Origin of the sequence: Kitasatospora sp. MAP5-34 (assembly GCF_029894335.1) — a bacterium.
GTDB lineage: Bacteria > Actinomycetota > Actinomycetes > Streptomycetales > Streptomycetaceae > Kitasatospora.
Genome location: NZ_JARXZC010000020.1, coordinates 57,672 through 114,060 on the forward strand (window position 1 = coordinate 57,672; position 56,389 = coordinate 114,060).

Sequence of the window (56,389 nt, forward strand, 5' to 3'; positions counted from 1 at the left end):
CCAGGTGGCAGACGCGCATCATGATGCAGCCGGAGACGACGAGCGGCGCGGTCGCGAAACCGAACTCCTCGGCGCCGAGCAGCGCGGCGATGACCACGTCCCGGCCGGTCTTGAGCTGGCCGTCGGTCTGGACCACGATCCGGTCGCGCAGGCCGTTGAGCAGCAGCGTCTGCTGGGTCTCGGCGAGGCCGAGCTCCCAGGGGCCGCCCGCGTGCTTCAGCGAGGTCAGCGGGGACGCGCCCGTACCGCCGTCGTGGCCGGAGACCAGCACCACGTCCGCGTGCGCCTTCGAGACACCCGCCGCGACCGTGCCGATGCCGACCTCGGAGACCAGCTTCACGTGGATGCGGGCCGCCGGGTTGGCGTTCTTGAGGTCGTGGATCAGCTGGGCCAGATCCTCGATGGAGTAGATGTCGTGGTGCGGCGGCGGCGAGATCAGGCCGACGCCCGGGGTGGAGTGCCGGGTCTTGGCGACCCACGGGTAGACCTTGTGGCCGGGCAGCTGGCCGCCCTCGCCGGGCTTGGCGCCCTGGGCCATCTTGATCTGGATGTCGTCGGCGTTGACCAGGTACTCGCTGGTGACGCCGAACCGGCCGGAGGCGACCTGCTTGATCGCCGAACGGCGCTCGGGGTCGTACAGGCGCTCCGGGTCCTCGCCGCCCTCACCGGTGTTGGACTTGCCGCCGAGGCGGTTCATCGCGATGGCGAGCGTCTCGTGCGCCTCCATGGAGATGGACCCGTACGACATCGCGCCGGTGGAGAACCGCCGGACGATCTCGGAGACCGGCTCGACCTCGTCTATCGAGATCGGGGTCCGGCCGCCCGCGTCCAGCTTGAAGAGCCCGCGCAGGGTCATCAGGCGCTCGGACTGCTCGTTCACCCGCCCGGTGTACTGCTTGAAGATGTCGTACCGGCGCGAGCGGGTGGAGTGCTGCAGGCGGAAGACGGTGTCCGGGTCGAACAGGTGCGGCTCGCCCTCGCGGCGCCACTGGTACTCGCCGCCGATGTCCAGCGCGCGGTGCGCGGCGGAGATGCCGGAGGCCGGGTACGCCTTGGCGTGCCGGGCGGCCACCTCCCTGGCGACCTCGGCCAGGCCGATGCCGCCGAGCTTGGTGGTGGTACCGGCGAAGTAGGCGTCCACCAGCTCCTGGGAGAGGCCGATCGACTCGAAGACCTGGGCGCCCCGGTAGGAGGCGACGGTGGAGATGCCCATCTTCGACATGACCTTGAGGACACCCTTGCCGAGCGCCTTGATCAGGTTCTTGATGGCCTTCTCGGGCTCCAGGCCGGTGAGGAAGGTGCCCTGGGCGACCAGGTCCTCGACGGACTCCATCGCCAGGTACGGGTTGACCGCGCCGGCGCCGTAGCCGATCAGCAGGGCCACGTGGTGGACCTCGCGGACGTCACCGGCCTCGACCAGCAGCGCGGTCTGGGTGCGCTGCTTGGTGCGGATCAGGTGGTGGTGCACGGCGGAGGTGAGCAGCAGCGACGGGATCGGCGCGTGCTCGGCGTCCGAGTGGCGGTCGGAGAGGACCAGGATGCGGGTGCCGTCGGCGATCGCGGCGTCGGCCTCGTCGGCGATGGCCTTCAGGCGGGCGGCGAGCGCCTCGCCGCCGCCGGAGACCTTGTAGAGGCCGGAGAGCGTGACGGCCTTCAGGCCGGCCTGGTCGCCGTCGGCGTTGATGTGGATCAGCTTGGCGAGCTCGTCGTTGTCGATCACCGGGAAGGTGATGCCCACCGAGCGGCAGTGCGCGGCCTCGGCCGCGAGCAGGTTGCCTTCGGGGCCGAGGTTGCTCAGCAGCGAGGTGACGAGCTCCTCGCGGATGGAGTCCAGCGGCGGGTTGGTGACCTGCGCGAAGAGCTGGACGAAATAGTCGAAGAGCAGCCGGGGCTTCTCGGAGAGCGCGGCGATCGGGCTGTCGGTGCCCATCGAGCCGAGCGCCTCGCCGCCGGTCTTCGCCATCGGGGCGAGGATGACCCGCAGCTCCTCCTCGGTGTAGCCGAAGGTCTGCTGGCGGCGGGTGACCGAGGCGTGAGTGTGGTGGATGTGCTCGCGCTCGGGCAGCTGGGAGAGCTGGATCTGCCCGGCGGCCACCCACTCCTGGTACGGGTGCTCGGCGGCGAGCTGCGCCTTGAGCTCCGAATCCTCGACGATGCGGTGCTCGGCGGTGTCGATCAGGAACATCTTGCCGGGCTGCAGCCGGCCCTTCTTGACGATCTTCTCCTGGTCGAGGTCGAGCACGCCGACCTCGGAGGAGAGCACGACCAGGCCGTCCTCGGTGACCCAGTACCGGGCCGGGCGCAGGCCGTTGCGGTCCAGGACCGCGCCGATCTGGGTGCCGTCGGTGAAGGTGACGCAGGCCGGGCCGTCCCAGGGCTCCATCAGGTTGGAGTGGTACTGGTAGAAGGCGCGGCGGGCGGGCTGCATGGTGGCGTGGTTCTCCCACGCCTCCGGGATCATCATCAGCACCGAGTGCGGCAGCGAGCGGCCGCCGAGGTGCAGCAGCTCCAGGACCTCGTCGAAGGACGCCGAGTCGGAGTGGTCCGGGGTGCAGATCGGGAAGATCCGGCTCAGGTCGCCCGGCAGCACGTCGGAGGCGAGCTGGGACTCGCGGGCCGTCATCCAGTTCCGGTTGCCCTTGACCGTGTTGATCTCGCCGTTGTGCGCGACGAAGCGGTACGGGTGGGCGAGCGGCCAGCTCGGGAAGGTGTTGGTGGAGAAGCGCGAGTGCACCAGGCCGATGGCGGAGGCGTAGAGCCGGTCCGACAGGTCGGGGAAGAAGGGTTCCAGCTGGCCGGTGGTCAGCATGCCCTTGTAGACGATGGTGCGGGCGGAGAGCGACGGGAAGTACACCCCGGCCTCGCGCTCGGCGCGCTTGCGCACGATGAACGCGGTGCGGTCCAGGACCAGCCCGGTCTTCTCGGCGTGGCCGACGAAGAACTGCGCGAAGCGCGGCATCACCGAGCGGGCGGAGGCGCCGAGCAGGTCGGGGGCGACGGGCACCTCGCGCCAGCCGAGGACGGTCAGGCCCTCTTCGGCAGCAATGGCGTCGACCTGGGCGGCGGCAGCTGCGGCGGCGTCGTCCTCGTCGGGGAGGAAGGCGATGCCGACGGCGTACGAGCCCGCTGCGGGCAGTTCGAAGGAGACCTTGGAGCGCAGGAAGGCGTCCGGGATCTGGGTCAGGATGCCCGCGCCGTCACCGGAGTCCGGGTCGGCGCCGGTGGCGCCTCGGTGCTCCAGGTTGCGCAGGACCGTGAGCGCCTGCTCGACGATCTTGTGGTCGGCGATACCGGTCAGTGTGGCGACGAAGCCGACGCCGCAGGCGTCATGCTCGTTCCTCGGGTCGTACAGGCCCTGAGCAGCAGGTCGCGCATCCGGAACGAGCGCGTAGGGCTGGCGCGCGGCGCCGGCCCGCTGGGGCTCGTTGGCGGAGTGCATGGATGCAGACAGCATCGGCTCTCCCGTCGTCGTCTTTTGGCAAGTGCGTGTTGGCAATAGGGACGACGTTGGCCCTCTGCGATTTCGTGCAGGTTACATGATGCCGGAAATCCCGAGAAGTGGAATATCCCGTCCACATCGCGGACACAGTTCCCAGCTCAGAGGCTATTACCAGCCAGTAGCCGGAAGGGGGAAGGCGAGCGTTCGTCCGCGCGCTGCCACCAGTGTGCCCGGGCCGGACGGCAGCGAAACAGGGGCGAAATCCCCCGTCCACATTCCGGAATCGGCACCACCTAGGATTCCACCCCCGGCAACCGACCGCCAGGCACGAATCTGTGGGCCAACTCGTCCACTGGCGAGGTTAGGCCAGGTCAACGGGCTTAACCCATGTGCGGAACGTCACGCATCCACCGGCATACCCATGCAGCACCCTGTCACATCGCACGAACCCATCCGGGTGGCTAACCACAAGGGGCGCGGCGAACTGCGCGACCAGCCACGCACCTCGTAGTGCCCTGGTCACACAGCTCCCCGCGCCCCGATGGGACCCGCACGGCGCGGACTAGCCGACGTGCCCGCCGATGAGAAGACCCAGCACGTACGTCACGCCGGCCGCCGCGCCACCCAGCAGCAGCTGCCGCAGACCACTGAACCACCAGGCCCGGGCCGTCACCCTGGCCACCACCGCGCCGCAGACGAAGAGCCCGATCAGCGACAGCACCAGCGCCGGCACCAGCGAGGTGGCACCCAGCAGGTACGGCAGCAGCGGCAGCAGCGCGCCCAGCGCGAAGCAGACGAACGAGGAGGAGGCGGCCACCAGCGGCGACGGCAGGTCGTGCGGGTCGATGCCGAGTTCCTCGCGGGCGTGGATCTCCAGCGTCTGGTCCGGGTCCGCCGAGAGCTGCCGGGCGACCTCGTGGGCGAGCGCGGGCTCGACGCCGCGCGACACGTACAGCTGCGCCAGCTCGGCCAGCTCACCGTGCGGGTTGCGGCTCAGCTCCAGGCGCTCGGCCTCGATCTCCGCCTCGACCAGCTCGCGCTGCGAGGCGACCGAGGTGTACTCCCCCGCCGCCATCGAGCAGGCACCGGCGGCCAGCCCGGCCAGGCCGGTCAGGATCACCGCGCTGTTGCCGACGTTGCCACCGACCACGCCCGTCATCAGCGCGAAGTTGGACACCAGGCCGTCCATCGCACCGAAGACGGCGGGGCGCAGCCAGCCGCCGTTCACGTCCCGGTGGTGGCCCTCCACGGGTATCCGGGGCTTGGGCTGCTCGTCGGCAACGGGCTCGGCAATGGTTGTGCTCACGGTGTTACAGCCTCCGAATAGATGTCCCCCCGGCGGTGGGCCGGCCCGGCCCGGGCCGTGCTGGTGGCCGCCCGCAGGGCTCTCACTCTGTTGAACGTAGTCGGATGGACTGGCACATTCCAGCAAAGTAAGGCTGTCCGAACAGCGCGAAGGCCGCCGCCAGACAAGCTGGCAGGCGGCCCGGACGCGGCGCGGAGGCAGGTCAGGAGTGGTTCTTCAGGTCCTTGTCCAAGTCCTTCTCCAGGGCCTGGTCATTCTCGTCGGACTGGGTCAACTCGGGCTCGTGGGCGGCCGGATCGATCGAGTCGGGGGCCTCCCGTCCGGGGCGCTTGCGGCCCACGATCAGCAGGTAGGCCATCGCGCCGGCGAAGACCACGATCGAGGTCCAGTCGTTGAGCCGCAGGCCCAGGATGTGATGCGCCTCGTCGATCCGCAGGTACTCGATCCAGGCCCGGCCCACGGTGTACGCGGCGACGTACAGCGCGAAGGCGCGGCCGTGGCCGAGGGTGAACCGGCGGTCGGCCCAGAGCACCAGCAGCGCCACGCCGACGCACCAGAGCGACTCGTAGAGAAAGGTCGGCTGGAAGATGCCGTCGGTGATCGTGCCGTCGGGGTTGACCTTGTGGATGTGCAGACCCCAGGGCAGCGTGGTCGCCTTGCCGTAGAGCTCCTGGTTGAACCAGTTGCCCCAGCGGCCGCAGGCCTGCGCCAGCGCGATGCCCGGCGCGATGGCGTCGGCGTACGCGGGCAGCGGGACCCCTCGGCGGCGGCAGCCGATCCAGGCACCGACCGCGCCGAGCGCGATGGCACCCCAGATGCCGAGGCCGCCCTCCCAGATCTTGAAGGCGTTCCACGGGTCCTTGCCGGGCCCGAAGTACAGCTGGTTGTCGGTGATCACGTGGTAGAGGCGGCCGCCGACCAGGCCGAACGGCACCGCCCAGACGGCGATGTCACCGACCGTGTGCTTGGCACCGCCCCGGGCGACCCAGCGCTTGCTGCCGAGCCAGACGGCCACGACGACACCGATGATGATGCAGAAGGCGTACGCGCGCAGCGGGACTGGCCCCAGATGGAGGACGCCTCGCGACGGGCTCGGAATGTAAGCGATATTCATGGCAAGGTCGACGCTACCGTGCGCGCGCCGCTGATCTGGCACCGGCGCCGGTCACAGCTTGCGAACAGACGGCCCGCCGCACCCCGGAGCGGGGTACGGCGGGCCGTCGTCGTCCGGGGTGCGGCGCCTCAGGGGGACGGCGTGGCGCTCGGCTGCGCTGTGCTGCTCGGTGCGGTGCTGCCGCTCGGTGCGGCGGTGCTGCTCGGGGCCGGGCTGGCGGACGCGGCTCCCGTGGTGCCCAGGGGCTTGCCCTGGTTGGCCGCGTCGATCCACTTGACCAGGTTGTCCGGGCTGATCTCCTCGTCGCCCTTCTTCGGGTAGATCGGGGTGCCGTTCAGCAGGATGGTCGGGGTGGACTTGTAGCTGGACTTGTCGAAGTCCTGCTGCACCGCCGACACCCAGCCGCTGTACTTGTTGCTGTTGACGCAGCTCTCGAAGACCGGGGTGTCCAGGCCCGGGACCTGCTTGGCCAGGCTGATCAGCGTGGCGTTGCTGCCGAAGGCGTCCGAGGTCTCGTCGGGCTGGTTCTTGTAGAGCACGTCGTGGTAGTCGCGGAACTTGCCCGCGTCCTGGGCGCAGGCCAGCGCGTTGGCGCCGAGCTTGGAGCCCTTGCCGCCGAGCGAGCGGTCGATGAACGAGACCAGGTGGTAGTTGTTGTACACCTTGCCCTGGTCCTGCAACTGGTCGACGGTGGCCGAGAACTGACGCTCGAACGCACCGCAGGCCGGGCAGCGCGGGTCCTCGTAGACGGTGAGCACGGACGGCGCGTTGGCGGGGCCGTCCGGGATCACCAGGTTCTTCGGGCCGATCGCGCCGACGGGTGCGGAGACCGGGGTCTCCGGCTTGGAACGCTGGTTCTGCACCACCACGCCGACCACCGCCGCGATGGCGACGACCGCCAGCACGACGCCGCTGACCACCAGTTTCCTGTTGCGCCTGCTACGGGCCTCCTCGGCCGCCCGCTCCTCCTGCATCCGCTCGCGGGCGGTGCGCTTGCCTTCTCGGTTCTTCTCACTCATTGCTCGGTACGTCCAAGGTGGGGGCCGATGGATTTCTGTTGCGGTGGGGCGGGAGTGCGGCGGGCACGCGGCGAGGGTGCCGCCACCTGGGTCGCTACATGGCGAGCCAGGCGTCGACCGAGAGCTTCGTCCGGGGCCGGAACGCCAGCCAGGCCGCCATCAGCAGGAAGCCGGTGTCGCGCAGGATCTCCTGCAGGTACTCGGTCTGGGAGGCGGCGACCGCCCCGCCGCCACCGAAGCAGCCGCAGTCGATCGAGATGCCGCGCGCCCAGGCGGAGCTGATCCCGCCGATGAAGGTGAGCAGCAGCAGGCCGGAGATGACGGCGACGGCCCGCACCCCCAGCCCGACCGCCAGCAGCAGGGCCAGCGCGAGTTCCAGGAACGGCAACGCGTACCCGACCGGCTTCACCAGCGATTCGGGGAGGATCTCGTAGGCCCGGACGGCCTGTGCGGCCGCAGCGGGGTCGGAGACCTTCGCCAACCCCGCCCAGGCCCAGACCACCGCGAGGCCGAGCCGGACGGCCAGGCCGAACCACTCCCCCGCCGGCCCGTCCACCGCACGGCGCAGCGAGAAGCCGCCGCGCGGCTCCGACATCTGCCCACCGGCCATCTGGATACCCCCTCGGAGTCACGTCCTGGCGTGGCCGCACGCACGCCACCTGATGAACCGTAGGGGATGAGGGGCAGTTCCTCCACATTCGCGCGTTAAGCCTAATGAGTGACGGATCTGAGTGTATGTCCGATTATTTCCAGCATCGGCCGACCGCCCTCAACGGTCCCCCGGGAGGCAGTGGCGTCTCACCCGCACGGTGGTCAACTCCGGCCTGCCGTCACTCTGCGACCGGCCGGCCCGCTCCGCCGTGGCCAGCCGGGCCACCTCACCGCACACGTACGCCTCCCGCTCGGCGCGCTCCGCACCCCGCCTGGCCAGCGCGTGTCCGACCGCGGCCTCCGCGCCGACCGCTGCGGTCAGCGCCAGGACGGCGGCAGCGGCCCGCAGGACGACTGCCCGCTGGAGGACCGGCACCGGCAGCTCCTTCGATAGGTCTCGGCGGTCGCTCGACCGCCCGGCATTGGTTGAACAGTGCACGAACCACGCGAGGCGGAGAGCACCTCAACTCGTCCCTCCACTCAACGCCGGTCAATCCCCACTGATGCGTGGCGGCCTCACTGTTCACTCGTACGGGGCCACCGACTTGCCAACACGCCTGGGAAACCACAAGGGGCGCGGGGAACTGCGCGAAGCGGAGGGCACCGGCCGGTGCCTTCCGATCTCGCGCAGTTCTCCCCCAGCCTTCGGCCGGGAGGTACCCCCACACGCCCCTGTTGTGACTGGTTGCCCCCGGCTACCTGCGGCGGACGCCCTCCGCGAGTTCGCCGGCCAGTGCGCGGACGGCGGTCAGGGCGGCGGCCTCGTCACCGTCGGCGTCCAGGATCCGCTGGACGAACGCGGAGCCGACGATCACGCCGTCCGCGAAGCCCGCCACCCGGGCCGCCTGGTCGGCGGTGGAGACGCCGAGGCCGACACAGACCGGCAGGTCGGTGGTGGCCCGGGTACGGGCGACCAGGTCCTCGGCGAGGTTGCCGACGGCCGCCCGGGTGCCCGTCACGCCCATCACGGCGGCCGCGTACACGAAACCGCTGCCGGCGGCCGTGACCTCGGCCAGACGCGGGTCCTTGCTGCTGGGGGCGACCACGAAGACGGTGTCCAGGCCGTGCTCCCCGGCGGCCTTGCGCCACTCCTCGGACTCCTCGACCGGGAGGTCGGGCAGGATGCAGCCCGCTCCCCCGGCGGCGGCCAGGTCGGCGGCGAAGCGGGCGACGCCGTACCGGTCCACCGGGTTCCAGTACGTCATGACCAGCACCGGCGCGTCGGTGCCCGCCGCCACCTCGGCGACGGTGCGCAGCACGTCCTTGATCCGGACGCCGCCGCGCAGCGCGATGTCGTCGGCGGTCTGGATGGTCGGACCGTCCAGCACCGGGTCGGAGTGCGGGAGGCCGACCTCGACGATGTCGCAGCCGCCCTCGATCAGGGCCCGGGCCGCCTTGATGCCGCCCTCGATCGTCGGGAACCCGGCCGGGAGGTAGCCGATCAGGGCCGCGCGGTTCTCGGCCTTGGCGGCGGCGAGGGTCTGGCTGAGCTTCGAGCCCATGGTCACTTGCCCTCGCTGTCGTAGAGGCCGAAGTACTCGGCGGCGGTGTGCATGTCCTTGTCGCCACGACCGGAGAGCGAGACCAGGATGGTCGCCTCCGGGCCCAGCTCGCGGCCCAGCACCAGGGCGCCGGCCAGCGCGTGCGCGCTCTCGATGGCCGGGATGATGCCCTCGGTGCGCGACAGCAGCCGCAGCGCCTGCATCGCCTGGTCGTCGGTGACCGGGCGGTACTCGGCGCGGCCGGTGTCCTTGAGCCAGGCGTGCTCGGGGCCGACGCCGGGGTAGTCCAGGCCGGCCGAGATCGAGTGCGACTCGATGGTCTGGCCGTCCTCGTCCTGCAGCACGTACGTCCGGGAGCCGTGCAGCACGCCCGGGTCGCCCTTGGTGAGGGTGGCGGCGTGCCTCGGGGTCTCCGCGCCCTCGCCGGCCGCCTCGCAGCCGATCAGGCGGACGCCCGCGTCCGGGATGAACTCGTGGAAGATGCCCATCGCGTTGGAACCACCACCGACACAGGCGACCACGGCGTCCGGCAGCCTGCCGGTGCGCTCGAGGACCTGTTCGCGGGCCTCGATGCCGATGACGCGGTGGAAGTCGCGGACCATCATCGGGAAGGGGTGCGGGCCCGCCACCGTGCCGAACAGGTAGTGGGTCGAGTCGACGTTGGCGACCCAGTCCCGGAACGCCTCGTTGATGGCGTCCTTGAGCGTGCGGCTGCCGGACTTCACGGCGATGACCTCCGCGCCGAGCATCCGCATCCGGGCCACGTTGAGCGCCTGGCGCTCGGTGTCGACCTCGCCCATGTAGATGGTGCAGTCGAAGCCGAAGAGCGCGCAGGCGGTCGCGGTGGCGACCCCGTGCTGTCCGGCGCCGGTCTCGGCGATGATCCGGGTCTTGCCCATCCGGCGGGTCAGCAGCGCCTGGCCGAGCACATTGTTGATCTTGTGCGAGCCGGTGTGGTTCAGGTCCTCGCGCTTGAGCAGGATGCGCGCACCACCCGCCTCGGCGGAGAACCGGTGCACATCGGTGAGCGGGCTCGGGCGCCCGGTGTAGTCCTTGAGCAGGGCGTCCAACTCGGCGGCGAACGCCGGATCGGCCTTGGCCTTCTCGTACTCCTCGGCGACCTGCTCGACGGCGGCGACCAGCGCCTCCGGAATGAAGCGGCCGCCGTACGCGCCGAAGTAGCCCCGGGCGTCGGGGACTTGGGTGCCCGGCTGGTAATCGTTCTCGGACATGGCAGAAGTCCTTGGGTGTGATCGAGCAGCGACAGTGACTCGGAACGGCCTTCTCAGCCGTGAGTCCCGCGCCATCGGCTGCCCGGCACCTGGCCAGGCTCGCAGCCGATCACGTACCGCACCCGCCGCCCCAGCACCCGACGCGCGGGCGCGCGGCAGCCGCGCGGGCGGCAACCGGGAGCGAGACGGGTGGACAGTGACATGGCTGTTGCTCAGCCCCGCCCGTGACGCAGCGCGGGGTGGGCACCGGCGGCGACCAGGTCCGCGACGGCGGCCTTCGGGTCCTTGCCGGTCACCAGCGACTCGCCGACCAGGACCGCGTCGGCGCCGAGGTTGGCGTACGCGATCAGGTCGTGCGGGCCGCGCACACCGGACTCGGCGACCTTGACGACGTGCGCCGGGATGGCGTCGACCACGTTGCCGAAGGTGTTGCGGTCCACCTCGAGGGTCTTGAGGTTACGGGCGTTGACGCCGATGATCCGCGCTCCGGCGTCGACCGCGCGGGCGATCTCCTCCTCGTCGTGGACCTCGACCAGCGGGGTGAGCCCGATGGACTCGGCCCGCTCGATCAGCGAGACCAGGGCCGGCTGGTCGAGCGCCGCGACGATCAGCAGCGCGAGGTCGGCGCCGTGGGCGCGGGCCTCCCACAGCTGGTACGCGGTGACGATGAAGTCCTTGCGCAGCAGCGGGGTGTCCACTGCGGCGCGGACGGCGTCGAGGTCGGCGAGCGAGCCGCCGAAGCGGCGCTGCTCGGTCAGCACGCTGATCGCGGCCGCGCCACCGGCGGCGTAGTCCGCCGCGAGGGCGGCCGGGTCGGCGATCGCCGCGAGCGCGCCCTTCGAAGGGCTGGAGCGCTTGACCTCGCAGATCACCCGGACACTGTCACCGCGCAGCGCGGCGACACCGTCCTTGGCCTCGGGTGCCTTGGCTGCCAGCTCCTTGAGCTCGTCCAGGGTGACCCGGGCCTGTCGCTCGGCGAGGTCCAGGCGAACCCCGTCGATGATCTCGTCAAGCACGCTCACGCGGGTGCCCCCACTCATTCTGCTAGGCATTCGGCCAGCTGTGCCGGGGGCGGTGAGTCCTCCGGCCTGGCGGATCCAGTCAAGTCCACAGGTGCGCTCCGCACGGATCGGTGAGGATCCTGTCCCGATGCGCTCCCGTCGGCCCTTCGATGGTATCGGGCACAGGGGGCGCGAAGCGCATCGGACCGGCGCGCGTCTCGGAGAGCGGACCGGCGCGCGTTCCATTCGTACGCTCCGGTGGCGCTCGCACGCCGTGGCGGCACTGCCGTACGCCTCCCGCCCGTCGGTTCTAAGCCGTCGGCGGAGCCAGACCGGCCCCGGCCGGGAGATTGCGGAAGATCATGAAGAGCGCGAGCACCAGCACGAGCCCGGCGGTCTGCCTGGCGCTGACGGTGAAGCCCGGCGGCCGGCCCCCCGTCAGCGCGGCCCAGAGCCAGCGCAGCCAGAGCACCCCCAGCACTCCCGCCAGCACCAGGACCAGCAGGTTGTCGTGACCCGCCGTGGTGAGGTCGCCGTGGGCGAGGGCGTGCACGGCCCGCAGCCCGCCGCAACCCGGGCACCACCAGCCGGTGGCCCGCAGCACGGGACAGGTCGGGTAGTGGCCCGGAGCGTTCGGGTCCACGGCCGCGACGTACAGCGTGGGTACGCCCACCGCCGCCAACGCGGCGAGCGGACGGCTGAGCCGCCGCAGCACCGAGGACGGCGGGGCGGCGGGCTTCGGAGCGGCGGGAACGTTCACGCCGCTGATTCTTCCCTGCCGCTACGCCGGACACCCGTACGCCGAACGGCGGCGTGGCGTGCGATCCGCCCACGGTGTCGTTCTGCGTACGGGTGTCGGGGGCGGGCCTGAAGCTCAGTGACAGGGAAGCTCAGTGCCCGGTCAGGCTCAGGAGCTGGTCCGGCTCAGTGCCCGGTCAGGCTGCCGCGACGGCGGCGGGCTGCTCGGCGGCAGCCGCGGCCTTGGCCATCGCGTGCTGCGCCAGGTGGCCGTGGGCCGGCTTGCCGAGCCCGGCCATCGACATCGCCTTGCCGATCACGCCGGCGAGCACGACGACGACCATGCCGACCCAGAAGAGCCAGACCATGGGGATGATCATGGCGACACCGCTGACCGTGAAACCGACGAAGGCGATGGTCACGCCGGTCCAGGCTGCGGGGTTGTGGCCGTGCGCTGCTGCCGACATCTCTGGTACTCCTTGGTTCTACGAGGCCCTGCCGGGCTGCGCGGGGCGCGCAGTGGGGGCGCCCCGACCGGAGGCCGGGGAGGGTTGACGTCTCCCATTGTGCCGGGCCGGTGCGACCGACCCCAAGCGGGGTCCGGGGTCAGCCGGTGGGATCTTCGCCACGGTCGAGCGCCTGCCAGAGTTCGGCCGGGGTCCCCGTGGCCGCGGCCGACCGCTCGCGGGCCTTCACCTTCCGGGTCGGGGCGTCGTACCTGGCGCCCATCGCGGGCCAGCCGCGCCCGTCCCGCGCGGTCAGCAGGCCCGCCAGCGCCAGCAGCAGCCCACCGGCCAACGCCACCCACGGCCAGGCCGTGTGACCGACCTGCTCCGCCTGCGCGCTGACCAGCGCGAGCTTGCGCGCGGCCTCCGAGTCCAGCGCCCCGGTGTCGGCGGCCCCGAGCCCGGCCGAGACGGCCACCCCGAGACCAGACAGCACCACCAGGACCCCGACCGCGATCCGCCCCGCCCCCCGGACGGCGAACACCGCCACGGCGGCGGCCAGCGCAACCAGCGCCAGCCCACCGGGCAGCCCGGAGATGGCACTGCCGGTGACAGTGACCTCCAGCTGCCCCCCGGCCTTCCCCTCCGCCCAGGTCCGCCCGACGGCGGTCAGCACCAGGACGGCCCCGAGCGCGGTCAGCAGCAGCATCAGCCCGAGGCTGCGGCGGCCTGCGGGGGCCGGTACGGCCGCAACGGGCTCGTCTGTACGAGGAGAAGGCAGCGTGGTCACCCGTCCACTATCCCTGACGCCCCGGGCCGACCCGTCAGCTGGGGTCCCTCGGGAAACCGTCGGTGCGGATCACGATCTCCCGGCCTTCGAGCTGCAGCCGCAGGTCTTCGCCGAAGGGCACCTGCTCGCTGTCCTCGTACCTGCCGGAACGCTGCGGTGCACGGTGGACCGTGCACACGGCCTCGGCCGGATCGATGACCACGTAGGTCGGAATCCCGCACTCGGCGTACAGCTTGAGCTTCTTGACGAAGTCGTTGTCCTGGTTCGACTTTGCGACGACCTCGAGCACGGCTTCGAGGTCGTGCCACTCGTAACGGCCCCGACTGTTGTGCTCCGCCCCCGGGGCGACGACAGCGAGGTCGGGCGCGTAGCCGTACAGAGTGGACGGGAAATCCACCATGACGTCGGACAGAATGTCACCCCTGCCCGCCAGTTGCGCCTCGATCTGCGGGGCCGCCTTGAGGATGACCTTCCACTGGGCCATACCCTGTGGCGTCATGATGATCTTCCCGTCCGTGATCTCCACCCGGTAGCCGCGTGGGAGCTTGAAGCCCTCCACAGCATCCCAAGCGCTCTCCGTGGTCATCGCGGTCATCTCCGACGCCTTCCTGTGCGACCAGACATCCCGGCGCCTCTCACGATAGCGGCGAGCGCAGCGTGTTGGCCGTGGCGACGGCGCGCAGGACGGCGGCGGCCTTGTTGCGGCACTCGGTGTCCTCGCTCTCCGGGTCGGAGTCGGCGACCACGCCGGCACCCGCCTGGACGTAGGCGGTGCCGTCGCGCAGGAGTGCGGTGCGGATGGCGATGGCGGTGTCGGAGTCGCCCGCGAAGTCGAGGTAGCCGACGCAGCCGCCGTAGAGGCCCCGGCGGGTGGGTTCCAGCTCCTCGATGATCTGCATCGCGCGCGGCTTCGGCGCGCCCGAGAGGGTGCCGGCCGGGAAGCAGGCGGTGAGGACGTCGAAGGCGGACCGCCCCTCGGCGACCCGGCCGGTGACGGTGGAGACGATGTGCATCACATGGCTGTACTTCTCGACCGACATGAAGTCGACCACCTCGACACTGCCCGGCTCGCAGACCCGGCCCAGGTCGTTGCGGCCCAGGTCGACCAGCATCAGGTGTTCGGCCCGCTCCTTGGGGTCGGCGAGCAGTTCGGTGGCGAGTTCGGCGTCCTCGTGCGGGTTGGCGCCCCGGTGCCTGGTCCCGGCGATCGGATGCACCATCGCCTGACCCCCCGCCACCTTGACCAGCGCCTCCGGGCTGGAGCCGACCACGTCGAAGCCGCCGTCAGCCGTGCCGTCCGGACCCGGGAAGCGGAAGAGGTACATGTAGGGGCTCGGGTTGGTGGTGCGCAGAACGCGGTAGACGTCGAGCGCCGAGGCCGGGCAGGGCGCCTCGAAGCGCTGCGAGGGGACGACCTGGAAGGCCTCGCCGGCCCGGATCCGCTCCTTGATCTCCAGTACGGCGGCCCGGTACGGCGCTCCGCCGAAGGGTGAGTGGGCGTCAACGGCGGTGGGGGTGAAGGTCGCCAGGCCCGGGTCGACCGGGCGGGCGAGGTCGGATTCCATGGCGTCGAGGCGGGCGACGGCGTCCGCGTACGCCTCGTCCACGCCGCTCGCCAGGTCGTTCTGGTTCACGGCGTTGGCGATCAGCAGCACCGAGCCGTCCGAGTGGTCCAGGACGGCCAGATCGGTGGCGAGCAGCATCGTGAGCTCGGGGAGCTTCAAGTCGTCCGGGGTCAGCTCGGGCAGCTTCTCCAGGCGGCGGACGATGTCGTAGCCGAGGTAGCCGACCAGGCCACCGGTGAGCGGCGGGAGGCCGTCGTCGGCGTGGCGCGGGGTGTGCAGCGCCGTCAGGGTGGCCCGCAGCACCTCCAGCGGGTCGCCGTCCACCGGGATGCCGACCGGCGGCGCGCCCTGCCAGCGGGCGTTGCCGTCCGGGTCGACGGTGAGGGCGGCCGCGCTGCGGACGCCGACGAAGGAATACCGGGACCAGGTGCCCTGCTCGGCCGACTCCAGCAGGAAGGTCCCCGGGCGTTCGTCGGCCAGACTCCGGTACAGGCCGATGGGGGTGAGGCCGTCCGCGAGGAGCCGGCGGGTGACCGGGATGACCCGGGTGTCTACGGCGAGCTTGCGGAAGGCCTCAAGGTCCATGGGATTCAGCACCGTTCAGGGTTGGTGGACAGTGTGGAGAAGATTACCGAGCGAGCGGCAGGACGTCTTCGTCGAAGCAGGTCCGCGCGCCGGTGTGGCAGGCCGCGCCGACCTGGTCGACCTGGACGAGCAGGGTGTCGCCGTCGCAGTCCAGCGCGACCGCCTTGACGTGCTGGAAGTGACCGGAGGTGTCGCCCTTGACCCAGTACTCGCTACGGCTGCGGCTCCAGTAGGTGCAGCGGCCGGTGGTCAGGGTGCGGTGCAGCGCCTCGTCGTCCATCCAGCCGAGCATCAGCACCTCGCCGGTGTCGTGCTGCTGCGCGACGGCAGGGAGCAGGCCGTCCTCGGTGCGCTTGAGGCGGGCGGCGATGGCGGGATCGAGGGCGGTGCTGCCGGGGGCGGCGGGTGTGGTGGACATGCGCCCATTGTCGCAGCCCACGTCCGACGCTCGGCTACTCCGAGCTCGCGCACCCGTCCGGCCAGACCACCTGCACGTACAGCCCGGCCCGCCGCGCGGCCGCCACCACCTCGGCGGCCTCGCTGCCGGGGCGGCCGTCCCAGACGGCGATCACCTCGTCGACCATGCCCACCAGCGCCCGGCAGGTGTCGTCGCCGAACCCGCCCAGCTCGACGGGTGCCAGCCGGTGCACGGCGTTGGCCTCGTTCAGCAGCCGCTGCCGCGTCCTGCTGCCGGGCCCCGCGAAAGCTCCGGCCCGGCCGGCGCTCGCCGAGACGATGACCTCCACCTTGCCGCCGTGGTCGAGCACCGCCTGCGCGAACCACGTCTCCGGGCCCTCCCGCAGACAGGTCACACCGATCAGCTCGTAACTGCCGAAAACCGTTACCAGCTGCCACATTTCGCCGCGCACCAGCATCTCGGTGATCTCCGAGAGACCCTCGTGCCCGATGATTCCGACTCGCATCAGATACCTCTTGATCCGGGTCGTGCCGTGCGAAGCCTACGGCCTGGCCGGCCGTCGGCGCAGCCCCCGTCCCGCCCCCGGATCGTCAGACCTTCCCGGGCGTGTGCGGGCCGAGGCAGGCGAGGTAGTGGTAGGTCTTGCCGTTGTAGTGGTAGATGCCGTTGTAGCTGCCGATCGCGCCGGGCACATTGCTGCAGCTGGAGAGCAGCACGGACTCGTACCGCTTGAGGACGACCGAGTCCGCCTCGGCGGACGAGCAGCTGACGATCTTCGAGTCGTTGGACGGGGAGTACTTGAGGCAGTCTCCGACCCGCGCACCGTGACCGGTGCCGGAGGCGGACTTCCAGAAGCCAACCACGACCGCGATGACGATCACAGCGGCGGCGACCCCGAAGAAGGTCTTCGCCTTCCAGCTGAGGCCCTGCTTGGTCGGCGGCGGCGGGACCGGCGCTCCGTAGCCGGGCTGGCCGTATCCCTGCTGACCGTAGCCCTGTTGACCGTATCCCTGCTGACCGTACAGCGGCTGGCCGTAGCCGGGCTGACCGTTCGGCTGCTGACCGTACGCCGGCCCGGGGAAGGCCGGCTGGCCGTAGGCAGGCGGGGGCTGGCCGCCCGAACCGTACGGCTGGGCCGGCGGTTGCAGCTGTGGTTGCGGCTGCGGTTGTGCGGGCGGATAGCCGTACTGCGGCTGCCCGGGCTCCGGCGGGCCGTACTGCGGCGGGCCGAACGAGTGGGGCGGTGGTGTGGTCATCAGATCCCCCGAAAAGTGACTGCGATTATGTCGGCACCTTAGCGATCCGAACACCGGCCCGGGTGCCGATCCCCCGACGGTGCGTAATCGGCCTGCGATAGCTTTTCATGGACGACACCTGCGAACACCAGTTGCGAACACCAGTACAGCGACCGCCGCCACCGAGCCGGCTGCGGCCGGATCGAGGAGGACCTCGTTTGAGCACCTACCAGCAGCAGCCCGGGTGGACCCCTGGGTGGGGTGGCGCCCCCGCACCCCTCGGGCACCCCGCACTGCAGCAGACCGCAGCTCCGCACCTGCGCCCGGGCGAGGCGCTGCTCGGCGTGTTCGCGATCGCCCTCGACCCGCTCCTGCCGCTCTACAGCGTCAACTGGGAGCAGACCGGAAGCGACCTGCTGTGGGCGCCGGTGCGGCTGCTCGTCCGGTTCCTGCGCGGTTTCTGGCGGGGGCTCTGCACCTACTTCATGCCCCGCTGGCTGGTGGAGATCCTGATGCCCGACCTGCTGTACCGCCGGCCGTACGGGCTGCGCCTGGAGCGGCGGGCGTACCGCGCGATCCGGCGCCCGCTGCACGGCGGCTCCTGGAGCGGCGGCGAGAACAGCATGGCCTGGGCGGTGTGGAAGGCCGTCCGGACCACCCCGGGCGAGACCCTCAAGGCCGACCACGACGACTTCACCCTGGTGCTGACCGACCAGCGGATGCTGCTCCTGAGCCGGATGTGGGGGCACGAGCGGCACGAGACCTACCGCGCCACCGGCCTGCTCGAACTGCCGCGCGGCACCTACGGGTTGCGCCGCGACACACCCAACTCGATCGTCACCCGCCGACTCGACCTGAGCTTCAGCGACGGCTCGTGGATCGCGCTCGACCTGCAGAGCAGCGACGAGGCGGAGCAGGGGCTGAAAGCCCTGCTGGGCTGATCGACCCGCTCAGTTCCAACCCGCCCGCAACACCCGGGACGAGGGGGCACCGTGACCGCCACGGTGCCCCTTCGCGGCGTCAGCCGAAGGCCTGCTCGATCCGGGACGTGTCGACCCGGTACGGCGCGGGTTCGGTCTCGACACCCATGTCGTGCGCGAGTTCGCCCTCGACGGCGGACTTGTTGGTGTCGCTGGTGAGGCCGGCCTGGGCCGCTCCCCAGGCCGACTTGCCGGCCGCCCCGCCGAGGCCCTTGAAGCTCAGGTCGCCGGTCTGCACCGGGTCGTCCGAGCCGATGCCGAGCGCGTCCTTGACCCCGTCCTGGGCCAGACCCGTCAGCTTGCCGTCGGCGATCGAGACGCCCTTGCGGACCGCGTAGTCCTTCAGGCCGTCCCCGACGCCCGAGAGCGACCGGTTCTTGAAGGCGTCCTTGCCCAGCTTGCCGAGACCGTCGCCGGCCTTCTCGAAGTCCCGGAGTTCCTGGGCCGCGGCCTTGACCTTCTTGAGGTCGCCGAGTGCCTTCTTGGCCGTCTCGACGTTCCGCACCGCCTTCACGGCGGAGCCCAGTTCCTTGAGCGCCTTCAGGAGCTTCTCGAGAGTCTCGGCCAGCTTGGTGGACACCCGGGCGACCCGGGCCACGTAGACCGCGATCTCGCCCTCGGTGAGCAGCGCGTCGGCGATGACGCCGATACCCGCCGTGAAGACGGCGATCACGGCCTCAGCGGCCAGCGAGGCGATCAGTGCCTCGATCGCCTCGCTGATGATCTCGATGACCATGCCCTCGGCCATCGCGCACTCCTGGGCGCACTGGCCGATGATCTGCGCCGTCTGGAGCATCCCGTCGGCGGTGGAGTCGAGGGCCTCGACCACCTCGCCCATGTGACGCCCGAAGGAGTCCGACGCGGCGCCCTCCCACTGCCCGGCCAACTGCTGGGCACCGACCCGCAGTTGCTCCGACACCAGCTGCGCGTCCTTCGCCCGTGCCTGCCACTCCTGGGCAGCGGCGTTCAGCTGCGCGAGGTCACCGGTGACCTTCTCCAGCTCGTCCATCAGGCCGGACTTCTCGAGCGCGTACTGGACGGCCTCGTCCAGCATCCCGCCCAGTCCGCCCCTGGAGGGGTGGGTGGCCTCGGCGATCGGAGCCATCGGCGCCGGGGGGCTCGCCTGGGCCCAGGCGTAGGCGTTGCTCCCGGACGACATGGAGACCTGCGGAATCGACGGTCCCTGGTAGGGGCCGCCGCTCATGTACGGACCGCCCGCCGCGCCGACCACGCCGCCCGCCACCGCTCCGACGCCCCCGCCGGCGGCCGCCCCGGCCGCCCCGGTCCCGCCGTCACCGAGCGAGTCCAGACCCGTGGAGGGCCCGCCTTCGCCACCGACCCCGCCACCGGCCTCGCCACCGGCCGCTCCACCGCCGTCACCGCTGCCTTCGCCCCCGGCGGCACCGCCGCCTTCACCGCCGGCGCCCTCACCGTCCTTCCCGAAGAGCTTCTCGTTGGTCCAGTCGCCGGCCTTCTCCCCGACCTTCGTGCCGACCTTGTCCTTGAAGCTCTCGCCCGCCTTCTGCGCGAGGCCCGCGAACAGGCCCTGCTTCGGCTCGCCGCCCGCCTCGCCGTCATCTCCGGGCGTGGGCGCGGGTTCGGGTGCCGGTTCGGGCGCGGGTGCGGGTGCGGGGTCCTCGCCCCTCGGCACCGTGGGGTGGTGGTGCACGACGGGCTCGGTGGGCTGGGCCGGTCCGCCGCCCCAGGAGTGGCCGGGCTGCCGGGGGTCGACCGGCCGGTGCTCGGGTTCCGGCTCCCGCGTCGGCGTGTGCCCGTGCGCGTGCTCAGCCGTGTGGTGCGTGCTCACTGTCCGCCCCCGAGACCTGCGCTGATCGCCTGATCCTGCTCGGCGTAGTTCTGCGCTGTGTAGTTGAGCCCGTCGGCAGTGCCTGTCAGGGCCTGCACGAGGTCATTGAGATTCTGGCTGCTCGCACTGGCGTGCTCCTGGTAGACCTGTGCCAGATTCTGGGCGTTCGGCAGGTGCCCGAAGGCGTCTGCCGATATGGCGATCCCAGCTGTCGCCGACTGGATCTGCCCCAGCTGCTCGGACTGCCCTGTGACCGTTGCCGCATATCCGCTGATCGCTCCGGGTTGTACCCGGAACCCCGTGTCCCCCATGGCAAGTGTCCTTCATATAGCCGCTATTCAGCGGCTTATCCTACTGACGCACCATCCACCAGGAGTACCAGGGTCGGCTACCCGCCAGGAACCTGCACGCCACCCGCACAGGTCTGCGGACCGCCCCGAACGGAACCCGCGAATCCGTGGCGCCCCCCGCGCCGGGCCACCAGAATGGGCGGTGACGGGTGGGCGGATTGAGGGGGACGGTCGGGGATGACAGACGAGCCGGTGAAGGAGCGTCCGCGCCGCGCCCGGACGGCGGTGGTCGTGGCCGCCGTGCTGGCGGTGGCCGTCGGCGCGACGGTGCTGCTCTGGCCGGACCCGGGAACGAAGAAGGCCGCACTGCCGCACCCCCCGCCACCGCCCAGCACGTCGAGCACCCCGTCGCCGAGCCCGACGAAGGTGCTGCCGTACCCGTACTTCCTGCCGGGTACGTGCTTCGACCACCCGCAGCTGAGCACGGTGATCACCCGGGCCGAGGCCCGGCCGTGCGAGCAGCAGCACGACGGCGAGGCGATCTCGGACATCGTCCTGCCGGAGGGCCTGACCAGCGACACCCAGATCGGCCGGGCACTGCGCGAAGCCTGCAAGGCACCGCTCGCGCAGTGGGAGCAGCGCCAGGGCGGCGGCGGCCCGTACTACGGCTTCCCGCTCGGCCCCTACCTCCAGTACTACAAGGCGGGCCTGCGCGACGCCACCTGCACCATGACGGCCAGCGACCGGCAGGGCGGCCGGAAGCTGACGGGTCAGCTGCGTTAGGTCTATCTTGACGGGATGTCGAACTTCGCCCGTACGGAACGTCAGCGGCTCGCCGGACTGCTCGCGACGGCCGGCCCCGACGCCCCGACCCTCTGCGCGGGCTGGACCACCAGGGACCTGGCCGCCCACCTGGTGCTGCGGGAGCGGCGGGCCGACGCGGCGCCCGGAATCCGGGTGAAGGCACTCGCGGGCTGGACGGCGAAGGTGCAGGCGGGCTACGCGGCGCGCCCGTACGAGGAGTTGGTACGGGTCTTCCGCTCGGGGCCGCCCCGGCTCTCGCCGTTCGCGCTGCGCGCGGTGGACGAGGCCGCGAACACCGTGGAGTACTTCGTGCACGCGGAGGACGTCCGGCGGGCGGGCGCGTGGGAGCCGCAGCAGGTCACAGCAGAGCTGGCCGACGCACTCTGGAAGCGGCTGCCGCTGCTGGCCCGCTTCGAGGCCGGTCGGCGAACTCCGGCACAACTGGTACTGCGCACCCCGGACGGCCGGAGCCTGACCGTCGCCCACAAGACCGGGCCGACGGTCCAGATCACGGGCGAGCCGGGCGAGTTGGTGCTCTTCGCCTTCGGCCGGGGCAAGCAGGCCGACCTCCAGGCGGACGGACCGGCCGAGGCCGTGGCGGCACTACGCGCAGCACTGCCACTGCCGTAGGCAGCCGCCCCGACTACCTGAGCGGATCCTGCGGCGGGCCGGGCTTCCCGGACGGCGGAGGCGGATTCGCAGGACCGGGCGGCGGCGCGGGCTTACCCCCGGGCAGGTTCGTCGGCGCCTGCGACGGGGACGCTGCGGGCTCAGTGTGCGCTCCCCACCCTCGACATCCTCCGGAGCGCCCGGAGACGGCGGCGAGCAGGCGGGCGGCCGGTTGCCCTCCCGGGGCCCCTTCGTTCCACGCCTACCTCCCGGCCAGGACGGCCCCTTGGCACCCGGCGGCGGTGTCCGGCTCACGGTGCTTCCTCATTCCTGTCGGTCACAGTCGCAAGAGATCGCCACGAATATCACAGTCCTGGCTTCCGGTGCGGATCATCGACATCAGCTGCCCGTGGGTTTCGGCGTCGGCGGCCACGACAAGTCCACGGCCTGCCTGGCCGATCGGGGCACCGTCGATCCCGGTGACCACACAGCCGGCGGCCTGGCACAGGGCGATGCCGGCGGCGAAATGCACGCTCCCGGACAGGTCGCCGCCGTCGGTGACGTACGCGGCGCGCTTACCGGCGGCGACCCAGGCCAACGCCAGCGTCGTGGACACGACTCGCGGCCGGAACCGCTCGACGAACCCGGGGTGCGCCAGCAGGTCCACGGCCCGGAAGCCGGGCGCGCTCGGGAAGGGCGGATCCAGGTTGACATCCACCAACCGGGTGGCGGACGTGGGCGCCAGCTGTGCCTCGGTCCCGTCGTGCCGAACCCTGGCGGTCTCACCGTCGGTGAAGAACACCTCGCCGCTGAACGGGTCGGCCACCGCCGCCGCCCCGCCGCGCAGTGCCACGTTGACGGCTACCAGCATGTTGCCGACGGCGTAGTTCAGCGTGCCGCACAAGGGATCCACCAACCACTGGCGCACAACTCCGGCGGCACCCTGCTGCCCGCCCTCCTCGCCGAGCACCGCATCATCGGGCCGAGCGGCACGGATGACGCCGAGGATCGTCTTCTCCGCCTCGACATCGGCGGCGGTGGCGAAGTCCCCCGCGCCCTTGTCGATCCGCGTGAGCCGCCGGCCGTACAGGTCGCGCACCACGTCCGCGCCGGCACGTGCCGCAGCTATCGCAACGCCGGCATCGTCAAGGCTCGCGCATGAGTTGATCATGTCGTGCAGAATATCGGCCGGGCTCTGCTCGTCGTGGGGAAGCGCCGAACCCCCGCACCGCTCCCCACGCCCGGTCAAGGGCCTGGAGCAGTACGGGGGTTCAGATTGGTCTACCGAACAGGGTGGCCGGCCTCGCGGAGAGCGGTCTTGACCTCGCCGATGCGCAGGTCGCCGAAGTGGAAGACGCTGGCGGCGAGGACCGCGTCGGCGCCGGCCTCGACGGCCGGGGCGAAGTCGGCGAGCCTGCCGGCTCCGCCGGAGGCGATGACGGGGACGGAGACGGCCTTGCGGACGGCGCGGATCATCTCCAGATCGTAGCCGTCCTTGGTGCCGTCGGCGTCCATCGAGTTGAGCAGGATCTCGCCCGCGCCCAACTCCGCTGCGCGGCCCGCCCATTCGACGGCGTCCAGGCCGGTGCCCTGACGGCCGCCGTGCGTGGTGACCTCGTAGCCGGAGGCCGTCTCGGTGCCCGGCGGGCAGCGGCGGGCGTCCACCGAGAGCACCAGGACCTGGCGGCCGAAGCGCTGGGCGATCTCGCGGATCAGCTCCGGCCGGGCGATGGCGGCGGTGTTGACGCCGACCTTGTCCGCGCCGGCCCGCAACAGCCGGTTGACGTCCTCGACAGCGCGGATGCCGCCGCCGACGGTGAGCGGGATGAATACCTGCTCGGCGGTGCGGCGGACCACGTCGTAGGTGGTCTCCCGGTCGCCGGAGGAGGCGGTGATGTCGAGGAAGGTCAACTCGTCGGCGCCCTCGGCGTCGTAGAGCTTGGCCATCTCGACCGGGTCACCGGCGTCGCGCAGGTTCTGGAAGTTGACGCCCTTGACCACCCGGCCGTTGTCGACGTCGAGGCAGGGGATCACACGTACTGCGAGGGTCACGACTTGCCTTCCAAGGGCTGTGCGAGAGGTTGGGCGAGCGGCTGTGACAACGGCTGGGCGAGCGAGGTTGCAAGCCCGGGGCGGTGGGCCTCGATCTCGACCTCGACCATCATCCGGGAGTCGATCAGGCCCTCGACCACGACCATGGTCGACACCGGGCGGATCGCGTCGAAGAGCTTCTTGTGCGCCCGGCCGACCTCGTCGGTGTCCCGGACGTGGGTGAGGTACATCCGGGTGCGGATCACGTCGGCGGGCGAAAGCCCGTACTGGGCCAGGGCTTTGAACGCCACACCGAACGCGGCCAGTGCCTGGTTGTACGGATCGCCCTCGTGCTGGACCATCCCGTCGTCCCAGGCGGTGGTACCCGCCACGTAGACGAAGTCCCCGGCCGTCACGGCGCGGGCGAAGCCGAACTGGTCCTCCCAGGGGGACGTGCCGGAGACCCAGTGGGTGCGCGGGTTCGGTGTGACGGCCGGGTGCTCGGTCATCGGGATACAGCCTCCAGGGCCTCTTCGAGGGTGAACTTCTGCTCGTAGAGGGCCTTGCCCACAATGGCGCCCTCGACACCTGCGGCGACGAGCGTGGCGATGGCGCGCAGGTCATCGAGCGAGGAGACGCCGCCGCTGGCGACCACGGGCTTGTCGGTGGCGGCGCATACGTTGCCCAGCAGCTCCAGGTTGGGGCCGGTGAGGGTGCCGTCGCGGTTGACGTCGGTGACGACGTACCGGGCGCAGCCCTCGGAGTCGAGGCGGGCCAGCACCTCGTAGAGGTCGCCGCCGTCGCGGGTCCAGCCACGGCCGCGCAGGGTGGTGCCGACCACGTCGAGGCCGACGGCGATCTGGTCGCCGTGCTCGGCGATGACCTTGGCGACCCACTCGGGGCTCTCCAAGGCGGCGGTGCCGAGGTTGACCCGGGTGCAGCCGGTGGCGAGGGCGGCGGCGAGCGACTCGTCGTCGCGGATGCCGCCGGAGAGCTCGACCTTGATGTCGAGCGCACCGGTGACCTCGCGCAGCAGGTCACGGTTGGTGCCGGTGCCGAAGGCGGCGTCCAGGTCGACCAGGTGCAGCCACTCGGCGCCGGCGTTCTGCCAGGCCAGCGCAGCCGCAAGGGGCTCGCCGAAGGAGGTCTCGGTGCCGGACGCGCCCTTGACCAGGCGGACGGCCTGGCCGGCCCGGACGTCGACGGCGGGGAGGAGTTCGAGGCGGCTCATGGAGTTACAACTCTCCAGGTCTCAGAGGGTGTCGAGGATCAGAGGGTGTTGACCCAGTTGGTCAGCAGGGCGGCACCGGCGTCGCCGGACTTCTCGGGATGGAACTGGGTGGCCCAGAGCGGGCCGTTCTCGACTGCGGCGACGAACGGCTGCCCGTGGGTGGTCCAGCTGACCAGCGGCGCGTTGATCTTCTCGTTGGTCACCTCCAGCTCCCAGTTCCGGACGCCGTAGGAGTGCACGAAGTAGAAGCGCTCGTCGTCCGGGAGCCCGGCGAACATCCGGCTGCCCTCGGGCCTGACCACGGTGTTCCAGCCCATGTGCGGGACGATCGGCGCGTCAAGCGGCTCGACCGCGCCGGGCCACTCGTCGCAGCCTGCGGTCTCGACACCGTGCTCGACGCCGCGCTCGAACAGGATCTGCATGCCGACGCAGATGCCGAGCACCGGACGCCCGCCCGCGAGCCGGCGTCCGATGATCACATCGCCGCGGACGGCCTTCAACCCGCGCATGCACGCCTCGAAGGCGCCGACGCCGGGGACGAGCAGACCGTCCGCGTCGAGTGCGGTCTGGAAGTCGGAGCTGACGGTGACCGTCGCACCCGTGCGCTCGACGGCGCGCTGGGCGGAGCGGAGGTTGCCCGACCCGTAGTCGAACACCACGACGTTCTTTGACATGGGAATTCCGGGTTCCAGTCTCTAGAGGCGCATGACGCCGGCGCCGAGGCACATCACCGCGCCGATCGCGAGCACGGCGATGACGCCCTTGGGCAGCTTCTGCTTCCAGAAGGAGATGACGCCGCCGGCCAGGAAGAGCCCGACGATGATCAGCAGTGTTGCGGCTTTGCTCACAGCGCACCCTTGGTCGAGGGGAGGATGCCCGCCGCGCGCGGGTCGCGCTCGGAGGCGTAGCGCAGAGCACGCGCGAGGGCCTTGAACTGGCACTCGACGATGTGGTGCGCGTTGCGACCGTACGGTACGTGCACGTGCAGCGCGATGGCGGCCTGGGCGACGAAGGACTCGAGTATGTGCCGGGTCATCGTGGTGTCGTACGAGCCGATCATGGGCGCCATGCCCTCGGGCTCGGTGTGCACCAGGTACGGGCGGCCGGAGAGGTCCACGGTGACCTGGGCGAGCGACTCGTCCAGCGGGACGGTGCAGTTGCCGAAGCGGTAGATGCCGACCTTGTCGCCGAGCGCCTGCTTGAAGGCGGCGCCGAGCGCGAGGGCGGTGTCCTCGATGGTGTGGTGGGTGTCGATGTGCAGGTCGCCGTCGGTCTTGATGGTGAGGTCGAAGAGTCCGTGGCGGCCGAGCTGGTCGAGCATGTGGTCGTAGAACCCGACGCCCGTGGAGATGTCGGTCTTGCCGGTGCCGTCGAGGTCGATCTCGACGAGGACCGAGGTCTCCTTGGTGGTGCGCTCAACGCGTCCGATGCGGGTCATGCGGGTCTACAGCTCCTGAGTAGCAGTGCGCGCGGAGCGCGCTCCGGCAAGGGTGGTGGTGGGCGACGGGAGGGAGGTGCGGACGGCGTCCAGGAAGGCGTCGTTCTCGGCGGGCGTGCCCGCCGTGACGCGCAGCCGTCCGGGCACGCCGTTGTCGCGGACCAGGACGCCCCGGTCGAGGATCGCCTGCCACATGGCGTGGGTGTCGGCGAAGCGGCCGAACTGGATGAAGTTGGCGTCGGAGTCGGTGACTTCGAGCCCGAGGCCGCGCAGCGCGTCCACCAGCCGGTCGCGCTCGGCCTTCAGCCGCTCGACGTACCCGAGCAGGGTGTCGGTGTGCTCCAGGCAGGCGAGCGCCGTCGCCTGGGTGACGGCCGAGAGGTGGTACGGCAGCCGGACGAGCTGCACGGCGTCCACCACGGCCGGGTCGGCGGCCAGGTAGCCGAGCCGCAACCCGGCGGCGCCGAAGGCCTTGGACATCGTGCGGGTGACCACCAGGTGCGGGCGGCCTTCGAGCATCGGCAGCAGCGAGGCGCGGTGCGAGAACTCGACGTACGCCTCGTCCACGATCACCATGGTCGGCTTCACGGCCTGCGCGGCGTCGTAGAGCGCGAGCACGGTCTCGGCGGCGACGGCGGTGCCGGTCGGGTTGTTCGGCGAGCAGACGAAGACCACGTCCGGGCGGTGCTCGCGCAGCGCGACCAACGCGGCGTCGAGGTCGACGGTGAAGTCCTCGCGGCGCGGGCCGGAGATCCAAGTCGTGCCGGTGCCACGGGAGATGAGCGCGTGCATCGAGTACGAGGGCTCGAAGCCGAGCGCACTGCGACCCGGCCCGCCGAAGGTCTGCAGCAGCTGCTGCAGCACCTCGTTGGAGCCGTTCGCCGCCCACACCTGCTCGCGGGCGACGGCGAAGCCCGTCGTCCGGGTCAGGTACGCCGCCAGGCCCTCGCGCAGCTCGACCGCGTCGCGGTCGGGGTAGCGGTTGAGGTTGCGGGCCGCCTCGGCGACGCGCTCGGCGATCCGGGCGACCAGCGGCTCGGGCAGCGGGTACGGGTTCTCGTTGGTGTTCAGCTGGACGGGGACGTCCAACTGCGGTGCACCGTACGGGGACTGTCCGCGCAGCTCGTCGCGGATCGGGAGATCGTCAATGTTCACGAGCCGGGTACCGTCCAGTCGAAGCGGGCGCGGATGGCGTCACCGTGGCCGGGCAGGTCCTCGGCGTTGGCGAGGTTGACCACGTGCGCGGCGACGTCGGCGAGGGCCTCGCGCGAGTAGTCGACGACGTGGATGCCGCGCAGGAAGGACTGCACCGACAGACCGGACGAGTGGCAGGCACAACCACCGGTCGGCAGCACGTGGTTGGACCCGGCGGCGTAGTCGCCGAGCGAGACCGGCGCGTACGGGCCGATGAAGATCGCGCCCGCGTTGAACACCCGGGCGGCGACGGCGCGCGCGTCCCGGGTCTGGATCTCCAGGTGCTCGGCGGCGTACGCGTTGACGACGGCGAGGCCCTGCTCGAGGTCGTCCACCAGCACGATGCCGGACTGCCGCCCGCCGAGCGCCTCGGTGACGCGCTCGCGGTGCTTGGTCTTCGCCACCTGCGACGCGAGCTCGGCCTCGACCGCGTCGGCCAGCGCGAGCGAGTCGGTGACCAGCACAGAGGCGGCCATCGGGTCGTGCTCGGCCTGGCTGATCAGGTCCGCGGCGACGTCGCACGGCGAGGCGCTGTCGTCGGCGAGCACGGCGATCTCGGTCGGCCCGGCCTCGGCGTCGATGCCGATCCGGCCCTTGAGCAGGCGCTTCGCGGCGGCGACGTAGATGTTGCCCGGGCCCGTCACCAGGTTGACGCGGGCGCACTCCTCGGTGCCGTACGCGAACATCGCGATCGCCTGGGCGCCGCCCGCCGCGTACACCTCGGTGACGCCGAGCAGCGCGCAGGCCGCCAGGATCGTCGGGTGCACGGACCCGCCGAACGCCTTCTGCGGCGGCGACGTGACGGCGATGCCGGGCACCCCGGCCTCCTGCGCCGGGACGACGTTCATCACGACGGAGGACGGGTAGACCGCCAGCCCGCCCGGCACGTACAGCCCGACCCGTTCGACCGGCACCCAGCGCTCGGCGACCGTGCCGCCCGGCACCACCTGCGTGGTGTGGTCGGTACGGCGCTGCTCGCGGTGGACCAGCCGGGCGCGGCGGATCGACTCCTCCAGCGCGGCGCGCACCTTCGGGTCGAGCGTCTCCAGCGCGGCCTTGATCTCGGCCTCGGGGACTCGGGTGGTGGTCAGCGTCACGCCGTCGAAGCGTTCGGTGATCTCGATCAGCGCCGCGACACCGCGATGGCGTACGTCCTCGCAGATGGGCCGCACCTTCTCCAGGGCGGCTTCCACGTCGAACTCAGCTCGGGGCAGCACGTCACGCGGGTCATCGAGGGAGCCGCGCAGGTCGATTCGAGAGATCACAGAGCCAGTGTAAGGAGTAGCCGGAATCGCACGCCCCGCATTTCAGTCCGTGATACGACATGCGAGACGGATCACGCTCAGGGGGAGCTCATGACGGAACAACCGCCGGACGACTGGACACCGGTCGAGCAGGGGCTGTGGGAGGCGTTCCGGCAGGGCCGGACCTACGACCTGCGGACGGGCGACGAGGCTCTCGACCACATCACGGGCTCCGCCGACTGGCCGGAGGAGCGTACGGTCCGCGCCGAGACGCTGGCCCGGCTGCTGCTGGACGGCCCGGAGCCCGCACCCGGACGGGTGGCCTCGCTCAAACTCACCGGCGCGTACGTGACCGGACCGCTCTGGCTGGCGGGCGCGACCATCGGGCACTTCCTCGACCTCGCGCACTGCCGGTTCGAGGGGCGGGTGGTGTTCTCCGAGGCGCGGGCGGGCACGCTGCGCTTCGTCAGCTGCCTGATACCCCGGTTCGAGGCCTCCCGGCTCTCCACCGAGGGCGATCTGCACCTGGCCCGGTCCGTCGTGCCACACGGCATCAAGCTCACCGACGCCCGGATCGGCACCGACCTGCTGCTCAACCAGGCGACCGTCGGCTCCGACGCGTACGGCCGCGCCCTGGCCGCCGACGGGCTCACCATCAACCTCGACTTCGAGGCCGAACGGATGGACTCGCACGGCGAGGTCACCCTGACCAGCACCCGGATCGGCGGCCGCCTCTCGCTGCGCGGCGCCCAGCTGCACGCCCCCGCCCCGGACCGCAACTGCCTCAGCCTGGCCCGGATCAGTGTCGGCAGCACGCTCTACCTCGGCGGCTCCGCCGACGGCGGCTGGACGGACTCCTCCGCCAACTACGGCTACGGATACGGCGAGCACGTCCCGCCCGGCACCCCGGGCGTGCCGATGCGGGCCTACGGCGGGGTCCGGCTGGTCGACGGGCGCTTCGACAACGCCTGCGTGATCACCGACGCCGAGTTCCACCTCACCGACGACCAGGAACTCTCGCTGCGCCGCATCCAGACCCCCGAACTGCGCTTCACCTGCCCGGCCCCGAAGGGCGGCCGGGTCTCGCTCTCCCGCGCCAAGGTCGGCAACCTGGTCGACCACCCCGACAGCTGGCCCAGGAACGGCCGGGTCGGGCTCACCGGCTTCACGTACGAGTCGCTGCGGCCGGTGGTGCCCTTCAGCGTGCAGGAGCGGATCGCCTGGCTGGACGGCGCCCTCGGCGAGTTCCAGCCCGAGCCGTACGAGCAGCTGGCCGGCGTCCTGCGGCGGGACGGCCGGGACGAGGACGCCCGCGAGGTCCAGTACACCAAGGAGCGCCGCCGCCGGGCCACCCTGCCACTGCCCGGCCGGATCTGGGGCCGGCTCCAGGACGCCACCGTCGGCTACGGCTACCGGCCGGGACGGGCCGCCCTCTGGCTGCTGCTCGCCTGGGCGCTGGGCGCCGCGTACTTCAGCGGGCACCGCCCGCCCCCGCTGAAGGCCGACGAGGTGCCGACCTGGGACCCGCTGCTCTACGCCCTCTCCAAGGTGCTGCCGGTGGTCAACCTCAACCAGGACGGGTGGAACCCGGGCGGGACGGGCCAGTGGGTGGCGACCGGACTGGTGATCTCGGGCTGGGTACTGGCCACTACCGTGGTGGCGGGGGCGACCAGGATGCTGCAGCGCGGCTAGCGCCGCCACCAAGGGAGCGGCAGGGCAACGGTCCGTAGCTTCCGGTTTCGCGCACGCGTTGATCAAGCAGAGCCCCGCGCCCCTGGTGGTGGCTGGCCGAGGCGCCGGTCGAAAAGCCCGGCGCGCGGCAGGGCGTTCGACAACTACGCTGTGCGCCGTGACTGAACGGCTCCCGCTCTTCCCGCTCAACACGGTCCTGTACCCGGGTCTCGTGCTGCCCCTGCATGTCTTCGAGGAGCGCTACCGGAGGCTGGTCGGCGATCTGCTGGCCCGGCCGGAGGGCCTGCCGCGCCGTTTCGGGGTGCTGGCGATCAAGGACGGCCGTGAGGTCGCGCCGGTCCGCGAGCAGAACGGCCACGCCGGGCCGCTGGACGGGCTCGGCACCGCGACCGGCGATCCGCTGGAGGCGCTGCACCACGTCGGCTGCGTCGCGGACGTGACCGACGTCCAGGAGCTGCCGGACGGCCAGTACCGGCTGGTCGTCACCGGGACCACCCGGTTCCGGCTCCGCTCGGTGGAGACCGGCGGCCCGTACCTGACAGGCGACACCGAGCTGATCGAGGAGCGCCCGGGCGAGGGCGCCGGCGCTCTCGCCGCCGGGGTCGTGCGGGCCTTCCGCGCCTACCAGAAGCGCCTGGCGGGGGCCCGCGAGGCCAGCCTCGCCGGGGAGCAGGAGCTGCCCGCCGACCCGCAGGTGCTCTCGTACCTGGTCGCGGCGGCGGCGATCCTGCCCACCCCGGTCAAGCAGGAACTGCTGTCCTGCCCGGATACCGCCCAGCGGCTCACCACCGAACTGGCGCTGCTCCGCCGCGAGACCGCCCTCCTCGCCTGGCTGCCTTCGCTGCCGGCCCACGAACTGACCCGCCAGGCCTTCAGCCCGAACTAGGCCCTCACCAGCCAGGCCCGCACCAGGGAGTATGACGAATGGCGAAGAAGAAGGGCGGCGGCACACCCGCGACCGTCGCGCTGGAGGCGGCCGGGGTGCCGTTCACGGTGCACTCGTACGAGCACGACCCGGCGGCCGCCTCCTACGGCGGCGAGGCCGCCGAGGCGCTCGGGGTGGCTGCGGGGAGGGTGTTCAAGACCCTGGTCGCCGAGGTGGACGGCACGCTGACGGTCGGCGTGGTGCCGGTCTCCGGGCAGCTGGATCTCAAGGCGCTCGCGGCGGCGGTCGGCGGCAAGCGGGCGGCGATGGCCGACCCGGCGGCCGCCGAGCGCAGCAGCGGCTACGTGCTCGGCGGGATCTCCCCGCTCGGCCAGCGCCGGGCGCTGCGCACGGTGCTGGACGTGAGCGCGCTGGACCACCCGACGGTGTACGTCTCCGCCGGGCGGCGCGGTCTGGAGGTCGAGCTCGCGCCCGGTGATCTGGTCACGCTCACCAAGGCGCTGACTGCGGCGATCGGCCGCTGATCAGGCGGTCGGCTCGGGACGGTCCGCAGGGCGGTCCTCGGGAAGGTTCTCGGGGCGGTCCTCGGGACGGTTCTCCGGCAGGCTGTCCTGCCGTACCGGGCTGTCCTGCGGGCCCGCCCAGTACGGCGGCGGGTCCTCCTCGCGCTTGCCGAAGGCCGCCGACAGGGCCAGCAGCACCACCATCGCCGTTATCGGCCAGACCAGCAGGGCGCCGTGCGAGCCGAGTTGGATGGCGGCGCTGAAGTCGACGCCCAGTCCGGCGTGCTTGGCGTTGGCGAGCACGTTCGTGCTCGGGCCGAGCCACATGCCCAGCTTCCAGGCGATCACCGATCCGGCCAGGCCACCGGCCGCCAGACCGGCCGCCACCGAGATGCCGCCACCCCGGCGGCGGGTCAGCAGGAAGGCGACCAGCGCCGTCAGCAGACCGGCGCCGAGACCGAGCAGGACGAAGACGCTGTCCGCGCCCGCCCGCTGCTCGCCCTCCGGGTCCACGTACCGGATGGCGTCGGTGCCCGCCACGAGCATCACCCGGGGCGCCAGGTGGAACCAGAGCACCCCGACCAGCAGGCCGAGCAGCGCGCCGACCGCCGTGATCAGCAGCCCGATCAGGAGCTCCGGGAGCAGCGGGCGACGCGGCCGGGGCGCTTCGGGGAGGTACGAGGCCCCCTCGAAGCTGTCGGCTCTGGCGTCAGGACCCGCAGGTGTGTTCGGTACGGTCACCCGACCATCGTTTCATGACTCAAGAGTCAGCGTGTGGTCGCCCAGCGGTAGGCCCTGGTGGCGAGCGCCAGCGAGGCGAGCCCGACCACCGCGCAGACCGAGAGATCACCGACGACCGCCGCCCAGTCCGGCGACGCCGTGAAGGTCCGGGCGAACGCCTCGACCCCGTACGTGGAGGGCAGCAGATCGCGCAGCCAGCGGACCGCCTCCGGCAGGTGGGCCACCGGCAGGACGCCCAGCAGCAGCGCCGCCGACATGCCGAGCTGGCCCAGCAGCGTGGCGATCTCCTGGCGCGGCGCCAGCAGCCCGCAGGCCGCGCCCAGCCCCGCGAGCGCCGCGCCGGCGAGCGGCACGACGGCGAGCAGCACCCAGAGGTGCGCCCAGGGCAGTTCGAACATCCAGGCCCCGACCCCCGCCGTCACCAGCGCGCCGGGCAGGGTGAACGAGGCGTACGCGGCGGCCGTGCCGAGCACCACGGAGGCCGGCGGGACGGGCAGCGTCGCGTAGTGGTCCAGGCCGCCGGTGGCGCGGAGCCGGCCGAAGTACTGGGCGAGCAGGTTGAGCGCCACGAAGGCGACCACCAGCACGCTGGAACCCGCGACCACGGCGTGCGCGGCCGGGTTGTCGCCCGGGTCGACCACGCCGCGCATCATCACCAGGATGCCGAGCGACTGGAAGGTGGCGACGAAGAGCAGCGGGATCCGGGAGACCTTGGCCCGGGCCAGCTGCGCCCGGTAGACGGCGCCCAGCGCGGGCAGCAGCCGGGCGGCCGGGGCCAGCGGGGCGGCCGTGGTGACCGGCGGGGCTTCTTCGAGCAGCGTCACTTCGCCAGCCCTCCGTGTCTGCCGCCGAGCTTGAGGTACGCGTCCTCGAGGCTCGGGGTGGCCAGGGTGAAGTCGTCCAGGGCCGCGAACGCGGGGCCCGTGGTGACCGCCGCGACCAGCTCGCGGGCCTCTTCGGGGGTGGTGCGGACGGTCCAGCGGCGGCCGGTGCGCTCGGCGCGCTCGGCCAGCCGGGCGACGGCCGGGACCTCCACGGGGGCCTCCGTCCGCCAGACCAGGTCGAGCCGGACGTCACCGTCCACCAGGGCCTTCAGCCCACCGGGGGTGTCGCAGGCGATCACCCGGCCGTCGTCCACCACCGCGACCCGGTCGAGCACGGTCTCCGCCTCGATGACGTTGTGGGTGACCAGCAGGACGGTCGTCCCGCGCTCGGCCCGGCGGCGGTCGACGGCCGCCCAGACGGCGCGGCGGGCGACCGGGTCCATCCCGGTGGTCGGCTCGTCCAGCACCAGCAGCGGCCGCTCCCCCACCAGCGTGGCGGCGAAGCAGGCCAGGCGGCGCTGGCCGCCGGAAAGCTTGGCCAGCGGGCGGGCGGCGATCGGCTCCAGGCCGAGTTCGGTGAGCACGTCGGCGGTCTCGGCGCGGGCCTGGGCCCGGCTGAGCCCGCGCAGCTGCCCGGTGGTCTCGGCGGCCATCACGACGGTCAGCTCGTCCAGCGCGCTGGACTCCTGGCCGAGGTAGGCGAGCAGCCGGGCGGCCAGTTCGGGCCGGCGGACGATGTCGTGGCCGAGGATCTGCACACTCCCCCGGTCGGGCCGGAGCAGGCCGGTGAGCTGGCGGACCAGGGTGGACTTGCCCGCGCCGTTGGGCCCGAGCAGCCCGAAGACCTCACCGCACCGGATGTCCAGGTCGATGCCGTCGTTGGCCTTGATCTCGGTGGCCCCGCCGCGACTGCGGGTGCGGTAGGTCTTGGCCAGGTCTCGTACGGTGCAGCACTGCGGGGCGTGTTGGCCGGGCCCGCCGAGGCCGCCTTGCGGCGTGGCCCCTGGTGCCAGCCGGTCGGTGTCGCTCACGGTCGAAGACTCTACGCGCTGACCGGACGGATTCGGACAAGGGGGCTGCCGCCCCAGCGCTAGCTGTCCGTGAGGGCCAGTTCGCCGCCGGGGACGCGGGTGGCCAGTTCCTTCCAGAAGCCGGCTCTGATGGCGTAGCGGTCGTGCTCGTCGATCTGGTCGTCCTTGTGCGCGAGCAGCCCGAAGCGGGCCGCGTAGCGGAGCAGCTCGCCGTCGAGGCGGTGCGGGATGCGCGGGTAGTCGGTCCAGAGCAGGGCGAGGCGCTCCACCGTGCCGAGGCGGTCCATCCAGCGGCGGGCGAAGACGTGACCGACCTCGTGGGCGTCGCCGCCGATGGTGGTGATGTCCTCCTCGCGGTCGGCCCAGCGCTGCTCGGCGGAGGTGAGCTGGGCGAGCGTCGGCAGCAGGTCGGCGGGCGAGCAGGAGTCGGCCGAGGCGCCGGCCCGCTCCACCCAGCCGCGTTCGGAGGACCAGCGCAGGACGAGGGAGGTGGGCATGGGTGCGACCGTGCGGGAGGCGAGGTCCTTCGGGGTGGGCACGACCTTGAGTACGGCGGCGGGACCAGCCTGGGCTGCCGGCTCGGGCTCGGTGGCGGCCGGGCCGGGGCCGGGCGCGGGTGGCGCGGCCAGCAGGTCGGCCAGCTCGGCGCGCGGCCCGGGGGCGTGGAACTGCGCGGGCGCCTCGCGGACGCGTACCCAGCGCTCGATCCACTCGCGGTCGAGCACCCGGCGTTCGTCGGCCTCGCCGACCAGGTCCTCGGACTGGTTGAAGTCGCCGTCGGCGGCCTGCAGCGCCCACAGGTGGACGACCACGCCGTGCTCCTTGGCGGACATCATGCCGGGCAGCAGGTCGCCGTCCCCGGTGATCAGCACCACATCGGCGCAGGCCCGGTTGCGGGCCAGCTCGGAGAGTTCGGCGTGCATCGCCGCGTCCACGCCCTTCTGCACCCGGCGCCCCTCCGCACGGGTCAGCGCGCCCAGCCGGACGGTCACCCGGGGCAGCACCCGCAGCCGGCGGTGCTCGGGCAGCGGGCGGCGGTCGGGCGCGGCGTCGAACCAGTAGATCCGCAGCAGCGGCAACCCGGTCTCGGCCTCCGCGCGTTCGCGCAGCGCGGCGATCAGCACGGTGTGGTCGACCGTCACCCGCGAACGGGAGGGCTCCCCCGCGAGCAGACTGGCCGAGGCCCCCAGCAGGTATCCGGCGTCCACCAGGACAACGCAGCGGTCCACTTCCGCACCTCTTCTCCGGTCGGCCCCCGTCACCGGAGAGCCACACGGCGCTCCCGCAGGGGCTGCATGGGCGCCGGATCCCGGCCGCACGACCGTTGGGCACTCCTCTACCCTCCGCTGCGACGGTGAACCGTCCCAGCGGGTCCGGGCAGCTGCCGAAGTGCGCGGCACACCGGGTAACCGTCAGGGGTGCGGGGTGGGACCCCGCACCCCTGAACAGGTGTCAGCCCCGCAACTCCGCCGCGACCAGCTCGGCGATCTGGACGGCGTTCAGCGCCGCGCCCTTGCGGAGGTTGTCGTTGGAGAGGAACAGCGCGATGCCGTTGTCCACCGTCTCGTCGGCCCGGATCCGGCCGACGTACGAGGCGTCCTTGCCGGCCGCCTGCAGCGGGGTCGGGATGTCCGAGAGCTCGACGCCGGGGGCGTCCGCGAGCAGCTCGGCCACCCGCTCGACGCTGATCGGGCGGGCGAAGCGGGCGTTGATCTGCAGCGAGTGGCCGCTGAAGACCGGAACGCGGACGCAGGTACCGGAGACCTTGAGCTCGGGGATCTCCAGGATCTTGCGGCTCTCGTGGCGGAGCTTCTGCTCCTCGTCGGTCTCGAACGAGCCGTCGTCGACGACCGAGCCGGCCATCGGCACCACGTTGAAGGCGATCGGGCGCTGGTAGACGTTGGGCTCGGGGAACTCGACCGCCTCGCCGTCGAACGCGAGCTGGTCAGCGGCCTCGGCCACCTTGCACGCCTGGTTGTACAGCTCGGCGACCCCGGCCACGCCCGAACCCGACACCGCCTGGTAGGTGGTGGCGACCATCGCGGTCAGACCGGCCTCCTCGTGCAGCGGGCGCAGCACCGGCATGGCGGCCATGGTGGTGCAGTTCGGGTTGGCGATGATGCCCTTGGGGCGGTCGGCGATCGCGTGCGGGTTGACCTCGGAGACCACCAGCGGGACCTCGGGGTCGCGCCGCCAGGCCGAGGAGTTGTCGATCACGACCGCGCCCGCCGCGGCGACCTTCGGCGCCAGCGCCCTGGAGGTCGCGCCACCGGCCGAGAAGATCACGATGTCCAGGCCGGTGTAGTCGGCCGTGGCCGCGTCCTCGATGGTGATCTCGGTGTCCTCCCAGGGCAGCGTCCGCCCGGCCGAACGGGCCGAGGCGAACAGGCGCAGCTGCGTGACGGGGAACTTCCGCTCCGCCAGAATGCCGCGCACGACGCCGCCGACCTGCCCGGTCGCTCCTACGATGCCGATCCTCATCCGACTTCTCCTCCGGTGTTGTGCTCGTGGTGTCTGCCTGCTGGGGCCCGCGCCCTGCCCGCCGACGGCAACAGTGCCCATCATGCCTGTTCAGCCACCCAGGGCGACGAGGCATTCCAAGGCGTGGTCGACGGACGCCCGGCCTGCGGGAAGCAGCGGAAGCCTGACCGCCGCGCCGGGGATCCGGCCCTGGGCGTGCAGCACCCCCTTGACCACCGCCGGGTTGGGCTCGGCGAACGCCGCCCCGGCGAGCGCGGCGAGGCGGTGCCCGAGCTCGCGCGCCCGTATGGTGTCGCCCTGGTGCCAGGCGTCCACCAGCTCGACGAACCGCCCGGTGGCCAGGTGCGCGGAGGCCAGGATGCCGCCGGCCGCGCCCATCGCGAGCAGCGGCGACAGGTACAGGTCGTCCCCGGCCAGCACGGCGAAGTCCTCGGGCGCCGCGCCCAGCAGGCTGACGGTGTCCTGGTCGATCGCGCCCACCGCGAGCTTGACGCCCGCGACCTTCGGCAGCGCGGCGAGGCGCAGCAGGGTGTCGGCGCCGAGCGGCTGACCGGTGCGGTAGGGGATGTGGTAGATGATCAACGGGACGGGGCTGTGCGCGGCCAGGTACTCGAAGTGGGCCAGCACCCCGGCCTCGCCCGGGCGGCTGAACGACGGTACGGGCACCAGGGCGGCGTCCGCCCCGGCCAGCTCCTGGAGGGCCGCCGCGCCGCGCCGGGTGTCGCTGCCGCCGCCCGCGCCGACGATCAGCGTGGCCCCGCGCTCGCGGCAGACCCGGGTGCACACCTCGACGACCGTACGCCGCTCGTCGTCGTCCAGGGCGGCGGCCTCGGCCGTCGTCCCGAGCGCCACCAGGCCGACCGCGCCCTCGTCGAGCACCGCGTGGGCAAGTGCTTCGAGCGCGTGGGCGGCGAGGCCGCCGTCGGGGGTGAAGGGGGTGATCAGCGGGACGTGGATACCTCGGAGTTCCATGCACCGAGCGTGGCGGACCTGAACCGTGCAGGTCCAGTTCACATTTATGAGGCTTCTCGTAAGCTCTGCTTATGCTCGATGTCCGACGACTCCGCCTGCTGCGCGAACTGGCCCATCTGGGCACCATCGCCGCCGTCGCCGAGGCGCTCTCGTTCAGCCCGTCCGCCGTCTCCCAGCAGCTCTCGGTACTGGAACGGGAGGCCGGGGTACCACTGCTGGAGCGGACCGGACGCCGGGTCGCGCTCACCCCCGCCGGGCAGAACCTCGTCCGGCACGCCGAAGCCGTCCTGGAGCGGCTGGAGCAGGCGGGCGCCGAGCTGGCCCACGCCCGCCAGGGCCTCGGCGGACCGCTGCGGATCGGCACCTACCCCTCCGCCGCCCGGGCGATCATCCCCGCTGCCCTGGCCGCGCTCGGCCGCGAACACCCGGGCCTGGAGCCGATGGTGACGGAGGTCGACCCCGCCGTGGTCTCCGCCGCGCTGCGAGCCGGTGAGCTGGACGTCGCGCTCGTCCACGAGTACGACTTCGTCCCGCGCGACGAGGAACCCGGGCTGGCCACCGAGGCGCTCTTCACCGAACCGATGTACCTCGCCGCCCCGGCGGCCGGCACGATCGCCGACCACCACCACTCGCCCTGGATCATGGCCCCGCCCGGCACGCTCTGCCACACCATGACCCTCCGCGCCTGCCAGGCGGCCGGGTTCACCCCGAGGATCCGCCACCAGATCGACGACTTCGCGACCGTCCTGGCCCTGGCGGCGGGCGGTCAGGGCGTCGCCCTCGTCCCGTACCTCGGCAGCGCGGCGCCGCCACCGGGCGTCGTCCTGACCCGGATGCCGATGTCCCGCCGCACCCACACGGCGTTCCGTAGCGGGGCGGCCGCGCATCCGGCCGTCGCGGCGTTCACGTCGGCGCTGCGGAGTGCGGTGCCGCCCGCTCTTCAGGGACTGTCCGACCAGGGCTCTACGTAGGTGCACGGTTGCGCGCGCAGTTCCTCGCGCCCCTGGAGTCACCCCGTTCTCAGGAGAGCACCCGCCGGCGGAAGTTGCGCAGGCCGAGGGTGAGGAAGAGGGCGCAGAAGGCGGTCAGTACGGGGTAGATGGCGTACAGCGGCATGTGGGTGGTCTCGGTGAAGGCGGCCCGCATCCCCTCGGTGATGTAGATCAACGGGTTGGCCAGGACCAGGATCTGGAGCCAGTGGAAGCCGCCGAGGTGGACCAGGGAGAGCCTGGTCCACTGGTAGTAGGTGCCGCCGAGGAAGACCAGGGGCAGCACCACGAAGCCGAACATCACCCCGATGTTGCGGGGTTCGAAGCTGGTGCCGAGCAGCAGGCCGAGCGAGGTCATGGCGAGGCAGGCCAGCGGGACCAGGGTCAACACGATCCACCAGTGGATGCTGAGGTGGGCGTGCACGCCGGGCGCGTGGACGACGGCGGCGATCGGCAGCACGATCGCGGCCGAGATCGCGCCCTGGGTGGCGCCCGAGAGCACCCGGGCGACGGCGACCAGCCAGATCGGGCAGGGGGCCTGGACCCGGTCCTCGATCTCCCGGGTGTAGCCGAACTCCTGGGAGAGCTGGATGGCTACCGACTGGATGCCCTGGAACATGATGGAGATCGCCACCACGCCCGGCACCAGCACCGTGGCGAAGGCCGACTCCCCGGCCCGGCCGCCCCCGCCGCCCACGCCCTGGCCGATGAGCGGGAAGACGTACAGGAAGATGAACACCAGGAGGAACGGCTGCATGACGGTCCGCATGACGAACTCGCCGAAGTGCTTGCGCAGCACCAGCAGATCGCGCCGGATCAGCGCCCCGAGTGCCAGCCTCGCGGCGGCCTGGGCCGAACGCGGCGGGCGTACCGTGATCGTGCGTACCGCAGTCGTGGTCATCAGTCCCTCAGCTCCTTTCCGGTGAGGCTGATGAAGACCGTCTCCAGGGTGGTCCCGCTGACCGAGAGGTCGACCACGTCGAAGCCGTCGGACTCGGCGACCGAGACCACCCGGGGCAGCAGCCGGTCCGTCGCGGTGACCTGGAGTTCGACCCCGCCCTCGATCAGCCGGGAGCGGGCCGTCCCGTCGAAGGCCCGGGTCAGCCGCTCGGCCAGCGCCGCGCGGTCGCCCCGGCCCTGGACGGTCACCACGGTGTCGGCGTGCACCGTCTGCTTGAGGCCGGCGGGGGTGTCCAGGGCGAGCAGGCGGCCGTGGTCGATGATCGCCACCCGGTCGCAGAGCTGGTCGGCCTCCTCCATGTTGTGGGTGGTGAGCAGGATGGTCTGGCCGTCCGCGATCAGCCGCTCGAGGATCTCCCAGAGCGCGAGCCGGCTCTGCGGGTCGAGACCCGAGGTGGGTTCGTCCAGGAAGAGCACGGCCGGGCGGTGGCCGATCGCCCGGGCCACCATCAGGCGCTGCGCCATGCCGCCGGAGAGCGCGTAGACCGAGGCGTCGGCCCACTTGGCGAGGTGGAACCGCTCCAGCAGCTCGTCCGCGACCTGCCGGGCGCGCCGGGTGGACATCCCGAACAGCAACCCGTGGAAGTAGAGGTTCTCCCGGACGGTGAGCGAGCGGTCCAGGGTGTTCTGCTGCGAGACCACCGCGATGACCTGCTTGGCCAGCGCCGGCTGGGCCACCACGTCCACGTCACCGATCCAGGCCGAGCCCCCGGTGGGCACCACCCGGGTGGTGAGCATGCCGACGGTGGTGGTCTTGCCCGCGCCGTTGGGGCCGAGCAGACCGAAGAGTTCGCCGTGCCGGACGCTCAGGTCGAGCCCGTCGACGGCCGCGAAGTCCGCCTTCGGGTAGACCTTCGTGAGGCCCTCGGCCCGGATCACCACCGGGCGGTCGGGTGCCGCAGGTGCCGTCATGGGCCACCTCCCGTTCCCTCTATTCGAGCACTCCTCGGGATCCGGCGGAAATTGGCGCGCTACCCTCCCCGGGGGCCGTCCCGGCCGGGTGGACCCGCCGAGGCGGTACCGGAGCTGACGCCGGATCGGCGCAGCCGTACGATCTCCCGGTCAGCAGGCGCTCCGTACCCCGTCACCCGGACGGTCCAGCAGTTGCGCCGTAGTAAACGGGGGAACTCACCATGCCCATCCAGCCGCTGGAGCCCATCGACCCCGAGGCCGTCGGCCCGTACCGGCTGCTCGCCAGACTCGGGGCCGGCGGCATGGGACGCGTCTATCTCGCGCGTTCGGCCGGCGGTCGTACGGTCGCGGTCAAGGTGGTGCGGGCCGAGCTCGCCGAGGACCCGGAGTTCCGCGAGCGGTTCCGCCGCGAGGTCTCCGCCGCGCAGGCCGTCAGCGGGGCGTACACCGCGCCGGTGGTGGACGCCGACCGGGACGGGCCCACGCCGTGGCTCGCCACCACCTACGTGCTGGGCCCCTCCCTCACCGAGGCGGTCACCGAGCACGGCCCGCTGCCCGCCGACACCGTCCGGGCGCTGGGCTCGGGCCTGGCGGAGGCGCTCGCCGCCATCCATGCCGCCGGGCTGGTCCACCGCGACCTCAAGCCCTCCAACGTCCTGCTGGCCACCGACGGGCCCCGGGTGATCGACTTCGGGATCGCGCGGGCCATGGACGGCTCCAAGCTGACCAGCACCGGCATCGTGGTCGGCTCGCCCGGCTTCATGTGCCCGGAGCAGGCGAACGGCGCGCCGATGGGCCCGCCCGGGGACGTCTTCTCGCTGGGCTCGGTGCTGGCGTACGCCGCCACCGGCAAGGGCCCGTTCAACCACGACACCGAGTCGGCCGCCGCGCTGCTCTACCGGGTCATCCACCACGACCCGGTGCTCACCGGCCTACCGGACGGGCTGCGCCCGGCCATCACCGCCTGCCTCGCCAAGGACCCGGCCGACCGGCCGACGCCCGCCGAACTGGGCGCCCTGCTCGGGGCGAGGGAGAGCCTGGCGCGCGCCGCCTGGCTGCCCGCACCGGTCTCCTCGGACATCGCCGCGCACGCCGCCGAGGTGATGGACATGGAGACGCCTGCCCGTGGCAACGCGGTGGTGCCGACCCCGACCCAGGTCAGCGTGCCCGTGCCGACCGAGGGCACGATGCGGCTCGGTGCGAAGGCTCCGGCGGCTGCTCCCGCACTCGCCGAGGCGCCCGCCGAACCCGCCAAGCCGGCGCCCTCGCGCCGCCTGCTGCTGGCCGGTGGCGGCGCGGCCCTGGTCGCCGCGCTCGGCGGCGCCGCCGCCTGGGCGCTGTCCGGCAGCCCGAAGCCGACCCCGCACCCCACGCCGGTACCGACGCACCCGAGCGGCAGCCCCTCGCCGCTCCCCACCACGAGCCGCGCGCCCGGCGTCCCGCCGGTGGCCCTGTGGACGTACAAGCTCACCAACGACAACCCCACCCAGGCGGCCCCGCTCTGCGCCAACGGAGTGCTCTACATCGGCGGGGACGGCCTGTACGCCCTCGACGTGGCCACCGGGAAGGAACGGTTCACCCAGCCGGAGGCGGCGGCGAGCAACCTCGCGACCGCCGGCGGCAGCGTCTCCTTCGGCTCGGTCATCGACATCACCACGATCGACGGCGCGACCGGCGCGATCCTGTGGAAGTTCACCTCGAAGAACACCGCCGACGGCAAGACCTCGATCGCCTCGGACACCGTGCTGGCCGCCGACGACAAGGCCGTCTACGCCATGTGCAGCTTCATAGCGCTGGACCAGAACGGCCTGCCGAACATGGACGCCCCGAACGCGCCCGGCATCTTCGCGCTCTCCCGCAAGGACGGCTCGGTGCTCTGGAGCCAACGGCGCAACGCCAAGGCCGACTTCACCGTGAACACGGTGCTGGCGAAGAACACCATCCTCTACACCGACTCGCAGAAGAACCTGGTCGCCCGCAGCATCACCGACGGCTCGCAGCTCTGGTTCGCCGAGACCGACGCCCGGGGCTCCTACTACCAGCCCGTCACCGACGGCGACCGGGTCTTCTGCTCGGCCACCGGGGCCGGCATCCAGGCGGTGAACATCGACGGCGGCAAGCAGGCCTGGGCGAAGACCTCCCCGGACAGCCACCTCTGGTACAGCCCGCCGGCCGTCGGCGACGGGGTGGTCTACTCGGTGCTCGGCGGTCAGACCGTGTCGATGAACGGCACCACCTACACACCGCCCACCGGGCCGGTGCTGTACGCCTACAAGGCGACCGACGGTACGGAGCTCTGGCGGCTCCCGCTGCCGAACGAGTGCGCGATGGCGGTCTCCCCGATCGTGGTCCAGCAGACCGTCTTCGTGGCCACCCCCGACAAGGGGATCTACGCGATCGACACCACCGGCCACAAGGTCCGCTGGGCCTTCCAGAACGGGCTCACCGACACCCTGGACTGGAAGTTCGGCACCGACGGCGCGCGCCTGATCGCCGCCCAGGGCGACCGGGTCTACGCCCTGCCGCCGGTCTGACGGCCGCCGGTCCGATCCCCCGGCCCGCGGTTCGCCCAGCACGGCGAACCGCAGGCCGGGGGCCGTGCGGCGGTCGATCGGCGCGGGGCCCGTCGCCACGGCCGCGGTGGCCCGAAATGCGGTGAGGGAGACACGGGAGAGGCGCCTGATCAAGGTGCGCTCCGCGTTAGGGTGGTACCTCTCCAGTCGCGTTCCGCACCATCCCTAGGAGCTATCACCCGTGGCCGACAGCTTCGTGCATCTGCATGTCCACACCGAGTACTCGATGCTGGACGGGGCAGCGAAGAACGGGAAGCTGTTCGCGGAAGCCCATCGGCAGGGCATGCCCGCCATCGCGATGAGCGACCACGGCAACATGTTCGGCGCGTACGAGTTCTTCCAGAGCGCCAAGAAGCTCGACGGCGCGGTTAAGCCGATCATCGGCATCGAGGCGTACGTCGCGCCGGGCTCGCGCTTCCACAAGAAGCAGACCTTCTGGGCCCCCGGCGGCCAGCGGGTGGTCAGCGCCGACGGCGAGGGCGGCAAGGACGTCTCCGGCGGCGGCCGCTACACCCACATGACGATGTGGGCGCAGAACGTCACCGGTCTGCGCAACCTCTTCAAGCTCTCCTCGCTCGCGTCGATGGAGGGCTACTACATGAAGCCCCGGATGGACCGCGAGCTGATCGCCGAGAACGCCACCGGCATCATCGCGACCACCGGCTGCCCGTCCGGCGAGGTGCAGACCCGGCTGCGGCTGGGCCAGTACGAGGAGGCGGTCAAGGCCGCCGGCGCGTACCAGGACATCTTCGGCAGGGAGAACTACTTCCTGGAGCTGATGGACCACGGCCTGTCCATCGAGAAAGACGTCCGGGACGACCTGCTGCGGTTGGCCAAGGAGCTGAACATCCCGCTGCTGGCCACCAACGACTCGCACTACGTGACCGCCGACCAGGCGGACGCCCACGACAGCCTGCTCTGCGTCGGCGTGGGCAAGAACAAGGACGACCCGAACCGCTTCAAGTTCAACGGCGACGGCTACTACGTCAAGACGCCCGAGGAGATGCAGGCGCTCTTCCGCGAACTGCCGGAGGCGTGCGCGAACACGCTGGCCATCGCCGAGCGGATCGAGCCGTACGACGAGGTCTTCAACTACGTCGACCGGATGCCGCAGTTCGACGTCCCCGAGGGCGAGACCCAGGCGTCGTTCCTGCGCCAGAAGATCTCCGCCGGACTCCAGCACCGCTACGGCGACAACCCGAGCCAGGAGGTGCTGGACCGGGTCGAGTTGGAGATGGGCGTCATCTCCCCGATGGGCTTCGACGCGTACTTCCTCGTGGTCGCGGACATCTGCCAGTACGCCCGTGACAACGGCATCCCGGTCGGCCCGGGCCGTGGTTCGGCGGCAGGCTCGATGGTCTCGTACCTGACCCGGATCACCGAGCTGGACCCGCTGGAGCACGATCTGCTGTTCGAGCGGTTCCTGAACCCCGAGCGCATCAACCCGCCCGACGTCGACATCGACTTCGACGACCGCCAGCGCGACCAGATGGTGCGTTACGTCACCGACAAGTACGGCGAGGCGTACACCGCGCAGGTGAACACCTTCGGCACCATCAAGGCCAAGGCCGCCGTCAAGGACGCCAACCGGATCCTCGGCTACCCCTTCGCGATGGGCGACCGGATCACCAAGGCGATGCCGCCGGACGTGATGGGCAAGGGCGTCCCGCTGGCCGACCTGTTCAACGAGAAGCACCCGCGTTACAACGAGGGCACCGAGATCCGGTCGCTGTACGCGAACGAGCCCGACGTCAAGAAGATCATCGACACCGGTCTCGGCATCGAGGGCCTGATCCGCGGCACCGGCGTGCACGCCGCCGCCGTCATCCTGTCCTCCACCCCGCTGCTCGAACTCGTCCCGCTGCACAAGCGGGACAAGGACGGCGTGATCATCACCGGCTTCGACTACCCGTCGTGCGAAGCCATGGGCCTGATCAAGATGGACTTCCTGGGTCTGCGGAACCTGGGCATCATCGATCACTGCATCAAGATCGTGAAGGCCAACCGAGGTGTCGACGTCGACATCGAGAAGATCGCGCTGGACGACCCCACCACCTACGAACTGCTGGCCCGGGGCGACACCCTGGGCGTGTTCCAGCTCGATGGCGGCCCGATGCGGGCCCTGCTCAAGCTGATGAAGCCCACCGAGTTCGCCGACATCTCCGCCGTCTCGGCGCTCTACCGGCCGGGCCCGATGGGCATGAACTCGCACACCAACTACGCGCTCCGCAAGAACGCCCAGCAGGAGATCGTCCCGATCCACCCCGAGCTGGAGGAGCCGCTCAAGGAGGTGCTCGGCCCCACCTACGGCCTGATCGTCTACCAGGAGCAGGTGCAGCGAGCCGCGCAGGTGCTGGCCGGGTACTCGCTCGGACAGGCAGACCTGCTCCGTCGCGCGATGGGCAAGAAGAAGAAAGAGGTCCTGGAGAAGGAGTTCGTCCCCTTCCACGCGGGCTGCCAGGAGCGCGGCTACTCGGACGAGGCGATCCAGGCGGTCTGGGACGTCCTGGTCCCGTTCGCCGGGTACGCGTTCAACAAATCGCACTCCGCCGCGTACGGGCTGGTCTCGTACCAGACGGCCTACCTCAAGGCGAACTACCCCGCCGAGTACATGGCCGCCCTGCTGACCTCGGTCGCGGACGACAAGGACAAGATGGCCGTCTACCTGGCGGAGTGCCGCCAGATGGGCATCAAGATCCTCTCCCCGGACGTGAACGAGTCGGTGGTCGACTTCACCGCCGTCGGCAGCGACGTCCGGTTCGGCCTGAAGGCGGTGCGCAACGTCGGCGTGCCGGTGATCGAGTCGCTGGTGAAGACCCGGAAGGAGAAGGGCAAGTACTCCTCCTTCGCCGACTTCCTGGACAAGGTCGAGCTGGTGGTCTGCAACAAGCGGACCATCGACTCGCTGATCAAGGCGGGCGCGTTCGACTCGCTCGGCCACACCCGCCTCTCGCTCACCACCGTGCACGAGAACGCGATCGACGCCGTGACGGGCGTGAAGAAGCAGCAGGCGATCGGCCAGGACGACCTGTTCGGCGCGATGGACACCGGCGAGGACATCCAGACCATCGGCCTGGACTTCGAGCTGACCGAACGTGAGTGGCCGCGCAAGCAACTGCTCAGCCTGGAACGGGAGATGCTCGGCCTGTACGTCTCCAGCCACCCGCTGGACGGCGCCGAGCACATCCTCTCCCGCAACCGCGACATCTCGATCGCCGAACTCCTCGGCTCCGGCCGCACCGAGGGCGAGGTCAAACTCGCCGGGCTGATCACCTCGGTGGACCGCCGGATCAACAAGGCGGGCAACGCCTGGGCGATCATCACGCTCGCCGACCGCGACGGCTCGGTCGAAGTGCTGTTCTTCCCCGCCACCTACAACCTGATGGCCGACCAGATGGTCGAGGACAACGTCATCTCCGCCCGGGGCCGCCTCAACGAGCGCGACGGCTCGCTGAGCATCTTCGGCCAGGAGATCACCACCCTCGACATCTCCTCCGCCGAACACGGCGGCAAGCCCCCGATCCAGATCACCATCCCCGAGGCCCGGGTCAACCCGTCGCTGATCCGCGAACTCAAGCGCTCGCTGCGTTCGCACCCCGGGGACGTGCCCGTCCGCCTGATGACCACCAGCCGGCAGAAGGACGTCCTGTACGAGCTGGGCTTCCTGGTGAACACCGACAACGCCTTCGCCAGCGAGGTCAAGACCCTGCTGGGACCGTCGGCCTGGAGCGTCTGACGTGTCCACCGGTCAGCCGGCTCGTTGACCCGGGCGGGGTGGGCGGCTCAGAGCCGAAGTCACTGCGCGACACATCGTCGCGGCGTACCTTCGAATGAGCCGCCAACCCCGCCCCTCGCTCCCGGACTGCGAATCGAGACCAGGTCATGAGCGCTCAGCCGATCCAGCACCACTCCCCGCCCGGCACCCCTCGGACCATCCGTGAGTTCCGTGCCGTCCTCAAGGGGGCAGACCTGACCCTCTTCAACACCGAAGTCGACGACGTACCGCTCCACGAGATCCGCGAGTACCTCAAGGGCTGGCAGCACCTGCTCCACCTGCGTGCGGTCCCCGAAGTGGGCGAGGCACTGAGGACAGCCTTCGACCGACCTGGCATCCCCGCCTCGGAACTCTTCCCCGAGTGGGTGGAGACCGGTGTCTGACCTGCTCGACATCTTCTTCGACGACGCGGCCCGGCTCGCAGTCGTGGGCCTGACGCCGGAACAGCGCAAGAGACTGTTGCACACGCTGCGAAGCATCCAGCGTGACCCCGAACTCGGAAGGCCCTACACCGTCGGCGACGACGTGTCAGGCCGAGTGGTCACGATTCCCGGTGACGAGGCCGTACCGGGCATGACTCTCGGGTACCGCGTCGGCGAAGCCGAGATCCGGATCGTCCTGATGCTCGCCGGCCCCTGACAGCCCAACCCGAGGCGGAGAGTCAGCTGCCGGGGCAGGGGATAGTGAGGGTGTCCACGGCGGCCTGGGTGGGTGCGACGACGATCGTGTCGACGCCCAGTCCCCCCATGGGGGCGTCCGTGCCCGGCGTTTCGGTGTCCTCGGGCACGTAGACGCACAGGCCCAGGAGGCCCAGCGCGATGGTTCCCTCGGAGCTGTACTCCGGGGCAACGCCGGTGTTGTTGACGACCTCGGCGTAGCTGCCGGCCGGGGCGGTGAACACCTCTGTGCCGCCGTCCAGTAGGGCCTGGTCGTCGATGACGTCGGGCTGGTTGTTCTGGTAGTCCCCGGCGCTCCGGTACAGGCAGACACTGTCGAAGGGGCAGCCGTGGTCGGAGCCGACCGGCTCGGCCCCGGACGCCGAGGCGCGGCTCAGCGCGGCGGGCCTGCCGGTAGCGCCCGGAGCCGTGGTGGCGCCGCGGCGACGAGGTCCGCCTGGTCGCCGAAGCTGTCTGCAAGCAGTTGCCGGTAGCGCTGCGGAGTGATCGGCTCCTGCGCGTTCAGGACCGCCGCCCATCCCCGGTGCTCGTCGAGGTTGCCGCCCTCGAGAACCGGAACCCGCTGGTACCGGCCTTCCCGCAGAGCCGTCGCCGGTTCGAGCGGGAGGAGAGGAGTGTCGTAGGCGGGCTTGTCGAAGGGCAACTTCGGCGCGGACAGGTCGGTGGCGGACTTCTGCCGCAGGCAGTCGAGCGTGTCGCAGCCCACCTGGGCGGCCAGCTGCCTGCCGGTGGCCTCGGTCGCGGCTCGGCCGGTCCACGGCGAACCGGCCGGCATCCCCGGCCAGAACAGGTTCTTCGGGTAGTTGATCAGGCAGGAACCACTCTGGATCAGCGCCTTGTCGAACAGGCCGGCCGCCGAGGGCGAGGTCAGCTGAGAGCACACGCTCATCCCACCGGCGGACTGCCCGGCCAGCGTCACGTTCCGGGGATCGCCCCCGAAGGCGGCCGCGTTTCGCCGCACCCAGCGCAGCGCGGCCTGCTGATCGGCCAGCCCGAAGTCGCCCGAGCCGGCCAGCCCCGAGTAGCCGAAGTTCCCGAAGACGCCCAGCCGGTAGTTGATCGTCACCACCACCACGCCACCGGTGACCACCATCCGGTGCGGGTCGTAGTCGCTGCCGGATCCGGAGACGAAGCCGCCTCCGTGCAGCCAGACGACCACCGGCCGCCGCTCGGCCCGGGCCGGTGCGGTCACGTCGAGATAGAGGCAGTCCTCGTTGCCACTGAGGTGAGCCGGCGGCCCCTGCGGGCACGGGTTACCCGGAGCGGTCGCCTCGCGCACCCCGGGCCAGGGCGTCACCGGCTGCGGATCGCGCCAGCGCAGCTCGCCGACCGGCGGCGCGGCGTAGGGGATGCCCTGGAAGCTCCGGTAGTCGTGCTGGGCGGTGCCGCGTACCAGACCGGAGTTCGTGGCCACCACCACGCCCTGGTCCGCCGCCTGGGCCGCCGGCACGGCGGGTGAGGCGAGAGCCATGAGCAGGGCGGCCACGACGAGCCTCGGGAATCGAGCCATCAGGAACCCTTCCATTCAGAACGACCAGGAACCGGCGTCCTGACGGTACAGGTGTATCACATCCGGGGCAACGGCATTCGGGTGAGCCAAGCGCGCACAACCAAGCTCCGGGCAAGGAGAGTTGGGCGTTGCAGGTAGGCACTTCCCAAGCGCCTCACGACCTGATACAAACGTATCAACAGAAGGTCGGGCCGACGGCGGGGGCCAGCGGATGGGCGGGATGCGAAGAGCACTAACCTGGGGGGCCATCGCCGCCCAACTGCTGTTCACCGCTTCCTGGTTCCTCGACGGCCTGGCGGAGGGGCGAGGCTATCGCGCCTCTGCGGACGGCATCAGCGACCTGGGCGCGCTGACGGCCGACCACCCGTGGCTCGAACTCGCGGCGCAGGCGGTCGCCGGCACGCTCACCATCGCGTTCGCCCTCTTCGCGCTCCGCCCGGCTCTTGCGCTCCCCGGAGCTTCGGCGCCCGTGGGAGCCTGGTTGGTGGCCGCCTCCCCGCTGGGACTCGACAACGTCTGGGACGTCTTCTTCCGACTGGACTGCCGGGCCGCCGACCCCGGGTGCTCCCACAGCCTCACCGGAGGCTCCTGGCACGCGACCGTACACCTGGCGATCTCACTCCTCAGCTTCCCCGTCCTGGTGATCGCCCCCTCCGTTCTGGCCGCCCGATTTCGCGCCCACCCCGCGTGGCAGGGCTGTTCGGGCCCGGCGCTGGCCTTCAGTCCGGTGATGTTCGTCGGGGTGCTCGGCTTCCTCGGACTCCACGGACGCGACAGCGGCGGGTACGCCGAGCGGGCACTCGCCATGGCCGCCTCGGTCGGCGTGATCCTGCTGGCCGTCAGAACGCACCGGGTCCTCTCGCCGGTCTCGGACATTCCGGCCGGCGCCACCTCGCCCTGAACGGGCCGGTCTCCAGCGGACTGGCGAGCCGACGGGTCGGCAGGTCGGCAGGTCGGCAGGTCGGCAGGCCCATCCCATGCACGGCGGCTCGGGCGCCCGCGCTACCCTCGGGCCCGCGCGGCGATGGGTTCGCGCGGTCGAGGTGTGGAGATTCCGCGCCGTTCTGAGGGAGAGTCATGAGTTACGCCCCACCCACCGGTGGACTTCCGGTGCCGCCCGCCCGCGACCGTGCCCGGGCACTGCCGGGGCTGGCGGTGCTCCTGATCATCGGTCTGATACTCGAGCTGGCCGTGCTGGGGTTCGACCTCAACCAGGACGGACCCGCCTACCTCCCGACCGCGCTCGGCTTCACCTTCGGGGGCGCTCAGAACGCCCCGGTCGGGTTCTTCGGCGGCGACGCGGCCACCTGCATGGCGTTTCTGGTCATGATCATCGCGGCCTTCTCGGGACGCGGTTGGATCCGGGCCGCCGGGACGGTGCTGCTCCTGGTGGGCGCCTACAACTCGTTCCAGATGCTGTCCATCCAGCTGACCGGCTCGGACGAGTCGCGTTCCGGGTTCGCCCAGCCGCTCAACCACCTGCTGCTCAACCTCGACGAGATCGCCCAGATCGGGTTGGCGGTGATCTTCACCGTGGTGGTGACCGCCACCGTCCGCCGGAACGGCCCGGCGGCACCGGCCGGACCAGCCGTGGGCTTCCCCGGTACGCCGCCCGGCTTCGCGCCGTACCAGCAGCAACCCGGGTACGCCCCGGCGCCCGCCGCGTACGCCTACCCGCCCGCGCCGACGGAGGGACCCACGCCCTCCTGAGCCTGAATCAGCGCCGGGATCAGTGGCGGGGTCGGCGCCGGGCTCAGCGCCGGAGTTCGCGGCGGATGACCAGCCGCAGGCCGCTGTAGGTCTCGTCGATCGCGCAGACCTTGTTGTCCACCAGGCCGGTCGGCAGGGCCACCTCGCGGACGACGTTCTCGTCCAGGTCGGTCGCGAGCCCGGCTGCCGGCCCGGCCGCCTTCCCGGCCGCCGCCTTCCGGGCCGCCCTCTTGGGCCAGGCCAGCCAGAGCCCGGCCGCCTGGCCCATCGCCGCCCGCAGCTCGGCGAGCCGGGTCTCGTACTCGGCCCGGCCCGCCGGGAACCACACCGCGACGTCGAACGGTTCGTCAGGGTCGGGGGCCGTCCGGGTCAGCACCCCGTCCGGCAGGCCGGGTACGGCGAAGCCGGGCGGGGCGCCGACGAGCAGCAGGACGGCACCCGGCTTGATCCCGAGCTTCTGTGCCAGCGGTGTGCCCGAGTACCCGGCCACGGGGTGTCAGCCGTCCAGCTCGGCGAGGAAGTCGAGGGCGCCGGCCCAGGTCTGCTCGGCGGCTTCGGCGTCGTAGTCGGGCAGCTCCGGGTCGGTGAAGATGTGGCCGGCACCCCGGTAGCGGTGGACCTCGACGTCCGCGCCGATCTTGAGCATCCGCAGGTACCAGGTGTTCAGCCAGTCCTCGGTCTCGAACGGATCCGGCTCGGCGACGTGCAGCTGGACGGGCACGGAGGTGGCGGCGTCATCCCGGATGTCCGAGGTGCCGTGCAGGAGCAGCAGGCCCAGGGCCCGCTCGTCGGCGAGGGCGAGGTTCTGGGCGATCGCGCCGCCGAGCGAGAAGCCCGCGTAGACCAGCCGTTCACCCGTGCCGAGCACCGGAACGACCGAGGTGATGGCACGTCGGAGCAGTTCGTCGGTGGTGACCTCGTCCTTGTACGCCATGCCCTCCTCGACGGTGTCGAAGACCTTGCCGTCGTACAGGTCGGGCGTGAGCACCTGGTGGCCGGCGGCCCGCAGGCGCTCGGCGGCGGCGTGCACGGCCGGGCGCAGGCCGTACGCGGAGTGGAAGAGGACGATCTGAGCCACGGGTGGTTCCTTCGCTGGCGGGCCGGGACGGGTCCTTCATCATCTCCCATCGGACGGGTCGGAGCTGCCTGCGGAGCCTCCGCGCGGCGTGCCGGGTACGGACCGGTCCGAGGTGGGGGACCAGTTTTTCGGTGATCCCTTTTCGGGCCGCGTGCAGAAATTCACCTGCGGCTCAGGTAGATGAATTCCAGGATGTCCGGACCTGAAAAAGCCGGACGCGGCATCGCAGCTGCGTCCAGCTTTTCGGGGCGGACCGATTACGGTCCGCGAAGTCAGGCCTGTGCGGGGTTGAGCTTCGGGTTCGGGCCGTACTTGTTGTCGCTCTGGTCACCCTCGAGGACGCTGAAGATGATGAGCACGACGAAGCCGACGCAGGTCAGGCCGATGAGCAGCCACCACGCGGAGCGGCCGGTGTCGTGCAGACGCCGGACCAGCACGGCGAGCGCCGGGAGCAGCACCGCAAGGGAGTAGATCCCGGCGAGGAGGCCTCCCGTGCCCGCGACGTTGTCGACTATCGTCAGGATGACGGAGGCGAGGACGCTGAAAAGGGTGAACATCCAGTATTCCTGGCGGCGCGCACGGCCGCTAAAACCCACATAGTTCTTCAGTACTGCGAGATACCAGTCCACCGCTACCGCTCCTATTTTCGGGTCGTCGAGCGGAGTGAACATATTGCTTGGCCAATGACTGGTCAAGCCAATTGCCTCGACTTGATACCCGACCGTGATTATCGGCGGGGTAGTTTGCCCTGTTTAGGCCATCTGGAGGTGGTATATCCACGAGTTCCGGCAGTGGCAGGTCCGGACATTTCGGACCGCCGGGCTTGATGACCGGTCAGGTCCGGACCAGTTACCGACAGGCTGCGTACTCGTTTCCAGGCCGGAGACTCCGCGCCTGCCCCGACCATGACACTCCGTAGGAGAAGCACCATGCGCCGCACAGCTCTGACCACCACCGCCCTCGCCCTCGGCCTGACCGCCATGCTGGCGACGGCCGCCCCGGCGGGCGCGGCCGGCCCCGAGGTCCCGGTCAAGGGACAGGCCACCTTCTGCCTCAGCCAGGCCGCCACCACCAAGCTCACCTCAATGGGCGTGGTCCTCACAGCCATCGCCCCCGCGACCCTCGACACCACCGGCCCGACGCCGTGCGTCACGACCCCCGTGTCGAAGGGCGCCATCTCGCTGGACCTCGTCTCGGGCGGCGCCCCGCTCGACGGTGGCTTCTCCTTCACCAAGCCCGCCGACCAGACCCGCCTGGACTTCACCAACCTCTACAGCAACCTGACCCGCCGTACGATCACCGCCGACGCGGCGGTCGACGGCGCGGCGCCGGCCAACCTCGACCTCGCCACCTACGACGTCAGCACCGACAAGGTGAAGGTCGGCCTCACCGGCGTGGACGCGGTGGGCGTGGACGCCAACCTGACCCAGTTCGGGGCGGACGCCTTCATCTCGGCGTTCGAGGACCAGCCGGTGGACACCGGGAAGCCGCTGTTCGCGATCACCGGGCACGTCGACCTGCTCCAGAGCGTCGCCGCGCTGCCGGTCGGCCTCACCGGCTGACGCGGCTGGGCCACCGGTGGTGGTCAGGTGCCGGTCCGGTCAGGACACGACGTCCTTGCGGGCGAACCCCCGGAAGGCGAGTGCGAGCAGCACGATCGCGTAGGAGACCGAGAGCGAGACGCCCTGCAGCATGCCGCCCCACTCCAGTTGGGGCTGCAGGGCGTCCGCCCAGGCGTACTGCCAGTGCGCGGGCAGCCATTCGCGCAGGCCGCCCAGCGCGGTCACGGCGTCGAGCACACCCGTGATGATCGAGATGAAGACGGCGCCGCCGACCGCGCCGAGCGGGGCGTCGGTCGCGGTGGAGAGCCAGAACGCCAGTGCGGCGATGACCAGTTCGCTCAGCAGGATGAACGCCACCGCGATGGCGAGCCGGGGCAGTGCGACGGAGGCGGGCAGGCTGGCGCCGGTCGGCAGCTTCAGGTCGCCCCAGCCGTACGCGGCCGTGCCGACCGCGAGGCCGAGCAGCGGGAGCAGGACGATGGCCGCTGCCGAGAAGGCCAGCCCGACGGTGAACTTGCGGGCCAGCAGCCGGGCCCGGGGGACGGGCGCGGCGAGCAGGTAGCGCAGCGAGGACCAGCTGGCCTCGGAGGCGACGGTGTCGCCGCAGAACAGCGCCACCGGGATGACCAGCAGGAAGCCGGTGCCCATGAAGAGCATGGTGGCGGCGAAGTTGGGCCCGGAGGCGGTGGCCAGGTCGACGAAGGTGGTCCGGTCGGGGCGGCTGGGCGTGCCGCCGATCTGGAACGCCAGCAGGACGATGAACGGCAGCGCCGACAGCACCCCGGCGATCACCATCGTCCGCCTGCGGCGCAGCTGGCGCACCGCCTCCACCCGCAGCGGCAGCGTCCGGCGGGCCCGGTAGCCGGGGGCGTGGTCGAGCGTCGTCGTCACGAGCTTCCTCCGATGAGTGAGAGGAACGCGTCCTCCAGGCGGCGGTGCGGCCCGGCGGTCTCGACCGGGACGCCGAGCCGGACCAGTTCCGCGACCAGCTGACTGGCCGTCATACCGTCCAGCCGTACCAGCAGCCCGTGTTCGGCCACCGTCACGGCGCCGACACCCGTCAACTCCGCCGCCTTCTCCGCCGCCACGGCGAGTTCGTCCGGCCCGTACGAGGTGGGCGTGCCGACCAGCAGCAGCTCGCCCCCGCCGACGATCTCGGCGACGGCACCCGCGCTGACCAGCCGGCCACGGTCCATCACCACCAGGTGGGTACAGCTCTGTTCGACCTCGGAGAGCAGGTGGCTGGAGACGATGACGGTCCGTCCGGCCTCCGCGTAACGGATCATCACCTCGCGCATCTCGCGGATCTGCGGCGGGTCGAGCCCGTTGGTCGGCTCGTCCAGGATCAGCAGGTCCGGCATACCGAGCATGGCCTGCGCGATGGCCAAGCGCTGGCGCATGCCCTGGGAGTAGGTGCGGACGGCGCGGTCCAGCGCCTCGCCGAGGTCGGCGATGGCGAGCGCCTCGTCGAAGTGGGCGTCCTCGGCCGGGCGGCCGGTGGCCTGCCAGTAGAGGTGCAGGTTGGCCCGGCCGGTGAGGTGCGGCAGGAAGCCCGCGCCCTCCACGAACGAGCCGACCCGGGAGAGTACGGGCGCGCCGGGGCGCACCGCGTGGCCGAACAGCCGGACCTCCCCCGCGTCCGGGCGGATCAGGCCCATCAGCATCCGCAGGGTGGTGGTCTTGCCGGCGCCGTTCGGGCCGAGCAGCCCGAGCACCTGGCCCTGCTCGACCCGGAAGGAGAGGTCGCGGACGGCGTACCGGTCGCTGGCGCCCCGGTAGCGCTTGCTCAGGCCGGTGATCTGCAGCGGGACGTCCGCGAGCGCGGGGTCGGCTGTGTCCGTCCTCCGACGACGGGTCAGGGTCAGCCCGGTCAGCCCCCGGCGGCCCAACAGCAGCGCCGCCGCCACGAGCACCGCCAGCAGCGGCAGCAGCCAGGTACGGGCGGGCAGCGCGGCCGCCTCGGTCTTCAGCCCGTCGACCGTCGGGGCGGCCAGCGGGCCGCTGACGGAGATCTTGTAGGTGGCGGGCTGTGCGGGCGAGGCGTACGCGAGGTCGGTGGAGGCCAGCACCAGGCGCAGCCGGTGCCCGGCGGGGAAGGTGTGGTCGACGGCCGGGAGGGCGATCCGGACGGTCCGGCCGCCGGGCGCGTCGGCGCCCGTCACCCGCAGCGGCGCGACCAGCTGCTGCGGCAGGGTCTGCTTGCCGTCCGGGCCGAGGTCGTAGAGCTTGGCGAAGAGCACCGCGTCCGGCCGGTCGGCCTGGACGTTCACCGAGACGGTGGGCGCACCGGTCAGGTTCAGCGGGGAGTCCAGCGGAGTGGACTCGAAACTCGCGTACTGGCCCGGGAAGTCGAGTGAGATCCCACCGCCGAGCGAGGCGAGCTGGGAGAGCGCGCCGATGCCGGGGAGGGTGGAGATGTTCGGCGGCGAGCCGCCAGGCGGGTTGGCGACGGCCTGTTCGCCGCCCTTGAGTTCGTACGTACGGGCGGCGGTGCCGGACAGGCCGGGGTAGCTGTTCGCGTCTGCGCCGCGCAGCACGGCCTGAAACCCGGTGGAGTCGACGCCACCGGCACGGGTGACCCGGAAGGCGGGGCCGGTGTCGTTGCCCGCGCCCTTCAGGTAGTGGTCGAACCAGGCCGTGACCCGGGAGTCCACCCGCGCGCTGCCCTCGGTACCGCCGTCGTGGCCACCGTTGAACCAGTCGACGCCGACGGGCGCGCCGTTGGCGGCCACGCCCTTGGCGATCGCGTCGCCCTGGTCCAGCGGGAAGAGCGAGTCCTGCTGCCCCTGCACCACCAGCGTGGGCACCTTGAGCCGGGCCGCGACCGAGGACGGGCTGGACCGT

Annotated in this window: 57 protein-coding genes (2 of these 57 only partly in view); 14 read left to right on the forward strand and 43 right to left on the reverse strand. The window is 71.5% G+C overall.

Annotated features, from left to right (window positions below; translation table 11 throughout):
* The 17 genes from gltB to P3T29_RS18090 all read right to left on the reverse strand — a co-directional run.
* Nucleotides 1–3,454: the 5' portion of a glutamate synthase large subunit gene (gltB, locus tag P3T29_RS18010; RefSeq protein ID WP_280717513.1), read on the reverse strand. The gene continues 1,151 nt to the left of window position 1, outside the view; 3,454 of the gene's 4,605 nt are visible here — the first part of the coding sequence; the start codon lies at nt 3,452–3,454; its stop codon lies beyond the left edge, outside the window.
* A 547-nt stretch (nt 3,455–4,001) separates the two neighbouring features.
* Nucleotides 4,002–4,733 (reverse strand): VIT1/CCC1 transporter family protein, encoded by a 732-nt coding sequence (locus P3T29_RS18015; RefSeq protein ID WP_280717578.1) that lies wholly within the window; start codon nt 4,731–4,733, stop codon nt 4,002–4,004.
* Between the two features lie 214 nt (nt 4,734–4,947).
* Entirely contained in the window at nt 4,948–5,859 is a 912-nt protein-coding gene (gene lgt / locus P3T29_RS18020; RefSeq protein WP_280717514.1) for a prolipoprotein diacylglyceryl transferase, read from the reverse strand.
* Nucleotides 5,860–5,987: 128 nt separating this feature from the next.
* Nucleotides 5,988–6,878, reverse strand: coding sequence for a thioredoxin domain-containing protein (locus tag P3T29_RS18025; protein ID WP_280717515.1), 891 nt, complete (start codon nt 6,876–6,878; stop codon nt 5,988–5,990).
* Between the two features lie 94 nt (nt 6,879–6,972).
* Complete coding sequence (locus P3T29_RS18030) at nt 6,973–7,488, reverse strand: MauE/DoxX family redox-associated membrane protein (RefSeq protein WP_280717516.1); 516 nt, start codon at nt 7,486–7,488, stop codon at nt 6,973–6,975.
* Nucleotides 7,489–7,647: 159 nt separating this feature from the next.
* Nucleotides 7,648–7,905, reverse strand: a complete 258-nt coding sequence (locus tag P3T29_RS18035; RefSeq protein WP_280717517.1) for a hypothetical protein — start codon at nt 7,903–7,905, stop codon at nt 7,648–7,650.
* A gap of 319 nt (nt 7,906–8,224) precedes the next feature.
* Nucleotides 8,225–9,031: a tryptophan synthase subunit alpha gene (gene trpA / locus P3T29_RS18040; protein WP_280717579.1), complete on the reverse strand. Its 807-nt coding sequence runs from the start codon at nt 9,029–9,031 to the stop codon at nt 8,225–8,227.
* A gap of 2 nt (nt 9,032–9,033) precedes the next feature.
* Entirely contained in the window at nt 9,034–10,263 is a 1,230-nt protein-coding gene (trpB, locus tag P3T29_RS18045) for a tryptophan synthase subunit beta (protein WP_280717519.1), read from the reverse strand.
* Between the two features lie 212 nt (nt 10,264–10,475).
* Entirely contained in the window at nt 10,476–11,285 is an 810-nt protein-coding gene (gene trpC, locus P3T29_RS18050; protein ID WP_280717520.1) for an indole-3-glycerol phosphate synthase TrpC, read from the reverse strand.
* Nucleotides 11,286–11,574: 289 nt separating this feature from the next.
* Nucleotides 11,575–12,024: a DUF2752 domain-containing protein gene (locus P3T29_RS18055; protein ID WP_280717521.1), complete on the reverse strand. Its 450-nt coding sequence runs from the start codon at nt 12,022–12,024 to the stop codon at nt 11,575–11,577.
* 175 nt (nt 12,025–12,199) lie between these two features.
* Nucleotides 12,200–12,469, reverse strand: a complete 270-nt coding sequence (locus P3T29_RS18060; protein ID WP_280717522.1) for an HGxxPAAW family protein — start codon at nt 12,467–12,469, stop codon at nt 12,200–12,202.
* Between the two features lie 139 nt (nt 12,470–12,608).
* The gene (locus P3T29_RS18065) at nt 12,609–13,238 is read right to left on the reverse strand and encodes a TIGR02234 family membrane protein (RefSeq protein ID WP_280717523.1); all 630 of its coding nucleotides are present in this window, start codon (nt 13,236–13,238) and stop codon (nt 12,609–12,611) included.
* A gap of 34 nt (nt 13,239–13,272) precedes the next feature.
* Entirely contained in the window at nt 13,273–13,833 is a 561-nt protein-coding gene (locus P3T29_RS18070) for a Uma2 family endonuclease (RefSeq protein WP_280717524.1), read from the reverse strand.
* Between the two features lie 40 nt (nt 13,834–13,873).
* A complete protein-coding gene (locus P3T29_RS18075) occupies nt 13,874–15,388 on the reverse strand; it encodes an anthranilate synthase component I (RefSeq protein ID WP_280717525.1) in 1,515 nt (504 codons plus the stop codon).
* A 43-nt stretch (nt 15,389–15,431) separates the two neighbouring features.
* Entirely contained in the window at nt 15,432–15,806 is a 375-nt protein-coding gene (gene hisI, locus P3T29_RS18080) for a phosphoribosyl-AMP cyclohydrolase (RefSeq protein WP_280717526.1), read from the reverse strand.
* 34 nt (nt 15,807–15,840) lie between these two features.
* The gene (locus P3T29_RS18085) at nt 15,841–16,311 is read right to left on the reverse strand and encodes a hypothetical protein (protein WP_280717527.1); all 471 of its coding nucleotides are present in this window, start codon (nt 16,309–16,311) and stop codon (nt 15,841–15,843) included.
* Between the two features lie 85 nt (nt 16,312–16,396).
* Nucleotides 16,397–17,062, reverse strand: a complete 666-nt coding sequence (locus P3T29_RS18090) for a hypothetical protein (protein WP_280717528.1) — start codon at nt 17,060–17,062, stop codon at nt 16,397–16,399.
* Between the two features lie 197 nt (nt 17,063–17,259).
* On the opposite strand from P3T29_RS18090, the gene P3T29_RS18095 reads away from it, so the two are divergent.
* Nucleotides 17,260–17,982 carry a hypothetical protein gene (locus tag P3T29_RS18095; protein ID WP_280717529.1) on the forward strand — a complete coding sequence of 241 codons (723 nt, stop codon included), beginning with the start codon at nt 17,260–17,262 and terminating at the stop codon, nt 17,980–17,982.
* A gap of 79 nt (nt 17,983–18,061) precedes the next feature.
* Here the strand turns inward: P3T29_RS18095 and P3T29_RS18100 are convergent, their stop codons facing one another.
* Nucleotides 18,062–19,828, reverse strand: a complete 1,767-nt coding sequence (locus P3T29_RS18100; protein WP_280717530.1) for a hypothetical protein — start codon at nt 19,826–19,828, stop codon at nt 18,062–18,064.
* On the reverse strand, nt 19,825–20,139 hold the full coding sequence (locus P3T29_RS18105) for a type VII secretion target (RefSeq protein ID WP_280717531.1): 315 nt from the start codon (nt 20,137–20,139) through the stop codon (nt 19,825–19,827). The genes P3T29_RS18100 and P3T29_RS18105 overlap by 4 nt, the downstream gene beginning before the upstream one ends.
* A gap of 216 nt (nt 20,140–20,355) precedes the next feature.
* Between P3T29_RS18105 and P3T29_RS18110 the strand changes: the two genes are divergently transcribed.
* Nucleotides 20,356–20,901 (forward strand): hypothetical protein, encoded by a 546-nt coding sequence (locus P3T29_RS18110; RefSeq protein ID WP_280717532.1) that lies wholly within the window; start codon nt 20,356–20,358, stop codon nt 20,899–20,901.
* Nucleotides 20,902–20,916: 15 nt separating this feature from the next.
* Complete coding sequence (locus P3T29_RS18115; protein WP_280717533.1) at nt 20,917–21,552, forward strand: TIGR03085 family metal-binding protein; 636 nt, start codon at nt 20,917–20,919, stop codon at nt 21,550–21,552.
* Between the two features lie 316 nt (nt 21,553–21,868).
* Here P3T29_RS18115 and P3T29_RS18120 read toward each other — a convergent pair whose 3' ends face one another.
* The 9 genes from P3T29_RS18120 to hisD form a co-directional block, all read right to left on the reverse strand.
* Nucleotides 21,869–22,702 (reverse strand): inositol monophosphatase family protein, encoded by an 834-nt coding sequence (locus P3T29_RS18120; protein ID WP_280717534.1) that lies wholly within the window; start codon nt 22,700–22,702, stop codon nt 21,869–21,871.
* 110 nt (nt 22,703–22,812) lie between these two features.
* Nucleotides 22,813–23,583 carry an imidazole glycerol phosphate synthase subunit HisF gene (gene hisF, locus P3T29_RS18125; RefSeq protein WP_280717535.1) on the reverse strand — a complete coding sequence of 257 codons (771 nt, stop codon included), beginning with the start codon at nt 23,581–23,583 and terminating at the stop codon, nt 22,813–22,815.
* Nucleotides 23,580–24,071, reverse strand: coding sequence for a RidA family protein (locus tag P3T29_RS18130; protein ID WP_280717536.1), 492 nt, complete (start codon nt 24,069–24,071; stop codon nt 23,580–23,582). The genes hisF and P3T29_RS18130 overlap by 4 nt, the downstream gene beginning before the upstream one ends.
* Complete coding sequence (priA, locus tag P3T29_RS18135) at nt 24,068–24,793, reverse strand: bifunctional 1-(5-phosphoribosyl)-5-((5-phosphoribosylamino)methylideneamino)imidazole-4-carboxamide isomerase/phosphoribosylanthranilate isomerase PriA (protein ID WP_280717537.1); 726 nt, start codon at nt 24,791–24,793, stop codon at nt 24,068–24,070. The genes P3T29_RS18130 and priA overlap by 4 nt, the downstream gene beginning before the upstream one ends.
* Before the next feature lie 38 nt (nt 24,794–24,831).
* A complete protein-coding gene (hisH, locus tag P3T29_RS18140; RefSeq protein WP_280717538.1) occupies nt 24,832–25,467 on the reverse strand; it encodes an imidazole glycerol phosphate synthase subunit HisH in 636 nt (211 codons plus the stop codon).
* Between the two features lie 21 nt (nt 25,468–25,488).
* Complete coding sequence (locus P3T29_RS18145; RefSeq protein ID WP_280717539.1) at nt 25,489–25,641, reverse strand: hypothetical protein; 153 nt, start codon at nt 25,639–25,641, stop codon at nt 25,489–25,491.
* A complete protein-coding gene (hisB, locus tag P3T29_RS18150; RefSeq protein WP_280717540.1) occupies nt 25,638–26,231 on the reverse strand; it encodes an imidazoleglycerol-phosphate dehydratase HisB in 594 nt (197 codons plus the stop codon). The genes P3T29_RS18145 and hisB overlap by 4 nt, the downstream gene beginning before the upstream one ends.
* Before the next feature lie 6 nt (nt 26,232–26,237).
* Complete coding sequence (locus P3T29_RS18155) at nt 26,238–27,386, reverse strand: histidinol-phosphate transaminase (RefSeq protein ID WP_280717541.1); 1,149 nt, start codon at nt 27,384–27,386, stop codon at nt 26,238–26,240.
* The gene (gene hisD, locus P3T29_RS18160) at nt 27,383–28,690 is read right to left on the reverse strand and encodes a histidinol dehydrogenase (RefSeq protein WP_280717542.1); all 1,308 of its coding nucleotides are present in this window, start codon (nt 28,688–28,690) and stop codon (nt 27,383–27,385) included. Before hisD ends, P3T29_RS18155 begins: the two co-directional genes overlap by 4 nt.
* A 90-nt stretch (nt 28,691–28,780) precedes the next feature.
* Between hisD and P3T29_RS18165 the strand changes: the two genes are divergently transcribed.
* The 3 genes from P3T29_RS18165 (at nt 28,781) to ybaK (ending at nt 31,771) form a co-directional block, all read left to right on the forward strand.
* Nucleotides 28,781–30,361, forward strand: a complete 1,581-nt coding sequence (locus P3T29_RS18165; RefSeq protein WP_280717543.1) for an oxidoreductase — start codon at nt 28,781–28,783, stop codon at nt 30,359–30,361.
* Between the two features lie 157 nt (nt 30,362–30,518).
* Nucleotides 30,519–31,247 carry an LON peptidase substrate-binding domain-containing protein gene (locus P3T29_RS18170; RefSeq protein WP_280717544.1) on the forward strand — a complete coding sequence of 243 codons (729 nt, stop codon included), beginning with the start codon at nt 30,519–30,521 and terminating at the stop codon, nt 31,245–31,247.
* 38 nt (nt 31,248–31,285) lie between these two features.
* Complete coding sequence (gene ybaK / locus P3T29_RS18175) at nt 31,286–31,771, forward strand: Cys-tRNA(Pro) deacylase (protein ID WP_280717545.1); 486 nt, start codon at nt 31,286–31,288, stop codon at nt 31,769–31,771.
* On the opposite strand, the gene P3T29_RS18180 is transcribed toward ybaK, so the two are convergent.
* The 6 genes from P3T29_RS18180 to P3T29_RS18205 all read right to left on the reverse strand — a co-directional run bounded on the left by P3T29_RS18180 (nt 31,772) and on the right by P3T29_RS18205 (nt 37,799).
* Nucleotides 31,772–32,491 (reverse strand): DUF2567 domain-containing protein, encoded by a 720-nt coding sequence (locus P3T29_RS18180; RefSeq protein WP_280717546.1) that lies wholly within the window; start codon nt 32,489–32,491, stop codon nt 31,772–31,774.
* A 26-nt stretch (nt 32,492–32,517) separates the two neighbouring features.
* Nucleotides 32,518–33,315 carry an ABC transporter permease gene (locus tag P3T29_RS18185; protein WP_280717547.1) on the reverse strand — a complete coding sequence of 266 codons (798 nt, stop codon included), beginning with the start codon at nt 33,313–33,315 and terminating at the stop codon, nt 32,518–32,520.
* Complete coding sequence (locus P3T29_RS18190) at nt 33,312–34,250, reverse strand: ABC transporter ATP-binding protein (RefSeq protein ID WP_280717580.1); 939 nt, start codon at nt 34,248–34,250, stop codon at nt 33,312–33,314. Before P3T29_RS18190 ends, P3T29_RS18185 begins: the two co-directional genes overlap by 4 nt.
* Nucleotides 34,251–34,405: 155 nt before the next feature.
* Nucleotides 34,406–35,575 carry an NYN domain-containing protein gene (locus P3T29_RS18195; protein WP_280717548.1) on the reverse strand — a complete coding sequence of 390 codons (1,170 nt, stop codon included), beginning with the start codon at nt 35,573–35,575 and terminating at the stop codon, nt 34,406–34,408.
* A gap of 223 nt (nt 35,576–35,798) precedes the next feature.
* Entirely contained in the window at nt 35,799–36,827 is a 1,029-nt protein-coding gene (locus tag P3T29_RS18200) for an aspartate-semialdehyde dehydrogenase (RefSeq protein ID WP_280717549.1), read from the reverse strand.
* Nucleotides 36,828–36,917: 90 nt separating this feature from the next.
* Nucleotides 36,918–37,799, reverse strand: a complete 882-nt coding sequence (locus P3T29_RS18205) for a dihydrodipicolinate synthase family protein (protein WP_280717550.1) — start codon at nt 37,797–37,799, stop codon at nt 36,918–36,920.
* Nucleotides 37,800–37,870: 71 nt separating this feature from the next.
* On the opposite strand from P3T29_RS18205, the gene P3T29_RS18210 reads away from it, so the two are divergent.
* A complete protein-coding gene (locus P3T29_RS18210) occupies nt 37,871–38,770 on the forward strand; it encodes a LysR family transcriptional regulator (RefSeq protein WP_280717551.1) in 900 nt (299 codons plus the stop codon).
* A gap of 49 nt (nt 38,771–38,819) precedes the next feature.
* Here P3T29_RS18210 and P3T29_RS18215 read toward each other — a convergent pair whose 3' ends face one another.
* Both P3T29_RS18215 and P3T29_RS18220 read right to left on the reverse strand, forming a co-directional pair.
* Nucleotides 38,820–39,689, reverse strand: coding sequence for an ABC transporter permease (locus P3T29_RS18215; protein ID WP_280717552.1), 870 nt, complete (start codon nt 39,687–39,689; stop codon nt 38,820–38,822).
* Complete coding sequence (locus P3T29_RS18220) at nt 39,689–40,660, reverse strand: ATP-binding cassette domain-containing protein (protein ID WP_280717554.1); 972 nt, start codon at nt 40,658–40,660, stop codon at nt 39,689–39,691. The genes P3T29_RS18215 and P3T29_RS18220 overlap by 1 nt, the downstream gene beginning before the upstream one ends.
* A 221-nt stretch (nt 40,661–40,881) precedes the next feature.
* Between P3T29_RS18220 and P3T29_RS18225 the strand changes: the two genes are divergently transcribed.
* From P3T29_RS18225 to P3T29_RS18240, 4 genes are all read left to right on the forward strand, one after another.
* Nucleotides 40,882–43,194 (forward strand): serine/threonine-protein kinase, encoded by a 2,313-nt coding sequence (locus P3T29_RS18225; RefSeq protein ID WP_280717555.1) that lies wholly within the window; start codon nt 40,882–40,884, stop codon nt 43,192–43,194.
* A gap of 220 nt (nt 43,195–43,414) precedes the next feature.
* A complete protein-coding gene (gene dnaE, locus P3T29_RS18230) occupies nt 43,415–46,969 on the forward strand; it encodes a DNA polymerase III subunit alpha (protein ID WP_280717556.1) in 3,555 nt (1,184 codons plus the stop codon).
* 146 nt (nt 46,970–47,115) lie between these two features.
* Nucleotides 47,116–47,391 (forward strand): hypothetical protein, encoded by a 276-nt coding sequence (locus P3T29_RS18235; protein ID WP_280717557.1) that lies wholly within the window; start codon nt 47,116–47,118, stop codon nt 47,389–47,391.
* Nucleotides 47,384–47,647, forward strand: coding sequence for a hypothetical protein (locus P3T29_RS18240; protein ID WP_280717558.1), 264 nt, complete (start codon nt 47,384–47,386; stop codon nt 47,645–47,647). The genes P3T29_RS18235 and P3T29_RS18240 overlap by 8 nt, the downstream gene beginning before the upstream one ends.
* 22 nt (nt 47,648–47,669) lie before the next feature.
* On the opposite strand, the gene P3T29_RS18245 is transcribed toward P3T29_RS18240, so the two are convergent.
* A complete protein-coding gene (locus P3T29_RS18245) occupies nt 47,670–47,909 on the reverse strand; it encodes a hypothetical protein (protein WP_280717559.1) in 240 nt (79 codons plus the stop codon).
* A 149-nt stretch (nt 47,910–48,058) separates the two neighbouring features.
* Nucleotides 48,059–49,195, reverse strand: a complete 1,137-nt coding sequence (locus P3T29_RS18250; protein ID WP_280717560.1) for a carboxylesterase family protein — start codon at nt 49,193–49,195, stop codon at nt 48,059–48,061.
* A 220-nt stretch (nt 49,196–49,415) separates the two neighbouring features.
* Between P3T29_RS18250 and P3T29_RS18255 the strand changes: the two genes are divergently transcribed.
* Nucleotides 49,416–50,096, forward strand: coding sequence for a DUF998 domain-containing protein (locus tag P3T29_RS18255; protein ID WP_280717561.1), 681 nt, complete (start codon nt 49,416–49,418; stop codon nt 50,094–50,096).
* A gap of 176 nt (nt 50,097–50,272) precedes the next feature.
* Nucleotides 50,273–50,905: a hypothetical protein gene (locus tag P3T29_RS18260; protein ID WP_280717562.1), complete on the forward strand. Its 633-nt coding sequence runs from the start codon at nt 50,273–50,275 to the stop codon at nt 50,903–50,905.
* A gap of 43 nt (nt 50,906–50,948) precedes the next feature.
* Here P3T29_RS18260 and P3T29_RS18265 read toward each other — a convergent pair whose 3' ends face one another.
* The 3 genes from P3T29_RS18265 to P3T29_RS18275 form a co-directional block, all read right to left on the reverse strand.
* Nucleotides 50,949–51,395 carry a DUF3052 domain-containing protein gene (locus P3T29_RS18265; protein ID WP_280717563.1) on the reverse strand — a complete coding sequence of 149 codons (447 nt, stop codon included), beginning with the start codon at nt 51,393–51,395 and terminating at the stop codon, nt 50,949–50,951.
* Between the two features lie 6 nt (nt 51,396–51,401).
* Nucleotides 51,402–51,983, reverse strand: a complete 582-nt coding sequence (locus P3T29_RS18270; protein ID WP_280717564.1) for a dienelactone hydrolase family protein — start codon at nt 51,981–51,983, stop codon at nt 51,402–51,404.
* A gap of 272 nt (nt 51,984–52,255) precedes the next feature.
* Entirely contained in the window at nt 52,256–52,612 is a 357-nt protein-coding gene (locus P3T29_RS18275) for a DUF805 domain-containing protein (RefSeq protein WP_280717565.1), read from the reverse strand.
* Between the two features lie 300 nt (nt 52,613–52,912).
* Between P3T29_RS18275 and P3T29_RS18280 the strand changes: the two genes are divergently transcribed.
* Nucleotides 52,913–53,545: a hypothetical protein gene (locus tag P3T29_RS18280; protein ID WP_280717566.1), complete on the forward strand. Its 633-nt coding sequence runs from the start codon at nt 52,913–52,915 to the stop codon at nt 53,543–53,545.
* Nucleotides 53,546–53,584: 39 nt separating this feature from the next.
* Here P3T29_RS18280 and P3T29_RS18285 read toward each other — a convergent pair whose 3' ends face one another.
* Both P3T29_RS18285 and P3T29_RS18290 read right to left on the reverse strand, forming a co-directional pair.
* The gene (locus P3T29_RS18285) at nt 53,585–54,436 is read right to left on the reverse strand and encodes an ABC transporter permease (RefSeq protein WP_280717567.1); all 852 of its coding nucleotides are present in this window, start codon (nt 54,434–54,436) and stop codon (nt 53,585–53,587) included.
* Nucleotides 54,433–56,389, reverse strand: partial view of an alpha/beta fold hydrolase gene (locus P3T29_RS18290; protein WP_280717568.1) — the 3' portion only. 818 nt of this gene lie beyond the right edge of the window; 1,957 of the gene's 2,775 nt are visible here — the last part of the coding sequence; its start codon lies off the right edge, out of view — the gene reads right to left on this strand; its stop codon occupies nt 54,433–54,435. The genes P3T29_RS18285 and P3T29_RS18290 overlap by 4 nt, the downstream gene beginning before the upstream one ends.

Bases quoted from the DNA above. Each gene is read 5' to 3' on its own strand.
- trpB (WP_280717519.1), bottom strand. From the start codon at position 10,263: ATGTCCGAGAACGATTACCAGCCGGGCACCCAAGTCCCCGACGCCCGG.
- P3T29_RS18030 (WP_280717516.1), bottom strand. From the start codon at position 7,488: ATGGCCGGTGGGCAGATGTCGGAGCCGCGCGGCGGCTTCTCGCTGCGC.
- P3T29_RS18070 (WP_280717524.1), bottom strand. From the start codon at position 13,833: ATGACCGCGATGACCACGGAGAGCGCTTGGGATGCTGTGGAGGGCTTC.
- P3T29_RS18115 (WP_280717533.1), top strand. From the start codon at position 20,917: ATGTCGAACTTCGCCCGTACGGAACGTCAGCGGCTCGCCGGACTGCTC.
- priA (WP_280717537.1), bottom strand. From the start codon at position 24,793: ATGAGCCGCCTCGAACTCCTCCCCGCCGTCGACGTCCGGGCCGGCCAG.
- P3T29_RS18235 (WP_280717557.1), top strand. From the start codon at position 47,116: ATGAGCGCTCAGCCGATCCAGCACCACTCCCCGCCCGGCACCCCTCGG.
- ybaK (WP_280717545.1), top strand. From the start codon at position 31,286: ATGGCGAAGAAGAAGGGCGGCGGCACACCCGCGACCGTCGCGCTGGAG.
- P3T29_RS18250 (WP_280717560.1), bottom strand. From the start codon at position 49,195: ATGGCTCGATTCCCGAGGCTCGTCGTGGCCGCCCTGCTCATGGCTCTC.
- P3T29_RS18205 (WP_280717550.1), bottom strand. From the start codon at position 37,799: ATGGAACTCCGAGGTATCCACGTCCCGCTGATCACCCCCTTCACCCCC.
- P3T29_RS18260 (WP_280717562.1), top strand. From the start codon at position 50,273: ATGAGTTACGCCCCACCCACCGGTGGACTTCCGGTGCCGCCCGCCCGC.
- P3T29_RS18085 (WP_280717527.1), bottom strand. From the start codon at position 16,311: ATGCGAGTCGGAATCATCGGGCACGAGGGTCTCTCGGAGATCACCGAG.
- P3T29_RS18210 (WP_280717551.1), top strand. From the start codon at position 37,871: ATGCTCGATGTCCGACGACTCCGCCTGCTGCGCGAACTGGCCCATCTG.
- lgt (WP_280717514.1), bottom strand. From the start codon at position 5,859: ATGAATATCGCTTACATTCCGAGCCCGTCGCGAGGCGTCCTCCATCTG.
- hisB (WP_280717540.1), bottom strand. From the start codon at position 26,231: ATGACCCGCATCGGACGCGTTGAGCGCACCACCAAGGAGACCTCGGTC.
- P3T29_RS18165 (WP_280717543.1), top strand. From the start codon at position 28,781: ATGACGGAACAACCGCCGGACGACTGGACACCGGTCGAGCAGGGGCTG.
- P3T29_RS18075 (WP_280717525.1), bottom strand. From the start codon at position 15,388: ATGGACCTTGAGGCCTTCCGCAAGCTCGCCGTAGACACCCGGGTCATC.
- P3T29_RS18280 (WP_280717566.1), top strand. From the start codon at position 52,913: ATGCGCCGCACAGCTCTGACCACCACCGCCCTCGCCCTCGGCCTGACC.
- P3T29_RS18090 (WP_280717528.1), bottom strand. From the start codon at position 17,062: ATGACCACACCACCGCCCCACTCGTTCGGCCCGCCGCAGTACGGCCCG.
- P3T29_RS18060 (WP_280717522.1), bottom strand. From the start codon at position 12,469: ATGTCGGCAGCAGCGCACGGCCACAACCCCGCAGCCTGGACCGGCGTG.
- P3T29_RS18110 (WP_280717532.1), top strand. From the start codon at position 20,356: ATGACAGACGAGCCGGTGAAGGAGCGTCCGCGCCGCGCCCGGACGGCG.
- hisI (WP_280717526.1), bottom strand. From the start codon at position 15,806: ATGTCCACCACACCCGCCGCCCCCGGCAGCACCGCCCTCGATCCCGCC.
- P3T29_RS18120 (WP_280717534.1), bottom strand. From the start codon at position 22,702: ATGATCAACTCATGCGCGAGCCTTGACGATGCCGGCGTTGCGATAGCT.
- P3T29_RS18255 (WP_280717561.1), top strand. From the start codon at position 49,416: ATGCGAAGAGCACTAACCTGGGGGGCCATCGCCGCCCAACTGCTGTTC.
- P3T29_RS18105 (WP_280717531.1), bottom strand. From the start codon at position 20,139: ATGGGGGACACGGGGTTCCGGGTACAACCCGGAGCGATCAGCGGATAT.
- P3T29_RS18025 (WP_280717515.1), bottom strand. From the start codon at position 6,878: ATGAGTGAGAAGAACCGAGAAGGCAAGCGCACCGCCCGCGAGCGGATG.
- P3T29_RS18200 (WP_280717549.1), bottom strand. From the start codon at position 36,827: ATGAGGATCGGCATCGTAGGAGCGACCGGGCAGGTCGGCGGCGTCGTG.
- P3T29_RS18215 (WP_280717552.1), bottom strand. From the start codon at position 39,689: ATGACCACGACTGCGGTACGCACGATCACGGTACGCCCGCCGCGTTCG.
- P3T29_RS18130 (WP_280717536.1), bottom strand. From the start codon at position 24,071: ATGACCGAGCACCCGGCCGTCACACCGAACCCGCGCACCCACTGGGTC.
- trpA (WP_280717579.1), bottom strand. From the start codon at position 9,031: ATGGGCTCGAAGCTCAGCCAGACCCTCGCCGCCGCCAAGGCCGAGAAC.
- P3T29_RS18220 (WP_280717554.1), bottom strand. From the start codon at position 40,660: ATGACGGCACCTGCGGCACCCGACCGCCCGGTGGTGATCCGGGCCGAG.
- hisH (WP_280717538.1), bottom strand. From the start codon at position 25,467: ATGTCAAAGAACGTCGTGGTGTTCGACTACGGGTCGGGCAACCTCCGC.
- P3T29_RS18225 (WP_280717555.1), top strand. From the start codon at position 40,882: ATGCCCATCCAGCCGCTGGAGCCCATCGACCCCGAGGCCGTCGGCCCG.